The sequence below is a fragment of the Sporomusa malonica genome, assembly GCF_900176355.1.
In the GTDB taxonomy this organism is placed as follows: domain Bacteria; phylum Bacillota; class Negativicutes; order Sporomusales; family Sporomusaceae; genus Sporomusa; species Sporomusa malonica.
In genome coordinates, this window is the sequence record NZ_FWXI01000027.1 from 1 (window position 1) to 57,671 (window position 57,671).

At 45.1% G+C, this 57,671-nt stretch carries 51 protein-coding genes, 4 tRNA genes and 2 riboswitches (1 of these 57 running past the window's edge); of the genes, 43 read left to right on the forward strand and 12 right to left on the reverse strand.

Features of this window, described 5'->3' with window-relative positions:
- Position 1: 1 nt before the first annotated feature.
- The 8 genes from B9A22_RS21675 (at position 2) to B9A22_RS21710 (ending at position 5,817) form a co-directional block, all read left to right on the forward strand.
- Positions 2–77, forward strand: a tRNA-Phe gene (locus B9A22_RS21675).
- A 5-nt stretch (positions 78–82) separates the two neighbouring features.
- Positions 83–157: transfer RNA gene (locus B9A22_RS21680), tRNA-Gly, on the forward strand.
- Positions 158–164: 7 nt separating this feature from the next.
- A tRNA-Cys gene (locus B9A22_RS21685) sits at positions 165–239 on the forward strand.
- 55 nt (positions 240–294) lie between these two features.
- Positions 295–383 (forward strand) — tRNA-Leu (locus B9A22_RS21690).
- A gap of 637 nt (positions 384–1,020) precedes the next feature.
- Positions 1,021–2,028, forward strand: coding sequence for a glycoside hydrolase family 130 protein (locus tag B9A22_RS21695; protein ID WP_084578039.1), 1,008 nt, complete (start codon positions 1,021–1,023; stop codon positions 2,026–2,028).
- A gap of 88 nt (positions 2,029–2,116) precedes the next feature.
- Complete coding sequence (locus tag B9A22_RS21700) at positions 2,117–3,367, forward strand: glycosyltransferase family 4 protein (RefSeq protein WP_084578040.1); 1,251 nt, start codon at positions 2,117–2,119, stop codon at positions 3,365–3,367.
- Positions 3,367–4,401, forward strand: coding sequence for a glycosyltransferase (locus tag B9A22_RS21705; protein ID WP_084578041.1), 1,035 nt, complete (start codon positions 3,367–3,369; stop codon positions 4,399–4,401). The genes B9A22_RS21700 and B9A22_RS21705 overlap by 1 nt, the downstream gene beginning before the upstream one ends.
- Before the next feature lie 33 nt (positions 4,402–4,434).
- Positions 4,435–5,817, forward strand: coding sequence for a mannose-1-phosphate guanylyltransferase/mannose-6-phosphate isomerase (locus B9A22_RS21710; RefSeq protein WP_084578042.1), 1,383 nt, complete (start codon positions 4,435–4,437; stop codon positions 5,815–5,817).
- A 229-nt stretch (positions 5,818–6,046) separates the two neighbouring features.
- Here the strand turns inward: B9A22_RS21710 and B9A22_RS21715 are convergent, their stop codons facing one another.
- The 8 genes from B9A22_RS21715 to B9A22_RS21750 all read right to left on the reverse strand — a co-directional run bounded on the left by B9A22_RS21715 (position 6,047) and on the right by B9A22_RS21750 (position 12,395).
- A complete protein-coding gene (locus B9A22_RS21715) occupies positions 6,047–6,946 on the reverse strand; it encodes a peptidase C69 family protein (protein WP_084578043.1) in 900 nt (299 codons plus the stop codon).
- Between the two features lie 35 nt (positions 6,947–6,981).
- Positions 6,982–7,242 (reverse strand): hypothetical protein, encoded by a 261-nt coding sequence (locus tag B9A22_RS25665; protein WP_084578044.1) that lies wholly within the window; start codon positions 7,240–7,242, stop codon positions 6,982–6,984.
- Positions 7,243–7,428: 186 nt separating this feature from the next.
- Positions 7,429–8,160: a Rossmann-like domain-containing protein gene (locus tag B9A22_RS21725; RefSeq protein ID WP_084578045.1), complete on the reverse strand. Its 732-nt coding sequence runs from the start codon at positions 8,158–8,160 to the stop codon at positions 7,429–7,431.
- 92 nt (positions 8,161–8,252) lie between these two features.
- A complete protein-coding gene (locus B9A22_RS21730) occupies positions 8,253–9,467 on the reverse strand; it encodes an iron-sulfur cluster carrier protein MrpORP (protein ID WP_084578046.1) in 1,215 nt (404 codons plus the stop codon).
- A gap of 33 nt (positions 9,468–9,500) precedes the next feature.
- Positions 9,501–9,869, reverse strand: a complete 369-nt coding sequence (locus B9A22_RS21735; RefSeq protein ID WP_084578047.1) for a NifB/NifX family molybdenum-iron cluster-binding protein — start codon at positions 9,867–9,869, stop codon at positions 9,501–9,503.
- An 86-nt stretch (positions 9,870–9,955) separates the two neighbouring features.
- Complete coding sequence (locus B9A22_RS21740) at positions 9,956–10,873, reverse strand: ATP-binding protein (protein WP_084578048.1); 918 nt, start codon at positions 10,871–10,873, stop codon at positions 9,956–9,958.
- Complete coding sequence (locus B9A22_RS21745) at positions 10,873–11,721, reverse strand: nucleotide-binding protein (RefSeq protein ID WP_084578049.1); 849 nt, start codon at positions 11,719–11,721, stop codon at positions 10,873–10,875. Before B9A22_RS21745 ends, B9A22_RS21740 begins: the two co-directional genes overlap by 1 nt.
- 239 nt (positions 11,722–11,960) lie before the next feature.
- A complete protein-coding gene (locus tag B9A22_RS21750; protein ID WP_084578050.1) occupies positions 11,961–12,395 on the reverse strand; it encodes a DUF134 domain-containing protein in 435 nt (144 codons plus the stop codon).
- Positions 12,396–12,561: 166 nt separating this feature from the next.
- Between B9A22_RS21750 and B9A22_RS25670 the strand changes: the two genes are divergently transcribed.
- Positions 12,562–12,717: a hypothetical protein gene (locus B9A22_RS25670; RefSeq protein ID WP_176215643.1), complete on the forward strand. Its 156-nt coding sequence runs from the start codon at positions 12,562–12,564 to the stop codon at positions 12,715–12,717.
- 10 nt (positions 12,718–12,727) lie between these two features.
- Here B9A22_RS25670 and B9A22_RS21755 read toward each other — a convergent pair whose 3' ends face one another.
- The 3 genes from B9A22_RS21755 to pyc form a co-directional block, all read right to left on the reverse strand.
- Positions 12,728–14,170, reverse strand: coding sequence for an ATP-binding protein (locus B9A22_RS21755; protein WP_084578051.1), 1,443 nt, complete (start codon positions 14,168–14,170; stop codon positions 12,728–12,730).
- 271 nt (positions 14,171–14,441) lie between these two features.
- Positions 14,442–15,740, reverse strand: a complete 1,299-nt coding sequence (gene thiC / locus B9A22_RS21760; RefSeq protein ID WP_084578052.1) for a phosphomethylpyrimidine synthase ThiC — start codon at positions 15,738–15,740, stop codon at positions 14,442–14,444.
- A gap of 69 nt (positions 15,741–15,809) precedes the next feature.
- Positions 15,810–15,907: riboswitch (TPP riboswitch) on the reverse strand.
- 41 nt (positions 15,908–15,948) lie between these two features.
- Positions 15,949–19,401 carry a pyruvate carboxylase gene (gene pyc, locus B9A22_RS21765; protein ID WP_245824099.1) on the reverse strand — a complete coding sequence of 1,151 codons (3,453 nt, stop codon included), beginning with the start codon at positions 19,399–19,401 and terminating at the stop codon, positions 15,949–15,951.
- A gap of 267 nt (positions 19,402–19,668) precedes the next feature.
- Between pyc and thiM the strand changes: the two genes are divergently transcribed.
- From thiM to B9A22_RS21860, 19 genes are all read left to right on the forward strand, one after another.
- A complete protein-coding gene (gene thiM, locus B9A22_RS21770) occupies positions 19,669–20,493 on the forward strand; it encodes a hydroxyethylthiazole kinase (protein ID WP_084578053.1) in 825 nt (274 codons plus the stop codon).
- Positions 20,494–20,500: 7 nt separating this feature from the next.
- A complete protein-coding gene (gene thiW, locus B9A22_RS21775) occupies positions 20,501–21,001 on the forward strand; it encodes an energy coupling factor transporter S component ThiW (protein ID WP_084578054.1) in 501 nt (166 codons plus the stop codon).
- Positions 21,002–21,093: 92 nt separating this feature from the next.
- Positions 21,094–21,208, forward strand: a riboswitch (molybdenum cofactor riboswitch).
- A 121-nt stretch (positions 21,209–21,329) separates the two neighbouring features.
- Complete coding sequence (locus B9A22_RS21780; RefSeq protein WP_084578055.1) at positions 21,330–23,360, forward strand: sigma-54-dependent Fis family transcriptional regulator; 2,031 nt, start codon at positions 21,330–21,332, stop codon at positions 23,358–23,360.
- Between the two features lie 298 nt (positions 23,361–23,658).
- Positions 23,659–24,684 carry a molybdopterin-binding protein gene (locus tag B9A22_RS21785; protein ID WP_084578056.1) on the forward strand — a complete coding sequence of 342 codons (1,026 nt, stop codon included), beginning with the start codon at positions 23,659–23,661 and terminating at the stop codon, positions 24,682–24,684.
- An 88-nt stretch (positions 24,685–24,772) separates the two neighbouring features.
- Positions 24,773–27,502: a molybdopterin-dependent aldehyde oxidoreductase gene (locus tag B9A22_RS21790; protein WP_084578057.1), complete on the forward strand. Its 2,730-nt coding sequence runs from the start codon at positions 24,773–24,775 to the stop codon at positions 27,500–27,502.
- A gap of 301 nt (positions 27,503–27,803) precedes the next feature.
- Complete coding sequence (locus tag B9A22_RS26440; RefSeq protein WP_084578058.1) at positions 27,804–30,134, forward strand: pyridine nucleotide-disulfide oxidoreductase/dicluster-binding protein; 2,331 nt, start codon at positions 27,804–27,806, stop codon at positions 30,132–30,134.
- A 12-nt stretch (positions 30,135–30,146) separates the two neighbouring features.
- Complete coding sequence (locus B9A22_RS21800; RefSeq protein WP_084578059.1) at positions 30,147–30,356, forward strand: DVU_1557 family redox protein; 210 nt, start codon at positions 30,147–30,149, stop codon at positions 30,354–30,356.
- Positions 30,353–31,033, forward strand: a complete 681-nt coding sequence (trsM, locus tag B9A22_RS21805) for a DVU_1556 family methyltransferase (RefSeq protein WP_084578060.1) — start codon at positions 30,353–30,355, stop codon at positions 31,031–31,033. Before B9A22_RS21800 ends, trsM begins: the two co-directional genes overlap by 4 nt.
- Positions 31,034–31,265: 232 nt before the next feature.
- The gene (locus tag B9A22_RS21810) at positions 31,266–31,523 is read left to right on the forward strand and encodes a hypothetical protein (protein WP_084578061.1); all 258 of its coding nucleotides are present in this window, start codon (positions 31,266–31,268) and stop codon (positions 31,521–31,523) included.
- A 38-nt stretch (positions 31,524–31,561) separates the two neighbouring features.
- Complete coding sequence (locus B9A22_RS21815; protein WP_084578062.1) at positions 31,562–32,332, forward strand: XdhC family protein; 771 nt, start codon at positions 31,562–31,564, stop codon at positions 32,330–32,332.
- Positions 32,332–32,643, forward strand: coding sequence for an XdhC family protein (locus B9A22_RS21820; RefSeq protein ID WP_084578063.1), 312 nt, complete (start codon positions 32,332–32,334; stop codon positions 32,641–32,643). Before B9A22_RS21815 ends, B9A22_RS21820 begins: the two co-directional genes overlap by 1 nt.
- 44 nt (positions 32,644–32,687) lie before the next feature.
- Complete coding sequence (locus B9A22_RS21825) at positions 32,688–33,134, forward strand: DVU_1555 family C-GCAxxG-C-C protein (protein ID WP_084578064.1); 447 nt, start codon at positions 32,688–32,690, stop codon at positions 33,132–33,134.
- Between the two features lie 38 nt (positions 33,135–33,172).
- A complete protein-coding gene (locus B9A22_RS21830) occupies positions 33,173–34,234 on the forward strand; it encodes an XdhC family aldehyde oxidoreductase maturation factor (RefSeq protein ID WP_084578065.1) in 1,062 nt (353 codons plus the stop codon).
- Complete coding sequence (locus B9A22_RS21835; protein WP_084578066.1) at positions 34,213–35,334, forward strand: DVU_1551 family NTP transferase; 1,122 nt, start codon at positions 34,213–34,215, stop codon at positions 35,332–35,334. The genes B9A22_RS21830 and B9A22_RS21835 overlap by 22 nt, the downstream gene beginning before the upstream one ends.
- 15 nt (positions 35,335–35,349) lie before the next feature.
- Entirely contained in the window at positions 35,350–36,483 is a 1,134-nt protein-coding gene (locus tag B9A22_RS21840) for an aminotransferase class V-fold PLP-dependent enzyme (RefSeq protein ID WP_084578067.1), read from the forward strand.
- Positions 36,470–36,784 (forward strand): hypothetical protein, encoded by a 315-nt coding sequence (locus tag B9A22_RS21845; protein ID WP_084578068.1) that lies wholly within the window; start codon positions 36,470–36,472, stop codon positions 36,782–36,784. The genes B9A22_RS21840 and B9A22_RS21845 overlap by 14 nt, the downstream gene beginning before the upstream one ends.
- A gap of 8 nt (positions 36,785–36,792) precedes the next feature.
- Positions 36,793–38,181, forward strand: coding sequence for a radical SAM (seleno)protein TrsS (gene trsS / locus B9A22_RS21850; protein ID WP_084578069.1), 1,389 nt, complete (start codon positions 36,793–36,795; stop codon positions 38,179–38,181).
- Complete coding sequence (locus B9A22_RS21855) at positions 38,178–39,530, forward strand: DVU_1553 family AMP-dependent CoA ligase (protein WP_084578070.1); 1,353 nt, start codon at positions 38,178–38,180, stop codon at positions 39,528–39,530. Before trsS ends, B9A22_RS21855 begins: the two co-directional genes overlap by 4 nt.
- Complete coding sequence (locus B9A22_RS21860; RefSeq protein WP_245824100.1) at positions 39,520–40,155, forward strand: histidine phosphatase family protein; 636 nt, start codon at positions 39,520–39,522, stop codon at positions 40,153–40,155. The genes B9A22_RS21855 and B9A22_RS21860 overlap by 11 nt, the downstream gene beginning before the upstream one ends.
- Positions 40,156–40,199: 44 nt before the next feature.
- Here the strand turns inward: B9A22_RS21860 and B9A22_RS21865 are convergent, their stop codons facing one another.
- Positions 40,200–41,120 (reverse strand): substrate-binding domain-containing protein, encoded by a 921-nt coding sequence (locus tag B9A22_RS21865; RefSeq protein WP_084578071.1) that lies wholly within the window; start codon positions 41,118–41,120, stop codon positions 40,200–40,202.
- Positions 41,121–41,443: 323 nt separating this feature from the next.
- Here B9A22_RS21865 and modA point away from each other — a divergent pair, with 323 nt between their 5' ends.
- The 15 genes from modA to B9A22_RS21940 all read left to right on the forward strand — a co-directional run.
- On the forward strand, positions 41,444–42,277 hold the full coding sequence (modA, locus tag B9A22_RS21870) for a molybdate ABC transporter substrate-binding protein (RefSeq protein ID WP_084578072.1): 834 nt from the start codon (positions 41,444–41,446) through the stop codon (positions 42,275–42,277).
- An 84-nt stretch (positions 42,278–42,361) separates the two neighbouring features.
- A complete protein-coding gene (modB, locus tag B9A22_RS21875; RefSeq protein WP_084578073.1) occupies positions 42,362–43,048 on the forward strand; it encodes a molybdate ABC transporter permease subunit in 687 nt (228 codons plus the stop codon).
- 9 nt (positions 43,049–43,057) lie between these two features.
- Positions 43,058–43,690, forward strand: coding sequence for an ATP-binding cassette domain-containing protein (locus B9A22_RS21880; RefSeq protein ID WP_245824101.1), 633 nt, complete (start codon positions 43,058–43,060; stop codon positions 43,688–43,690).
- A gap of 399 nt (positions 43,691–44,089) precedes the next feature.
- Entirely contained in the window at positions 44,090–44,656 is a 567-nt protein-coding gene (locus B9A22_RS21885; RefSeq protein ID WP_084578075.1) for a glycerol-3-phosphate responsive antiterminator, read from the forward strand.
- A gap of 274 nt (positions 44,657–44,930) precedes the next feature.
- A complete protein-coding gene (locus B9A22_RS21890) occupies positions 44,931–45,707 on the forward strand; it encodes an SDR family NAD(P)-dependent oxidoreductase (RefSeq protein WP_176215645.1) in 777 nt (258 codons plus the stop codon).
- A gap of 66 nt (positions 45,708–45,773) precedes the next feature.
- Positions 45,774–47,222, forward strand: a complete 1,449-nt coding sequence (locus B9A22_RS21895) for an FAD-binding oxidoreductase (RefSeq protein ID WP_084578076.1) — start codon at positions 45,774–45,776, stop codon at positions 47,220–47,222.
- Positions 47,212–48,045 carry an electron transfer flavoprotein subunit beta/FixA family protein gene (locus B9A22_RS21900; protein WP_084578077.1) on the forward strand — a complete coding sequence of 278 codons (834 nt, stop codon included), beginning with the start codon at positions 47,212–47,214 and terminating at the stop codon, positions 48,043–48,045. The genes B9A22_RS21895 and B9A22_RS21900 overlap by 11 nt, the downstream gene beginning before the upstream one ends.
- Complete coding sequence (locus tag B9A22_RS21905) at positions 48,042–48,998, forward strand: electron transfer flavoprotein subunit alpha/FixB family protein (protein ID WP_084578078.1); 957 nt, start codon at positions 48,042–48,044, stop codon at positions 48,996–48,998. Before B9A22_RS21900 ends, B9A22_RS21905 begins: the two co-directional genes overlap by 4 nt.
- A gap of 15 nt (positions 48,999–49,013) precedes the next feature.
- On the forward strand, positions 49,014–50,552 hold the full coding sequence (locus B9A22_RS21910; protein ID WP_084578079.1) for an FAD-binding oxidoreductase: 1,539 nt from the start codon (positions 49,014–49,016) through the stop codon (positions 50,550–50,552).
- A gap of 64 nt (positions 50,553–50,616) precedes the next feature.
- A complete protein-coding gene (locus B9A22_RS21915) occupies positions 50,617–52,050 on the forward strand; it encodes an FGGY-family carbohydrate kinase (RefSeq protein ID WP_084578080.1) in 1,434 nt (477 codons plus the stop codon).
- Positions 52,051–52,163: 113 nt separating this feature from the next.
- A complete protein-coding gene (locus B9A22_RS21920; protein WP_084578081.1) occupies positions 52,164–53,783 on the forward strand; it encodes a BCCT family transporter in 1,620 nt (539 codons plus the stop codon).
- Positions 53,784–54,051: 268 nt separating this feature from the next.
- Positions 54,052–55,503 (forward strand): sigma-54 interaction domain-containing protein, encoded by a 1,452-nt coding sequence (locus B9A22_RS21925; protein ID WP_217806018.1) that lies wholly within the window; start codon positions 54,052–54,054, stop codon positions 55,501–55,503.
- A 364-nt stretch (positions 55,504–55,867) separates the two neighbouring features.
- A complete protein-coding gene (locus B9A22_RS21930; protein WP_084578082.1) occupies positions 55,868–56,506 on the forward strand; it encodes a cobalamin B12-binding domain-containing protein in 639 nt (212 codons plus the stop codon).
- Positions 56,507–56,521: 15 nt separating this feature from the next.
- On the forward strand, positions 56,522–57,322 hold the full coding sequence (locus tag B9A22_RS21935; protein ID WP_084578083.1) for a methyltetrahydrofolate cobalamin methyltransferase: 801 nt from the start codon (positions 56,522–56,524) through the stop codon (positions 57,320–57,322).
- A 46-nt stretch (positions 57,323–57,368) separates the two neighbouring features.
- Positions 57,369–57,671, forward strand: partial view of an NAD/NADP-dependent octopine/nopaline dehydrogenase family protein gene (locus B9A22_RS21940; RefSeq protein WP_084578084.1) — the beginning only. It continues 915 nt past the right edge of the window; the window shows 303 of its 1,218 coding nt (coding positions 1–303); its start codon is at positions 57,369–57,371; its stop codon lies beyond the right edge, outside the window.

Sequence of the window (57,671 nt, forward strand, 5' to 3'; positions counted from 1 at the left end):
CGCCTCGGTAGCTCAGTCGGTAGAGCAGAGGACTGAAAATCCTCGTGTCGGCAGTTCGATTCTGCCCTGAGGCACCATTAAAGCGGAAGTAGCTCAGCGGTAGAGCATCGCCTTGCCAAGGCGAGGGTCGCGAGTTCGAATCTCGTTTTCCGCTCCATTCATGTGGCGACATAGCCAAGTGGTAAGGCAGAGGTCTGCAAAACCTCTATTCCCCAGTTCAAATCTGGGTGTCGCCTCCATGTTTTCTTATCATTGCTTGCATTGCAAGCTTGAATCTACTCAAGATTCACTTATGCCGGGGTGGCGGAACTGGCAGACGCAACGGACTTAAAATCCGTCGGAAAGAAATTTCCGTACCGGTTCGATTCCGGTCCTCGGCACCAGTATTTATAAGACTTCGCAGTCATTGCGAAGTCTTTTTCATGTGCGCCCAGCATGGTCGCTTACTTGTTGGTGAAAGTCCAATACGGGGGTGGATAGTGCCAACCGTTAGCCTAAGACAAGAATGTCGCCCGTGAGGGCACAATCGGAAGGAAGTCGGCGGCAAAGCTTCGGTCTGAGGAACACGAACTACATATAAGGCGTATGTCCGCTGGGCGAGTTTTCATGGCAAATAAAAGCATCTGGCGGTTAATGAATAGAGGCTTAACTCTTGGCTCTGCCGAAGTTCTTCTAGTATTAGATATGGATATATCGGAGCGGTCTCTGAGAAAATTTTAGCGCAATGCGTTCTATTGATTTAAAATCTGTGTTTTTGCCAATCCGATACGTGTCTTGAATATGTTGAGTTTATTATACTATGATGTTCAATTGAAATGGACAATTGCTTATTCGAGGAAAACATTTATTTGACAGAAAAAAATATTTGTAGTATAATAAGCTATAAATTGTTAGAACCTACTAACAATTACTGATAACTCCATATTGTGTTTTAAACCGCCACGGGATATGGGAAATTGGGTGTGACGTATCACATTCGCCGGCACGAGCCGAATATCCAAACGTAGGAGGTTTTTTTTTATGGGCAAAAATAGATTTGAGACCAAGTTGAAAAACGAAAACAATACATATAAAGAGCTTTTTCTGAGAAATCCCCAGAATCCCATTTTATCGGCCAAGGACTGGCCTTATCCCGTGAATACAGTATTCAACCCGGCGGCGACGATGTTTCATGGCAAGGTTTTGTTGCTTGCTCGCGTGGAAGACCGGCGGGGCTTCTCTCACTTTACTAAGGCGATTAGTGACGATGGCGTTGGCAACTGGCAGATTGATCAAATGCCGACGTTGGAACCCGATCCGGGAAATTATCCCGAGGAGCGGTGGGGGATTGAAGATCCTAGGATTACCTGGCTTGCTGAATTGGGTAAGTGGGCGATTACCTATACGGCCTATTCTCGCGGTGGACCACTTGTGGCGATGGTGCTGACCAATGATTTTATCCATTTTGAGCGGTTCGGACCGCTCATGCCGCCGGAAGATAAGGATGCCGCCCTCTTTCCGCGCAGGATAAACGGAAAATGGGCGCTTATCCATCGGCCGATTACCGCCAACTATGTACCTGGTGCGCACATCTGGTTGTCATCTTCCGAGGACTTCACCCATTGGGGCGACCGGCAGGTGTTAATGCACGCCCGGCGGGGTGGTTGGTGGGATGGTGGGAAAGTTGGTCTTGCAGCACCGCCGATCGAAACCGCTGAAGGTTGGATACTGTTATACCACGGAGTGCGCCAAACGTGCTCTGGATCGCTTTACCGACTTGGACTGGCACTACTCGATTTGGATAATCCCATGAAGGTATTGCACCGGAGTGATGAATGGGTTTTTGGGCCGACCGAATGGTATGAACGGGAAGGGGACGTGGATGACGTGGTATTTCCAAGCGGGTGGGTGTTAGACGATAAGACCGGATTGTTGAAAATGTACTACGGTGGGGCTGATTCTTGTATTGCTTTGGCTACTGCTAGTGTCGGCGATTTGCTGGAATATATTAAAAGATGTCCGGAACCGTTGGATGAGGCACTTTATTAATATTGATTAGTCAAACCCGGGTGAGCCGGTAAGCTGCAGCTTAGAAACGCATAAAAAGGCTGCGGAAGAAAAGAAGGAGACCAAAAAGATGATTGCAACAAATAAAATAAGAAATATTGCTTTTTTGAGTACCTATCCGCCACGGGAGTGTGGATTGGCTACATTTACGGAAGATCTAGTGAACGAAATTGATAAAATACCATTTATTCAACCAAGTGTTATTGCAGTGGTGGATAAGGAAGGATATACAAACTCCCAAGTAAAACGCAAACTTAGTCAGCACGACCGTACGAGTTATCTGCTGACGGCACTATGGGCGAATGATAATGTGGATCTCTTAGTTATCGAGCATGAATATGGGATATTTGGCGGCGAATGTGGCGAATATATCCTTGATTTAGCCAAAAGACTGAAGATTCCTTTTATCGTCACGACACATACTGTGTTGTTAGAACCATCGCCCAAGCAACAGGCTGTCCTACGAGAATTAGGAAGGCTCAGCACCAAGGTAGTGACGATGGCTGAAAGTTCTATTCCCATATTGGCTGGGACATACGGTATTGAGTTAGAGAAACTCATCTTTATCCCTCACGGTGTTCCTAATATGCAAGTAGAATCGCGAGAAAAATTGAAAATCAATCACGGCTTACAGAACAAGCAAGTCATTAGCAGCTTTGGACTCATTAGCCCGGCCAAAGGCCTCGAGTATGGGATTGAAGCGGTGGCGAAAGTCGTACCGGATTATGAAAATCTGATGTATCTAATCCTTGGTAAGACGCATCCATGCGTCAAAGAAAGTATGGGCGAAAAATATAGACAGAGCCTGATGGATTTAGCGCAAAGCCTTGGGGTGCAGGATAATATCTGGTTTATTGATAAGTACCTGACAAAGGAAGAAGTGATTACCCATCTTCATATGTCCGATATGTACTTGACACCGTATCTGTCGAAAGAGCAGGCGGTCAGCGGGACGTTGGCATATGCCATGGGGTGTGGACGGGTTATTGTATCGACCCCATATCGTTATGCAGAGGAAATGCTGGGTGGCGGTCGTGGAATGCTTGGCAAATTCAGAGATTCCGACTCGATAGCATCGTGCATTCGATCAGTGCTCGCCAATCCAGTTCGGAAAAAAGAAATGGAGATGAAGACATTGGCAGTTGGCCGGACAATGACATGGGCCAATGTAGCCGCTCAATATGCCGAACTAGGCATGCAGATCATTGATGACAGAGGAAATCGGACGAAAAATGATACCAGGCGACTTGTTCGCCCATCGATTCCAAACTCTCATCCCCATCTTGCTATAGTTAGTCGGAATGGAGTGAAGGTGGGATAATGACTCAATTAGGCAATGTCTTTGATGATGCACATATCTTTCGGATGACCGATGATACGGGTATGTTCCAACACACCCGTTACAATGTTCCTGATTTGGATAAGGGGTATACAACTGACGACAATGCCCGGGCATTAATTATGGCGGTGATGCTTTATGAAAAGAAACGGCAGTCGAAATACCTTGCATTAGTCTATCATTACTTGGCATTCATCTTGTATGCCCAGAATGAAAGCGGCCATTTCCGGAATTTTATGACCTATGGCCGGCAATTCACAGAAACACAAGGATCTGAAGAATGTTTCGGCCGTTGTCTTTGGGCCTTAGGGTATACGTTGGCTTCGACAGTGATGCCCGGTGGGGTAAAGGATGCATGTACTAGCGCAGTCAGTCGCGCATTGTCACGTATTTCTTCTCTCAAGTGCCTGCGGGGGCAGGCATATGCCCTGATCGGCCTGGGTTTTATTGATAGGACTGAGAGCAATAGCCTGATCCTCAGGCTCGCTGATTCCATCGCCGTTCGCTTTGAACAGTGTGCAGGGGAGGGCTGGTGCTGGTTTGAAGACAGCCTCTCGTACGATAATGCCGTACTGCCTTGGGCTATGTTCGTGGCTTCCCGCCAAACAGGGCAGGACAGGTTTCTCTGTATAGCGCGCCAAAGCATGATGTTTCTTGATCAAGATGCCTTTCGTGACGGCTTTTTCCGGCCGGTGGGCTGTAGAGGGTGGTGGATACGGGGGGGTGAACCGGCATTATATGATCAGCAGCCTGTCGAGGCATCCATGTCCACGCTGGCTCATTTGGTTGCTCATAAGGTCACTGGCGATGAAGCCATGCTGGTATTAGCCAGGCGGAGTTTTGCCTGGTATATGGGGGAGAACTCTTGCCGTGAAAGTCTGATTAACGCTGAAACTGGCGGTTGTTATGATGGTATAATGGCTGATGGTCTGAACCGCAATCAAGGAGCTGAAAGTATTGTTGGCTATTGTATTGCCAGTCTGGCTTTGGACAATGCAGTTCCCTGCGACTTATGATTTAATCAGTAAAAAAAGGAACGTGATTATCTTATGAAAGTAATTATTCTCGCCGGTGGCGGAGGTAGTCGCCTGTTTCCTCTTTCGCGCACACTGTTTCCCAAACAGTTTTTAAAGTTGAATGGCGAAGAATCGTTGCTTGCCCAGACGATCGCCCGGTTTCTTCCCCTGGTAAAACCCGCTGACATGGTAGTGGTGACTAATCAGGAATATGTTCATCTTGTACGAACAGAACTTATCGCCGCCAAGGCTCAGGGAGCCCATATCCTGCTGGAGCCGGTGGCGCGCAATACGGCCCCGGCGGTCGCATTTGCGGCAAAATACTGTCTGGAGCAACTGGGCTGTGAGCCTGATGAAATACTATATATAACGCCATCTGATCATATTATCCGCCCGATAGAGACATTTACGGCAAACGTTCGTCAGGTGATCGGGCTGGCGAAGTTGGGCAAGGTTGTGACCCTTGGCATACCGCCGAATCATCCGGAAACCGGTTATGGCTATATTCAAGTAGGCAAGCCTTTTGGTGGTGGTTTTGCCGTCCAGTCCTTCCGTGAAAAGCCGAATCAACAGACCGCAGAGGCGTACCTTGCTGCTGGCAGCTACTACTGGAATTCGGGTATGTTTGCATTTACTATACATTGTCTCATGGACGAATTACAGGCATATCAGCCAGCGATTTATGAATTGGCCGAAAGTAGTTTAGCTGAGATGACGGTGAATTTTACCCAAATGCCTAACATCTCGCTTGACTACGCGATCGCTGAAAAATCGGAAGAATTGGTGATGCTGCCGATTACGGCGGAGTGGAATGATATCGGTTCATGGGATGCAATCTATGACGTACTGGATAAGGATGCGGACGGTAATGCCGTAAAAGGCGATTGTATGCCGATTGAATGTTCAAATACGTTGATATTGGGACATAGCCGTCTTATTGCCGGTATCGGTCTTGAGGATATTCTGGTAGTAGAGACGGACGATGTCATCGTTGTTGCGAAAAAAGGCGAGTCCCAGAAGGTCAAGGATCTAGTGGGTGAGCTAAAGGCGAAGGGCCGGGTTGAGGCGGATGAACATACGACAGTTTATCGTCCTTGGGGATTCTATACAGTATTAGGTTCTGGACCAGGATATAAGATGAAGAAGATTGTCGTTAATTCAGGGGAAATTCTTAGCTTGCAGATGCATTATCACCGTAGTGAGCATTGGATTGTTATTGGCGGTACGGCAAAGGTAACTATTGGTGATACTGAACAAATGGTGCATGAGAATGAGAGTATTTTCGTGCCACAAACAACCAAGCACCGGCTTGAGAATCCCGGGAAATTGCCGCTGCAGATTATCGAAGTGCAGAACGGCAGCTATCTGGGTGAGGATGATATCGTCCGTTTTAACGATCGATACGGCAGGTCATGATAGTAAGGGGCTGTGTGAAAATAAAATGGACCTATAGAATGGACACTTAATAGTCCAATGAGTCCTGACGACATTTTGATGACACAGTTAAATTTAATGCCATATTAGCACGGTTGTACTCAGTAGTATAGGCGAAGGAGGCCTCAACTGCTGAATACGGCATTTTTGAGGCGATTTCTCAACAGAAAAAGCAATAGGCACCTCTTAGGGATTAAAACCCTCGAGGTGCCTATATTTTTGCAACAACTTTATTTATCTGGCTTTCCATTGACTGTTTTGAACAGCGGCCTTTTTCAATATTTTCCAATGCCTTATCCCCGGCCTTTAGAGCACTGTCGCATTTATTGGCGACAAAATCATTGATCGCGGTTTGCGCTTCCATATCATTGCCGGAATTTTTAAGGCTAATATACTGTTGCTCGAAAGCCGGCATATCTATTAATAGTTCTTTTTCATAGGAATCGAATGCAGCGCGAATACCTTCATGGTAAAGTTTATAGTAGCCAAAACTGCGCATAGCAATACTATGGAAAGCATACGCTGCCTCTGGTGTACTATATCTTGGATCTACCTTAGTAATTCCAACGTAAAAAGGTACATAGGTACTGTTGCAAGGCTGCATATAGCTATGAAGCATTAATCCTAGCTCATTAGGGACGTCGGGCCTGGATATCATCATTCCGGTAGAACTTGTTGCCCCCCAGCCTAAATCATGTTCACAAACCCCACGAATGTACATTGAGGTTTCAATCGTATCTTTCTTTGGCCATTCAGCCATCCACTCCCTATTATACCAGTCAACAACATCGCTGCTATAAAAGGGAACTTGATGCATATCTATTACTTTACCGCTTGGTAACTTATAAGTATCATAATGGTCGCGTGTAAATGGAATCAAAGTGCCAGCATCTATTTGCCCGGTTGCTTTTGCCAATAGCTCCATCGCTCTTTGGTAACGCATTTCCGTATTATACAGTTTTTCGACTGCAGGACGCTTGGCAAAATTATCGTTATTATCAGGATATAACTCTAGCGTGCCGTATACGTTGCGGAAGTTTATTCTTTGCGTGCCTTCTTTGACCCATTTCTGTTCAACCGCAAAAGATAATGCCGTTCCAAGACTGACCATACTTTTCTACCAGATTAGCAACAACATCCACACCTTCACGAGCTGTCTTGGCACGTTCCAGAACTAAGCGCACTGATCCCCATGCCGTAACCCCAACGCCCAGCTGTACGGGAACCGGTGAATTTATAAGTTTCCGTCACTTGAGGAATATCAATGTAAGCTGCTTGGTATACCTCATCTGAAGTATGGCGTGGCTTCTCTTGCAGACCAATTTCCGATAGAGTGGCGGCTGATTGGTCGCGGTTTTTAGAAATTATAGTTCCTTTACCACTTTTGAGAGCAGAACCTTGGGCCATAAAGGTAGTGCATTCACCTTGAAAACCTGTATGACCGGAACGTTAAACAGAAAAAGAGGCCCTCTTATCTCCTGATTTGAAGTCACCTTGCTGGCTTTATTTTTATAGGAGGCTTTTGAATAGGCGAGTGCGACCAGAACAGTCAGTCGCATAGTGTTCAGGGGCCCTTCATAATGTCCATTCATTTCAGTGACCGCAAAAACAAACCCTGGGAAAATTAAATAATTTTGCTAGTCCTGCCGCAGTAACACCATAATAAATCACTGGCTTTCCTTGCTGCAGTTCGTGGTAGGTATCATTGACTAGGACACTTCCTGTAGAGAGAACAATATCTGCCCAGCGTGCGTGCTGGGAATTAAGAGCCGCATCCTCAATGCGAACCCCACAGCGAATTTGACCGATATTATCTGGATTAAGGTCGGTAACTTTAAGCTCAAAGGCGGCGTTATTTAAAGCTTCAATTAGGGCGGGCTGTAAACCAACGAAAGCGATTTTAGGACGACCATACTTTTTCTGAATATAAGCAGGCAGTTCCTGGGCGCAAAGGGCTGGCTCTTTATCTTTACAGTGGACTGTTGCTTCAAGCTGTTGCAAACTGCGCATAATGGCGTTCAAGGTTGCAACGAACACTGCCCGACGGAAATTGGTGTCCAACGGCAGTTGTAGTACATCGCTCAATGTACCTTCGAAGTGTCCTGGCTGATCGGTAAAGGCTTGCCCGATACCATCGCGCAGGCGTGCTTCCATCATAACTTCCTTTCCGGTAAGGAGAGGGTAATCATCGCGATCTGGTTTTCCAATTGCTTCTTCGGGAGTGAGATCGCGTGCAGATACAATCATAACTTTTTCATTATACGCCCAGTTTTGGCTTTCAACTATTTGTGAGAGCTTTATTTTTGCTTCTTCCAACAGTGTCATACCATGATGCTCCTTATTGATAATAAATTTATAGATAAAGACGCATCCAAGAGGAGATGAATTTTTCTTGAGATGCGTCTTTATTAGGTTACTTAGTGACCGCCGCAGCCGTGACCGTGATGGTCGTGCTGTTCGTGGTCGCAGGTGTTTCCTGAATTGACAAGTTTGCCTTGTAAATATAGATCAACGAGGTTTTCAGGAGCATCACATGGTGCCCCGCATAAGATTTGTACGCCGCGTTCTTGTAAAATCGCCTGCGCTGCTTCGCCCATTCCGCCGACTAGGATGTCTGTGCATCCTTGATCGGCCACCCAATTTGGAATGACACCAGGGGCGTGGGGCGGCGGTGTCAGGGTCTCTTGTTCGACGATTTTGCCGTCATCTACAGTGAGGATGGCGAATTGTTCACAATGGCCAAAATGGGTGCAAAGTTTTCCTTGAACTACGGGAATTGCAATTTTCATAGTTTTGTCAACACCTTTCTGCTTATTAGGAAGCTGATGAATTAACTGATCAACAATATGCTGCATTTTCTCTTTAGTATGACTGGTTAAAGTGTCTATACTTTGGCCAGCATCACCAGCGGTGACTACGCCAGGGTCAATGGGCAGTTGTCCCAAGAAGGTAAGGTTATAATCAGCGGCTGTTTTTTTACCACCGCCGCTTTTGAATATTTCATGCATATTGCCGCAGGTGGGGCAGACAAAGCCACTCATATTTTCGATGATGCCTAAGATTGGCATCTTAACTGTTTGACAAAAATGAATGGATTTGCGTACGTCTGCTAAGGCAATTTCTTGTGGGGTTGTTACGATAACAGCCTGGCAACCGGTAACAGTTTGCGCTACTGTCAGTGGCTCGTCACCTGTTCCCGGGGGGCTGTCGATGATCAAAAAATCGAGTGTTCCCCAGTTAACATCTGATAAGAATTGGCGTATAATGCCAATCTTTACTGGGCCACGCCATATTAGAGGAGCATCTGGTTGATCCAATAATCCCTGGATTGAGACTACTTTTAAATTTTCATCATATGGGTAGGGCTGGATTTTATTACCGATAGTGTTTAGCCGAAGGCCAGTAAGCCCTAAAAGCCCGGAAATACTGGGGCCGTGAACATCAACATCCAGTAGGCCAACCTGATAGCCTTGATTGCTTAAAAAGACTGCGAGATTGGTGGCAACAGTGCTTTTTCCGACACCACCTTTGCCACTCATGACAACTATCTTGTATTTTACCTGTTGTAAAAAATGGTTGATTATCTGATTTTGCGCTTCTAACTCATGATCGCTATTTGTGCTACACGACATTTAAAACATCTCCTTAAATTACCTTATTGGTGATTATTTGCCATGTCCCATTGCCCCAGGGCTGTTAATTGAAGACAATTTGCCATCAAGGAAGGCTCTTAGTGCCTCATCTACAGTGCCGTTAAAATCACCGAAGGAATACATAGTGATGTTGGCGGCATCTAAAAGTTTAAAGGCTTTAGGGCCAACATGACCAGTTATCAGCACACTGGCTTCCGTTTTTTCCAGGGATTGCCCTGCTTGGATGCCAGCTCCGTGGGCAGCTTCGAGGTTTTGGGTGTTGGACAGAGAAGTCCAAGTGTCACTTTCTTGATCATAAAGGACGAAATAATCGGCTCGGCCAAAACGAGAATCGACTGCTGCGTTGCGATTCTGGCCGTGTGAAGTAATGGCAATTTTCATATGCATTTTCCTCGCTTTCTATGGTTAATTTATATAAATAATGTATTTAGTGTGCGTACTATTTGGCATGAATGAAAATTAGAAGACTATCGAAATGGATTAAGTTTTCGCTGTAAATAACCAAGCTTACTTTCGGTAACCCGAACGTCTAAGTACTTGGCTAGGTTATGCCATAGGTTCGTCAGACTGTCTTTCACTTCAACATTTGGAATTTCCAACACGGTTTTACCGGACTGGACAGAGCAGCGAAATGCATCGCTGTAGGGAACTTGTCCGACGATAGGAAGAGCTTTGCTGTTGCACCAGGCTATTAGGTCTTTGGTATTTTCCGGGTGAAGGGTGCTTTTGTTAATGCATACAGCAAGAGGTAAGTTAAAATGAGTTACTAAATCAACCAAACGCATCAAATCATGCATGCTGGAGACAGAAGGTTCTACAACAGCCAATACTAAACTAGCACCTGATAATGCCGCAATAGCTGGGCAGCCAATGCCTGGCGGACCATCAGTAATAATCAGTGGTAAATGTTTGGCTGTGGCAATTTTTTTCGCTTCTTGTCGGACTTTACTGACAAGCTTACCTGAGTTTTCAATAGCTAAACCAAGTTCGGCGTGAATCAAGCAGCCAAAACGTGTGTCAGATGAAAACCAGTTCCCAGCTCGTTTTTCTTGCATGCCAATAGCATGTTCAGGGCAGTTAAAGGCACATACACCACAACCCTCGCAGTTTAACGGCGTGGTAATGACACCGTCGGCAATGGCTCCGAATCGGCATAAGGCGGTGCATTTGCCGCAGTGAGTGCAGACTGTTTTATTGATCTGTGGTTCAAAACCAGCTTTGAATTCGTGGGTTTCGCGAATGACAGCACCGCTAATCAAATGGAAGTTGGCAGCATCCACATCGCAGTCTATCATAATTTTTTTATGTGCTAAAAAGGCGAGCGCGGCACTAATACTGGTTTTTCCGGTGCCACCTTTGCCGCTGACAATGACCAATTCCTTCATTAGATTGCGCTCCTGTCCGGGATAATTTGATGCCAAATCCTAGCGGCAATGTCCTGAAATTCATTAGGAATGAGTCCTGCAGCATATTGCTTGGCAAAGGAAAGACTGTGAGGAATCTTAGCTAATACAGGGATATGGCGGCTTTGGCATAAGGCTTCGATGCTATCATCACCAGTGCCTTGGTCACTTTTATTAATCACAACTCCTGTAGGTATATGTAACATTTGTGTAATATTCATGGCTAGTTCTAGGTCGTGCCTCCCAAAGAGAGTCGGCTCAGTCACTAGTATGCAAAAGTCGCTGTTTTTGACAGCAGTAACCATAGAACAGGAAGTACCGGGTGGACAATCGAGCAAGACATCACCGTTAAGGTTAGTAGCAACTTGTTTGATTGTTTTAATGAGAGGCACAGCGCTGGGGGCGCCAATCTTGAGAGTACCATTTAATAGGCGAATGCCAGGAGCAGTCGTGGACACTCCGTTGGTGACGATGCCAATAGGTTTTTGAGACTCGCTAATGGCACCATGCTGGCACGCGAGAATGCAGCCACCGCAACTATGGCATAACTCGTCAAATAACAGGGCTGTTTTACCAGAGATCGCAATGGCATTAAATAAGCAAACAGCTGAGCAAGCCCCGCAGCCATTACACAAGTCGGTGATAATGTGCGGTATCATAACGTTGATCTCGCGCCCCGCTTCTTGCCACTTAGGTTTTAAAAACAAATGACAGTTCGGCTCTTCTACGTCGCAGTCGATCAGGGTTATATCCAAATGTGTAGCAGCGAGCAGTAGGGCCAAAGTGGTTTTTCCGGTTCCGCCTTTGCCGCTGGCAATGCTAATATGCATCGGGTTCCTCCTTTCGTGTGGGTAATGAGGTGGGCTCATTCCACGCACCCTTTGGTCCATTACCTCATGGATCTATTCCATCTCCTCTAGATATAGGAATCACCTCCTTTTATGAAAAATGAACTATATTTCAAAATCAAGATAAAAATATAGTTATGAAGCAGCGATGGATAGATATTGAGACCTCCTTTATCCTTGACTCAATTATGAAATATATTTCATAATTGAGTCAAAAATTTTTAATCCTCATCACGGATGACAGTAGCGCTTTGGCAGGCAGGGCATATTAGATCATGGCAACGCTGTCCTGTACCGTGAGGTAAAGTCCACTTGTGACCGCAGGTCTGGCAAACAAAATGACGCAGACTAGTTTGACAACGGTGTGCGACGCGGAAGTTACCACCATCAACCCGTAGGGCATAGCCTTGCCATAAAGCAGCAGCTATTTTTTGGTGTGCTTTATTTAGGATGCGGTGAAAGGTTGGGCGTGATACTCCCATGCGTTCAGCCGCAGCCGCCTGATCTAATAGCTCGATGTCTGCCAAGCGAATGGCTTCCATTTCTTCGATGTTTAATGTTATTTCTTCAAGATCGCGCAAGGGAACCCCGGCGGGTTTATAGTGTGTAACAGGTGGTAGTTTTTCGACTTTACGTTCTTTAGGTGGGCGCCCCATGGTGCTCCTTTCAATTTATGAGCAATATTTCATAATGAATATACAACATTTCATAAAAAATGTCAAGGAAGTAGCCTGTAGGAGTTTAAGATATGCATTCCCCATGTTCTTAAAATAATAATTATTGCGGTGCTAATACTAATACAGCAAATTCTAAGGGGGGCCTATGCCCACAATGGCTAATTATCCATCTAATGAACAAATTGCTGAAATGGTAAAGCAGTTAACCCAGGCCCGCATTGAGAATTGGCTGGGTGAAGTTGTCGGACACTGGCGCTGGTGGATTCTTGTGACATTATTTAAGTTTGAAAGAATGAGGTAGTTTTTATACTCTACACCGGTATAGCGACTCGGAAAGTAGTTCCTTCATTTTCGATGGACTGGGCAGTAATCGTACCATTGTGTCGATTAACGATACTAGCACATATTGCTAGGCCTAAACCTGTGCCATTATCTTTTGTTGTATAAAATGGATTAAAAATATCTTTTAGTATCTCCTGAGGAATGCCGCAGCCAGTATCTGAAATAAGCAATATAATTTCCATACCGTTTAATTGTGTCTGTATGGTGAGAATACCACGTTTACTCATAGCTTCAATTGCGTTTCGGGAAAGATTTAGAACAAGTTGGATTATTTCTTTATCGTTTATGAGGCAATTGGGTATTCGGGAATCCAATTGAAATTTTAACTCTATTCCTTGTTTTAATGCCTGCGCAGATAATAATGGATATATTCCTTCAAGAAGGTGATTCAAATTACACAGTTTTTGTTGTGTAACTTTACTTTTTGCTAAGGAAAGGAAATCAGAAATAATACCCTCAACCCTCGCTAGTTCCTCTAATATTAATCTATATTGATCTTGTGTAGTAGTTGTAAGTTCCTTTTTTTGAAAATATTGCAAAAATCCTTTTATGACAGTTAAAGGATTTCTAACCTCATGAGCAACACCGGCTGCCATTTGAGAAACCAGATTAAGCCGATCTAGTTTTGCAATTTCTTCCATTGCTTTTTCCTTATCTTTATATAAGTTTAGTATTGTATTAAGGACAGGGATTAGCTGCGGAAATTCTACCAGCTTATTCGGATTATAACTTCCATTTTTAACTTGATCAGCAAGTTCATGTAAAGCTTTCTCCATTCTCCCAAAAGCCCAGTGGATAATTAATAAGACACAAATCCATAGCAAAAAAATAAGACCTAAATATTTAAGAATCAAAAAATAATACTGTCTGTTTAAGTCATCCATTTTGTAGTTTGCCCACACATGTCCGATCAGCTGCCCACCATAGTATAGTGGATAATTTACTGCCATAAGCGGTTGCTCATCTCTAGTTACACCACTGTCTAAATATGCGATGTCCATTTTTTTTGTTTCATAAATTTTTAAAGATAACCGGTGAGCTTTGGCTCCGAGTATTTCAGAATTAAAAGGTGCAAGAGCGACGATGTTCAGTTCCGGGGAATAGTATCCCAAGCCAAAGGAGGGGTAATTCTTAGCAACTTCGTCAACAATTGGTTGAAGATGCCGATTTAATGCTTTTCTCTTTTCTTCACTGGGACTATATAACATATCATCTGATTTTAACAACTGTTCATACGATGCGGGAATTCTTTGTTCCAAAGTAGTGGCAGCAGTAATTAGTTCTTGCTTTACTGCATATTGCAAAAGGGTATAAGTTCTATTAGCATTAACGAAGGCCCATAAGATTAGCGGTATAGAGACAACAATTGATACAATAATATATGTTCTCCGGTGAATCGAAGTGGGTAACATAGGATCCTCCTAGTAGTACTTAATTATTACTAATTACCACATTTTACTAATAAACCCTTCTTTCGTTTTACATTTATTTCAAAAAATAGATAAAATTTGAAAATCGTATAGAGTATCTTCTTTAAGGGGTGGATTGTATAGCAAATAAAAACATAAGAACCCAGAAATACAAAAGTGGTACTGCTACAAGTATTAGGCAATCCTAATTACTTGTAAACAGTACCACTCTTACTAGGCAGTGTTTGTATGCGGTCACATATCCAACATATAGTTACATGATGCTCAAGTCTTCCCCATTAAGGATTTTCTTCATGTTCTTCATTGGGCACATCTTACCGCACATAGTACAAGTATCATCACACTCAGGCTTAGACTCCTCACGGTATCTTTTTGCCTTTTCCGGGTCAATGGCTAGTTCAATCATGCGAGGAAAGTCTACATCGGCCCGGGCTGCACTCATTTGGTTATCCCAATCGCGAGCACCGGGGATTCCTTTAGCAAGGTCAGCTGCATGGGCTGCAATCCGGGTGGCGATGATTCCTTCTTTCATATCATCTAGGTTTGGCAAGCGAAGATGTTCAGCTGGTGTTACATAGCAGAGGAAGTCTGCACCGTTAGAAGCAGCTATAGCACCGCCGATAGCGCTGGTAATATGATCATAGCCAGGCGCAATATCGGTGACTAGTGGACCAAGTACATAAAATGGCGCGCCATGACACAGTCTTTTTTCTAACAACATATTGGCAGCAATTTCATTAATGGCCATATGACCAGGGCCTTCGATCATGACTTGCACATTTCTGGCCCAAGCGCGCTTAGTTAATTCACCCATGGTAATAAGTTCCTCAATTTGTGCCGGATCGGTTGAGTCGTGGATAGAACCAGGACGACAGGCATCGCCTAAACTTATTGTCACATCATATTTTTCACAGATATCCAGTAATCTATCATAATACTGATAAAACGGGTTCTCCTGGTGATTTAGTTCCATCCAGGCAAATAGTATTGAGCCACCCCGGGACACAATATTGGTGAGCCGGGTGTTATTTTTGATTCGTTCAGCTGTTTTCTGGTTCATAGCACAATGAACGGTCATGAAGTCGACACCATCTTCAGCATGTCTTTCGACAACTGAAAAAAACTCATCAACTGTAATATCTTTTAAATCCTTATCAAGCATGCCCACGGCATCATACATCGGTACGGTACCAATCATTATCGGTGACATTTCGATGAGACTTCGCCGAAAATCCCTGGTTTTCCCATAACAGCTCAAGTCCATAATGGCTTCAGCTTTTAGGTCAATGGCTCTTTTGGCCTTTTCTAACTCAAGCTCGATATCATAGCAGTCTTTTGACACACCTAAATTAACATTGACTTTGGTACGGAGTTTTTCGCCAACCCCTTTAGGACTGAGGCTGGTGTGATGGCGGTTTGCCGGGATGACAATCCTGCCGCTTGCCACTAGTTCGCGCAGCAACTCAAGGCCGATGTTTTCCTCCCTGGCTACGATACGCATTTGTTCAGTAATAATGCCTCGTTTGGCAGCATCCATTTGTGTAGTGTACATTAATATTTCCCCTTCCTTTTAATTATATTTTAGCTATAGGCAAGGGGGTACACACCGGCAAGCTCTAAGATTATTTGAAAAAAGCTTTCCTACGGTGGTACTAACCACATCAGGTTCAAGGGTTGGATTTTAATCCTCTCAGCCGTTTGGCACCCCTAGCTATAACTAATTAACATTGGTGAAGCTGTTTAATAGACAATACACTCAGCTACGCTTTTGCAGCTTTTAAGAGTTCAATTAATAGGTCGCCTGTTTGCACAGGGTCCTGTGGTTTTACATAGAGTTCTTTTATTATGCCGTCAAATGGCGCTTGAATGGTTGTTTCCATTTTCATAGCTTCAGTAACTACTAAGTGTTCGCCCTTTTTAACATAATCTCCTTTTTCGACCATAACTTTTACAACTTTTCCTGTCATAGAAGCGCCGAGATGATTAGAATTGTCCTTTTCAGCTTTAATACGGGAAATGATCACTCTCTTAATATTTTTGTCTTTGACCGCAACCTCACGCGGTAAGCCATTAAGTTCAAAGTTGACGACCCGGGTGCCATCTGGAAGCGGGTCATCAATAGAAATAAGTTTAACTACAAGGGTTTTTCCCTCTTCAATGTCAACTCTGATTTCTTCCCTGAGTTTTAGGCCGTGGAAAAAGGTAGGTGTATTTAGAATAGACACATCACCATTGGAATTAACGAAGTTTGCCCAATCGAGAAATACTTTCGGATACAGCGAGTAAGCCAGTATGTCACAGGTAGTTACAGGGCGCTGCAGTGTGTCTGCCAGAGTATCACGGATTTCAGCAAAGTTAGCTGCCTCCAGTAGTTCACCAGGGCGTTTTCTCAATGGTTTTTTTCCTTTTAGAATAATGCGCTGCAATTCTTTCGGGAAGCCCTGGTAAGGCTGGCCGATTTGTCCGGAAAAAAACTCAACGACAGAGTTAGGGAAGTCCAAGGTATCTCCCATTTCATAGATGTCGTCTTCTGTCAGGTTGTTTTCGACCATGAACAAGGCCATATCGCCCACGATTTTGGAAGAGGGCGTTACCTTGACAATATCGCCAAACATATCATTTACCTGACGGTACATTTCTTTGACTTTATCCCACTGGCTTTCGAGCCCTAGTGATTTGGCTTGCTGCCTTAGATTACTATATTGCCCGCCAGGCATTTCGTGCTGATACACCTCAGCATTGGGGAAGAAGAGACTGCTCTCAAAATCCTTATAGTAGGCGCGTACATCTTCCCAGTAATGGGATAATTCGTTTAGTTTACGGATGTCCGCTTTAGGCTGTCGCGCATGGCCTTGCAAAGCATAATAGAGGGAATTTCCACTTGGCTGTGACGACATCCCAGACAAAGCGGCGATTGCTGTGTCGACAATGTCTACGCCGGCATCAATGGCCCGAGCGTATGAATAGATGCCATTGCCACTGGTATCGTGCATATGCAGGTGGATGGGGAGTTCTACAGTCTCTTTAAGCGCTGATATAAGTCTATATGCTGCCTCTGGCTTAAGCAAACCGGCCATATCTTTGATGCACAGGATATGGGCGCCAGCTTGCTCTATTTCTTTTGCCATATTCACATAATATTTTAAATCATATTTTGTGCGGGCAGGATCAAGGATATCACCTGCATAGCATATAGCAACTTCAGCTACCTTACCAGAGCGCCGTACGGCGTCAATTGATACAGTCATACCGGCAAGCCAGTTTAAGCTATCGAAGATGCGAAAAACGTCGATACCGGCCTCGGCGGCCTGTGCTATGAAGGCGCGGATTACGTTATCCGGATAACTGGTATAGCCTACGGCATTGGAACCACGCAGCAGCATTTGAAATAAAAGATTGGGAGTCTGTTTTCTCAGGTCCGAAAGGCGCTGCCAGGGATCCTCTTTTAGGAATCTATAGGCGACATCAAACGTAGCGCCGCCCCACATCTCCAGTGAGAACAGATTAGGCAGCATATGGGCGGTAGGGGAAATCACATTTACCATATCATGTGTTCGCATCCGCGTAGCCAGGAGGGATTGATGGGCATCGCGCAGCGTGGTATCTGTCAATAAAACCTCTTTTTGTTCCTTAATCCAGGCTACCAGGCCATCCGGCCCACGCTGATCGAGGATTTGTTTGGTACCGTCGGGCAATGGGCCTGCTGGCACTTGCGGGAGTCTAACTGGTGGAAAACTAGGTTTGGGGCGTTTGTCGAGTCCTTCAAAGCCATTAATAGTAATTTCAGCTAAGTAATTAAGCAGTTTAGTTCCCCTGTCCTGAGGCTGGGAGAATACGAAAAGTTCGGGAGATGTGTCGATAAAGGTGGTGAAATAGTTACCGCTGAGGAAGTCCTCATGGTTAACTACGTTATAGAGGAAGGGTATGTTAGATTTTATACCGCGGATGCGGAATTCATTGAGGCAGCGCTTCATTTTAGCAATAGAGCTTTTATGCGTGAGGCCCCAGGTAGAGACCTTGACAAGCAGCGAATCATAATAAGGTGTGATGACCGAACCAGCATACGCATTACCGGCGTCAAGCCGTACGCCAAAGCCGCCGCCGCTGCGGTATGCCGTTATTTTTCCTGTATCAGGCATGAAGTGGTTCGCTGGATCTTCAGTGGTTACCCGGCATTGAATGGCGTGACCATTGCAGGTAATGCATTCCTGGTTAGCAATACCAATATTGTCATCACTCAGGGGTGCACCATCGGCAATATGCAGTTGGGCTTGAACAATATCGATCCCTGTAATCATTTCGGTAATAGTGTGCTCTACCTGAATACGAGGATTAACTTCAATGAAATAAAACTGCTGATCAGGTGTTACTAAAAATTCAACAGTACCAGCACTCACATAGCCGACAGCCTTCATCAATTTGACTGCCGCATTGCAGATCTCATGCCGGAGTTCTTCTGATAGTGAGATACTAGGCGCAATCTCGATCACCTTCTGGTGGCGGCGTTGAACAGAACAGTCTCTTTCATACAAATGTACGACATTACCATACTGGTCGCCGATGATTTGCACCTCGATATGTTTCGGGTCTTCGAGGAGGCGCTCAAGATAGATTTGGTCATCGCCAAAAGATGCCTTAGCTTCTGATTTGGCGCGATGATAGGACTCTTCTATGGAGGCTGCAGTGCGGACAATACGCATGCCCCGGCCACCGCCGCCTAAAATGGCCTTAATGATGAATGGATACCCATAGCGCTTAGCGAAAGCTTTGACATCTTCCACATTAGCTACAGGTCCATTGCTGCCTGGTATGACCGGTAACCCTGCAGCCACAGCCTGAGCGCGGGCATTGATTTTATCGCCAAACATGGATAAATGCTCAATTTCCGGGCCAATAAAGAGTATGCCTTCTTCTTTACAGCGTTTGGCAAGATTAATGTTTTCAGATAAAAAACCGTAACCTGGGTGAATGGCATCGACATCACGTTTTTTTGCTATGCGAAGAATGGCTTCAATATCCAGATAAGCGTCAACAGGGCTTTTCTCTTCGCCTACCAGATACGCTTCATCGGCTTTATAGCGGTGTAATGAGAAAATATCTTCTTTGGAATAGATTGCAATTGTGCGTATTCCTAACTCATTACAGGCCCGAATGACCCGGATAGCAATTTCGCCACGATTGGCAACCAGCACCGTCTGAATTTTGTTCATCATAATTCCCCTCCAAAAGCAAACAATAGTGCAATATTAAAATACAACTGTAATTGGTAATTTACCACTGATTTACAAAAAGCACAAGATACTTTATGAAAAATAGTAAAAGTATAACATTTGAAAAAAAGGTCGTATTTTTGTAAAGATGAAGGTAAGTCCGTTGGCCGTACAGGCAGGAAGTCGCTTCAATAGGGAGAATAATATGGAAGTAAACGCTGAAAATCATTGCAGCAACCATTGCAGCAACCATTGCGGAGGGATACGAGGTTGGATATATTATATGAAGTTGCAGATAGTCTTCGGCTACTAAGGGAAAAAAGGCCACTTATCCACCACATCACAAACTATGTTACTATAAATGACTGTGCCAACGTCACGCTGGGTATTGGTGCGTCCCCAGTTATGGCTGAAGATGTTGATGAAGTAGAAGAGATGGTTTCTTTCGCTTCGGGTTTGGTATTAAATATGGGGATGCCAAACCCAAGAAAACTAGAAGCAATGATCGTTGCTGGCAAACAAGCTGCTCACATGGGGATTCCTATTGTTTTTGATCCTGTTGGCGTTGGTGCTACCAGGCTGCGAATTGACGCGGCAAACCGAATCCTCGATGAGCTTCAAGTATCTGTGATACGCGGCAACCTAGCGGAAATCAAAGCCTTGACAGGGCTAAGAGGCGACATTAAAGGTGTTGACTCAATGGAGCAAGAGGAATACAGCTGGGATATTGTCCAGAGGCTGTCAGCAAGAGTAGGCTGTGTAGTTGCTGTAACAGGTAAAACTGATGTTGTTGCCAGCAGCAGCCATGTTTGCAGCATCCATAACGGTCATGCCATGTTAGCCGGAATTACGGGGACCGGGTGTATGACAACCTCGTTGATCGCTTGTTTTTGCAGTGTGACAAAGGATTCGTTTGTTGGTACCGTCGCCGGGATTGCAACAATGGGTATCGCGGGAGAGCTTGCCCAGAGAAGCTTGAAAGACCATGAAGGGTTAGGAACTTTCCGGGTGCGGCTTTTTGATGCGATAGCTACTATGAACCCGGAAACGCTGATTCAGATGATACGATCAGATTATTTGACAATAAGGAGTTAGGTGAACTATGCAAATAAGAAAATTGGCATATACTGCGATTTTTATGGCTATCGGTGTTCTTTCTGCCCACTTGGTTTATATCCCGGTCGGCATTGCCAAATGTTTTCCTTTACAGCATGTGATCAATATATTGCTTGCAGTACTTTTGGGAACCCGCTATTCTGTTAGTGCTGCCTTTGGTATATCACTTTTGCGCAACGTTTTGGGAACAGGATCTCTTTTAGCCTTTCCCGGGAGTATGGTGGGTGCAGCGCTTGCTGGGTTCTTATATAAAAAGACCAATAGCATCTGGGGGGCCATTGCCGGTGAGGTTATCGGCACTGGTGTCATTGGCGCCTTACTGGCATATCCTGTTGCGAAATATTTTATCGGCTCACCAGTCGGGGCATTCTTCTTTGTTATTCCGTTTATGGTTAGTACTGCCGGAGGCAGTATTATTGCCTATTTACTATACAAAACCTCCATTCCCGCAATTCTTTATGAAAAGATTAATGTTGGTGGAAGATAATGCTTGATAAATATTTCTAATTTATGGTAATAAATCCAAAGGATGCAGGATTTTAACATTTAGCAACGAATACTTTAATGTAGATAAAATTGAATAGTTAGTAACTCCGAATTTGGCAGTCTAATGGAAACTACGGCAGCCAAATCGATGGGTTTACCGGGAAATTGGTAAGCCTCCCGTTGCGGAAAGGAGTCAGTGCTATCTTTTATTGAGGCAGAGCGCTCATCCTTTTGGCGTGCTCTGTTTTTTTATTGCAGTCGATTTACTCTATTTTGGTTTCAGAGGCATACCTTGCGTTGAGTAAAAATCGAGAACAGGCAGGTGACTTATGTCGGTTTACGCTGAAAAAACTATTGATGGTACTTCGGTTGAATGGCGAAGATTTACAGCCACGTTAACCCTCACAGACAAAAATAGCAATTATTCTATCAGAACGGAAGTGCTCAATTCATGGATGAGGTGCCGCCAAGCCAGGGTTAATCCTAATAATGACAATATTCATCACAGCCTTGAAAATACCAGCCTTCAGGTTATGCTGAGACAAAACCGGGAGCTTATTACCGTAGCTAAACCGTTTATGGACAATTTATACCGGATTGTCGCAGGCTCTGGTTTTGTGGTAGCGCTAACTGATGTGCGTGGCTATATTATGGAGATATTTGGAGACGAAAATACATTAACTAACCCTATGACTGTCAGTTTTTTTCAGGGAGCAAACTGGAGTGAAACGGAAGCCGGTACCAACGCAATAGGTACGGCTCTAGTTATCCAGAAACCGATACAGGTATCAGGTTCTGAACACTACTGCCGCAAGCACCACTGCCTGACCTGCTCTGCAGCTCCCATTCTTGACTCAAAAGGTAGGGTTATAGGGATTTTGGACGTTTCCGGAGAATCGACTGCTGCTCATCTTCATACACTGGGGATGGTGGTGGCTGCTGCTGAAGCGATTACGGCTCAACTGGGGATTCGGAAGAAGAATAATGAATTAAGTGTAATTAATAATCGTCTGACAAATATTTTTAACACCATGTCTGACGGCGTCATTATGATTGACAGAAATGGTGTAATTAGTGAACTAAACCCTGTTGCAAAAGAAATATTAGGCTTTGGTTTGAGCTCGCCTGAAGCCAAACAGGGAGTGCAAGTAGAAAGTATTCTAGGGGCTAAGAGTTTCATCAGAAGAATGTTAAAGTGCAATGAATCCTGCACAGATGTTGAACTTATGCTAGACACCAGCCAGGGCTTGAGTCATTGTCTGGCCTCTGGCGAACCGGTTACTGATGAGCAAGGTACAGTGATTGGCGGCGTTATTATCCTGCGGCCAATCAAGCAAATTCAAAAATTAGTAAATAGGTTCAGCGGTCACTATGGAACGTTACAATTCAGCAATATTATCGGTGAGAGCAAAGAGATTCTTGAAGCCATCCGGGTTGCTTCTCTCGCTGCAACGACCATGTCTAATGTACTGCTCCAGGGGGAAAGCGGTACCGGTAAGGAGATTTTCGCCCAGGCTATTCATAATCGAAGTGAGCGCCGGTCCGGACCTTTTATTGCAGTAAACTGCGGGGCAATACCAAGGGAACTTATTGGGAGTGAACTCTTCGGTTATGTGGATGGAGCTTTCACTGGAGCCAAGCGAGGTGGAAAACCAGGGAAATTTGAGCTTGCTACCGGCGGTACGCTATTTTTAGATGAAATTGGTGATATGCCACTTGAGCAGCAAGTAGCGCTCCTACGGGTCTTACAGGAGAGGAATGTAAACAGAATTGGCTGTGATAAGGTAATTCCTGTTGATGTCAGGGTGATTTGCGCTACCAATAAATGCTTAATGAAAGAAGTAGAGAAGGGTACTTTCCGGAAAGATCTATATTATCGGCTGGATGTTATATCCATCACAATACCGCCGTTGCGAGAACGCTCAGAGGATATCATATCATTATTTAATTATTTTCTAGAAAAGCTGGATAAGAATTGTCGGAGTTTTCAGGTTAATTCCGAGGTGATAGAACGAATCGTAAGGTATAACTGGCCTGGCAATGTACGTGAGCTTCAAAACGTGGTGGAACGAATTGTTAGCCTGACCGAAGGACAAACAGTAACATTAGCCAATCTCCCCAAAGAAATAAGTAATTGGCAGCCGGCTAATACTAGTGAAGGATATCCTCTTACTAAGAATAATTTGGAATCATCAGGCGGGAGGGCGCAGCGACGCCGCTTGGTGGAGGAGAGCGAAAGACAGGAAATTATTGACTTTCTATCCAAGCATAGGGGGAATGTTAGTCTGACAGCTAGAAATATGGGTATTTCCCGTAATACTTTATATCGGAAGATGAAGCAGTATGCGATAGACGATTAGTAGATAAGTGTACCACAATGTCATTTTTGTGTGACACTTGTGACACACATGGAACAATAGAATTGGTAAGCCAACTGTCTAATAGTAAGCTGGTTAGAGACTCCAATGAGATCCCGTGCCCATGCCTGTTGGCCTGAAAGTGGGGTTTGTCTTCAATCCGAGCCAACTGTCAATAAAAGTTGGCTTTTTTGTTTTTAGTGTCCAATAATTGGCATGGAACTTGCGATTTATTACTTTCAATTAAGTATATTAATGAAGCTAGCCATATAGCTTTATTTGCAGTTAGGGAGGGCGGTTAATGCGAGCAGTTTCAGTATATGAAGCAGAAGGCATGGTCCTTTGCCACGATGTAACAGAAATCATTCCTGGTAAGTGTAAAGGAAGAGCGTTTAAAAAAGGACACGTTATCCGAAAAGAAGACATCTCCAGATTGCTAAACATCGGTAAAGAACATATTTACGTGTGGGAAATAAACGAACAAACAATTCATGAAAATAATGCAGCAGAAAGATTGGCACATGCAGTAGCTGGATCCGGACTGGTATTTGCCAATGCTGCAGAAGGCAAAGTCGAATTAAGTGCCGCCAAAAGCGGCTTGTTAAAAATTAATACCGAGGCTCTCGAAAGAATAAACGACATTGAGCAGATTGCAGTGGCCACCTTGCATTCTAACCAGATGGTAGACATGGGCAGAAAGGTTGCAGGCTGCAAAATTATTCCCCTGGTAATTGAGACAAAAAAGATCCAACTAATTGAAGAGATATGTGCTGCTTATTATCCGGTGGTGGAGCTTAAACAACTGAATCCGTATAAGGTAGGGGTGGTAACTACCGGCAGCGAGGTTTACCATGGCCGTATCCAAGATTGTTTTGGGCCTGTGCTGAAAGATAAGTTTGAGCGTTTAGGCAGCTCCATCTTACGTCAAATCTTTGTTCCTGATGATATTTCCATGATTAGTGAAGCAATCCATAGTTTACTTATGGAAGGCGCCGATATGATTGTTACTACAGGCGGCATGTCTGTTGACCCTGACGACGTAACCCCTTCCGGTATCCGGGCAGCTGGCGGCCGGATAGTGACATATGGAGCGCCGACTTTACCAGGAGCTATGTTTATGCTTGCTTATTTTGGGCAAGTTCCGGTGCTAGGTCTGCCTGGGTGTGTAATGTATCATAAGAGTACTATATTTGACCTGGTTGTACCACGCATATTGGCCGGCGAGGAACTGTCCCGTAAAGATATCATACGGCTTGGTCATGGTGGGTTGTGCCTGGTATGCGAAGAATGCCGTTATCCAGAATGTGGGTTTGGAAAAGGTATATAATAATCTGGTTTAGGAAGTCACGTGTATTTCGGGGATATGTCAATCCCCTGAGATATAAGAACATTCATAAAGGAGAGAGAGAAAACAGATGCAAAAGAAGATTCTGAACATCAATGGCCTTCCCAGAACGTTAATTGTTGACCCTGAAGTCAGTCTGGCAAGCGTGCTTCGCGAACAACTTCTCCTGACCGGCTGTAAGGTTGGCTGTAATCAAGGTCAATGCGGCACTTGTTCTATTATCATGGATGGCAGAGTTGTAAGGTCTTGTGTTGTGAAAATGAAGAGGGTGCCTGATCAAGCTGTTATAACCACCATCGAAGGTCTTGCTACACCCGACAATCTTCATCCGCTGCAAGTAGCCTGGATGGCATACGGTTGCGCCCAATGCGGTTTCTGCAGTCCTGGCTTTATTCTGTCGGCAAAGGTTTTGCTTGACGAGAATCCCAATCCAACCAGAGAAGAGGTTCGCGAATGGTTCCAGAAGAACCGTAATGCATGCCGTTGTACCGGTTATCAGCCGTTAGTTGATGCTGTTATGGCAGCAGCTAAAGTTGTTCGCGGTGAAATGCGTAAAGAAGATCTGTTATTTAAGCCTGTTGGCAACAAGATCTATGGAACAACCTATCATCGTCCGTCTGCTTTGCAAAAAGTTACCGGTACCTGGGACTACGGTGCCGATGTCAACCTGCAAATGCCTAAAGGTACCTTACGTCTGGCCTTGGTTCAAGCGGAAGTCTCCCATGCTAATATTAAGGGGATTGATACTTCTGCAGCCGAAAAAATGCCTGGCGTTTACAAAGTAGTTACTCATAAAGACGTTAAAGGTAAAAACCGGATTACAGGTCTAATCACCTTCCCAAGTAATAAAGGCGACGGCTGGGATCGCCCGATCCTTAATGATGAGAAAGTATTCCAGTTTGGAGACGCTATCGCTATTGTTGCCGCCGATACTGTAGAGCATGCTAAAGCAGCTGCTGCCGCAGTTAAGGTTGACCTGGAAGTATTGCCAGCTTACATGAGCGCTCCTGCTGCCATGGCTCCGGATGCTATTGAAATTCATCCTGGCACCCCTAATATTTACTATGAACAAGGCGTTGTAAAAGGTGAAGACACTAAGCCGTTCATGGCAGACCCCAATATTGTTACTGCAGAAGCTGAGACCTACTGCAGCCGTCAGCCGCACCTTCCGCTCGAGCCTGATACCGGCTGCGCCTATATGGATGAAGAAGGCCGTCTGACTATTCATTCCAAGAGTATTGCCCTTCACCTGCATCATGCCATGATTGCTCCCGGCATCGGCATTGAGCCGGAAAAGCTGCGTCTTGTTGCTAACCCGACCGGCGCTACCTTTGGCTACAAGTTCAGTCCGACCAACGAAGCATTGCTCGGCGTTGCTTGCGTAGCTTGCGATGGCAAGCCTGTTTCTCTTGACTTCACCATGTATCAGCAAATTACGTATACTGGTAAGCGTTCACCTGCCCTTGTAAAATGCAAGCTCGCCGCCGATAAAACAGGTAAATTGGTAGCAATGGAAACCGACTGGTGGCTTGACCATGGTCCGTACAGTGAATTTGGTGACCTCAACACTGTACGTCAAGGTCAGTTTACTGGTGCAGGTTATAATATTCCGAACATTCGCGGAAAAGGCCGCACTGTTTGCACTAACCATGCTTGGGGCTCAGCCTTCCGCGCTTATGGCTCGCCTAAAGCCTTCCTGTCTTCAGAAATCGCTATCGACATTTTGGCCGAAAAACTTGGCATGGATCCATTTGATCTGCGTTATAAGAATATCTACCGTCCCGGTTCTACCACTCCTACCGGCCAGGTACCGGAAGTATTCTGTTTAGAAGAAATGATGGATATACTCCGTCCGTTGTACGAAGAAGCTAAAAAGCGTTGTAAAGAACTCTCAACCCCTGAAAAGAAACGTGGCGTTGGTTTGGGAGTCGGTATGTATGGCTGCGGTCTTGACGGCCCTGACGGTTCTGTATGCTGGGTTGAACTTAACAAAGATGGTACTGTAAGTATTGGCGACTCCTGGCAAGATCATGGTCAAGGTGCCGATCTTGCAACTTTGACCCACGCTCATGAAACCCTCCGTCAGATGGGTATTGCGCCAGAACAAATCAAGCTTGTTATGAATGACACGGCCTTTACACCTGCTAGCGGTCCGTCCGGCGGCAGCCGCCAAAACGTTATGACTGGTAACGCCATTCGCGTTGGTTGCGAAATGCTTGTGAACGCAATGCGTAAAGCTGACGGAACCTTCCGTACTTATGACGAAATGGTCGCTGAGAACATCCCCGTTCATTACGAAGGTAAATGGGCTGCCTCCATGTGCACTGACTGCAGTCCTGAAACCTGCCAAGGCGACCCATTCTGCTGCTATGTATACGAACTCTTTATGCCTGAAGTTGAAGTTGATATGAAGACCGGTAAAGCAACAGTAGTTGATTTTACTACTGTTATTGATTGCGGTACAATTACCAATAAGCAAACTACTGATGGGCAAGTATATGGCGGTCTGGCCCAAGGTATTGGTCTTGCTCTTACTGAAGACTTTGAAGATCTCAAAAAGCATACCAGTTTAGTTGGATGCGGCCTGCCGTTTATCAAAGACGTTCCTGATAACATGAAAATCATCTATGTCCAGACCCCGCGTGAACATGGCCCGTATGGTGCTTCCGGCATAGGAGAAGGCCCTCTGACCTCTCCACATCCTGCTATTCTTAATGCTATCTACAACGCTTGCGGCGCTCGGGTGCAGTCAGTACCTGCACTGCCTGAAAAAATTCTGGCAGCTATGCCAAAAAAATAATTTCATCACTGGGAAGTATATAGTTGATTGATAACCAACAATATCTATGAGTTTTAAGTAAGCAGCCTAAAACGAACTGGGAAGCCAAGCCGGTTTTCCGTTCGTTTTAGGTTTCCCCTATATGTAAGAAACTTTAATTATTTATCCGATGACTAACCCGCTCTAAGACTCCCGCCCTCTAAAGGCGGGAGTAAGAGCGGCTAAGTCCCTGGATAAGGTCGACTAAACTTCAGATGGGGTTAAAACCCCACCTGAAGCTAAGTCTCTCTTTATTAAAAATTAAAGGAAACGAGAGAATAGTATGGATCAAAAATTATTGCGTGAACGGGAAGCAAAATGCGTCCAAGATAATCCGCCAGGCTGCACTGCCGGGTGTCCGGTCCATGTTGATGTCCGGGGCATGATCGCTGCTGTTCGTAAAGGTGACTTCGCGTCAGGCTTTGCTTTGTTTAACAGAATGGTTCCTTTTACGGGAATTATTAGCAGGATTTGCGACCAACCCTGCCGGCAAGGTTGCAAACGAAACGAGCTTGATGAGCCTATTTATATTAGTGCCATAGAAAAAATATGTGTTGATAATAATTCATCTGCACCCAAAATGGCGATTCCACCACTAAAAAGTCAAAAGGTAGCAGTAGTGGGAGCAGGTTTGAGCGGTTTGACTGCGGCAGTAGAGCTTACCCGCAAAGGGTACAAGGTGGTAATTTTTGAAGCAACCGACCGTTTAGGGGGAAGTATCTGGGATATTCCGGAAAACCAGTTGCCCCGGCAATTGATCCACAACGATTTTCAAATTATAGAAAAATTATCTTTAGAAATACATTATAAAACAGTAATAGGCAACAACACCGACGCAACTATGACATTTGTCAACCTATGCGAGAATTTTGACGCTGTCTATCTGAGCGCAGGCTGCAAGAATACAAATTCTCGGGACTTTGGACTTGCAGTAGATGAAAGTGAGAAGCTGGTAATTGATTCTTTCACTTTGGCGACAAGTCATCCCAAGGTCTTTGCTGGTGGCAGTTTGCATTTGGGCTGCGAAGGCAGATCCCCAATCTTATCGATTGCTGATGGGAAAATTGCCGCAAATTCGATTGACCGGCATTTGCAAAATGTTTCACTTACTGCTAATAGACAAGCGGCAGGACCATATAAGACAACTCTTTATACCAATATTGCCGGTGTTAAACCACAACCTATGGTAAAAGCTGCAGACTCTTTTAACCGCTATACTGAAGAAGAGGCTTTACAGGAAGCTAACCGTTGTTTGGCCTGTGAGTGCCTTGAGTGCGCGAAAGCTTGTGAATATCTTGCTCATTTCCGTGGTTATTCCAAAAAGTGCGCACGCGAAATCTATAACAATTTGTCAATTGTAATGGGTATTCACCATGCCAACAAGTTGATAAATTCATGTAGTCTATGTGGACTTTGTGAACATGTGTGTCCTGGGAAGTTGAGTATGGCCGAAATTTGCCAGGAGGCGAGGAATATGATGGTGCAAAAGGGTAAAATGCCGCCTTCGGCGCATGATTTTGCACTGCGGGATATGCAGTTCAGTAATGGCGATGATTTTGCTCTTAATCGCCATCAGCCTGGGTTTGCGTCCAGTGAATGGGTATTCTATCCCGGTTGTCAGCTTGCTGCATCCTCACCACAATATGTAAAGAAAATTTATGAATTTCTGCGTAAACAGCTCGAGGGCGGCGTAGGGCTAATGCTGGGGTGCTGCGGAGCTCCGGCCAACTGGGCTGGGCAAGAAGTTTTATTTCAGGAAACAATGAAAAATATGGAATGTAACTGGAGAGAACTAGGAAGTCCTAAGATAATTACCGCTTGTCCGACATGTTTTAGTATGTTTAATCATAATATTTCTGATATGTCTGTGGAGAATTTATGGACATTATTAGAGCGTACCGGTTTGCCTGACAGGGTTTGGCAGGCAGCTACTCCACAAAAACTGGCTATTCATGACAGTTGTACTACAAGATATGAGCCACAGCTGCATGAGAGTGTTCGAAATATTTTAAACAAGCTGAACGTTGAAATTGAAGAATTGCCTTTTAATCGTGACAGTACAGTATGTTGCGGCTATGGAGGCTTGATGATTTATGCCAACAAGGAAGTTGCGCATAAAATAATAAACAGACGTATTGGGGAAAGCGAAACAGACTATCTTGCCTATTGTGCAATGTGTCGTGATAATTTTGCCAGTCAGGGCAAGCGCGTGTACCATTTGTTGGATTTAATCTTTGGATCTGGCGAGGACAATTTAGCAGATCAAGAAGGGCCAGGTTATTCTCAGCGCCAAGAAAACCGGGCGAAATTGAAGACAATGCTGCTGCGTGAAGTGTGGGGTGAGGCTGTGGATGAGCCACAAGTTAATATCAAAGTCATTATTCCGGAAAGTGTAAGACGTATTATGGATGACAGGCGGATTCTTGTCGATGACGTTACTAAAGTTATTGCCTACGCTGAAAGCACTGGTAACAAATTGAAACAAGATGAGAGCGGTCATTACATTGCGTATTTCCAACCTGTCAGTGTAACATATTGGGTGGAGTATTCGCCACAAGGAAATGAATTTGTTGTCTATAATGCTTATTGCCATAGATTGGAAATTACCGGATAACGGGGGAGACAAATGAGCAAAGAGGTAACTCAACAACAATTGAATATTGTTTGCGTTAAGTGCGGCATTAAACTTACGCTGGGTAAGGTAACTTTATCATATCTTGGCAGCAGTTTTCCAGTTGAGCTTTACAAATGTTCTGCGTGCGGTTTAGTCTACATTCCGGAAGAACTGGCTAATGGCAAAATGCAGCAGGTGGAGGCGGCATTGGAGGATAAATGATAACAGACGGAGTCATACGCCCTGGTGGAGTGGTGCTGACTAAACGGTTGCTTGACTATTGCGCCTTCCCGCCACTTGCCAAGATAGTTGATGTCGGTTGTGGTACCGGAATTACAGTGGAATATTTGCGCGATGTCCATGGGTTAAATGTAGTAGGTGTTGATTTGTCGGAGGAGCGCCTCAGGCAAGGGCGGGAGCGTTCAGCCGATTTGGATTTAGTTCAGGCGCCGGGGGAAGATATGCCATTTACCGACGCTTCGGTAGACGGTGTTTTAGCTGAATGCAGTTTGTCGGTTATGCAGGATATCAGCAAGGCTTTAGCTGAATTTTGTCGTATACTTACTCCTGGGGGGAAATTGGCTTTAACTGATATTTATGTTCGGAACGTGGGGGATACCTCACAAGTCGGCAATATGCCGGACTCAGGCTGTATATCCGGTTATCTCACTCATGGCAGCTTGACTAAGATGTTAAAGGAGAAAGGTTTTAAGATTATTGCATGGGAAGACCAATCTGATTTTTTGCGGGAGTTTGTTGCTTGCTTCATTATGGAGTATGGCTCAGTTGAGAAGCTTTGGCAATGTTTATCTACAAGAATCAATGACAGGCAAATATGTGAGCCAACACCAAAAACGACCAAGCTCGGTTATTTTTTGCTTGTTGCCGAAAAGAGCTAAACGAAAGGATGATTTGCATTGGAGAATAAGACATGTCCACGTTGCGCGAGTGAGATGACTGAAGTCCCGCTGTACCAATGCTGTAGATGTTTTTCCATATATTGTAAAAATTGTGAAAATACCAATGAAGGTCGGGTTTGTCCGAAGTGCAAGATGGGTTCACGATTGATACTTTCATCAAAAAAATAACGGTATAACGATCAATATTACTTATCATTTGGAGGCTGGAACAATGAATGGGCAATCAGATTCTATTGACATAATTGAAGCAGATTCAATTATTGTTGAAGTTATCGATAAACACACAGGAGAAATATTTAGAAGAAACTTGCCGGTAAATTACTTGGAGACTGATAATGGGATAATATTATCTGGTGAAGCAATGGACGGTAGTCCATCACAGATTAACTTCTTATCCGAAGCCGCCCTCACAAAAATAAATGAGCTGCTTGGTAAAGGACCGGACTCTCCCCGCTGTAATCACGAATAAATACTTGTGCAGTTAATTTGTTATGAGGGGGAGCTAGAGTGATATTTAATAAGCTGCTGCCGGTTATGGATAGTGGAGGTACAGTGGATATAGTGACTGTTATTGACAGTAGTCCGGATAACTGTAACCACATTGGACAAATGCTGCTTATTCATACGAATGGAAGGCTAGATGGTTGCCAGCTCGATAATTTTGTTAGTGAAAAAATACTGGATATAGTACGGAATACAGTATGGACAAAACCAACGACAATTTGGATTGAAGATCAGGCCGGCGGTAAGTATCGGTTTTTTTGGGATAGAATTGTGAATAAATTTCGCGCGATAGTGCTTGGCGGCGGACATATTAGCCAGCCTCTGGTGCAAATGTTGTCATTATTAGATTTTGAAGTGACGGTTATTGATGATCGCCCCGAATTCGCCAATCAGGCCAGATTTCCCGGAGTATACCGAGTTATTTGCACTAGTTTCCAGCCGGTATTGAAGGACCTGACTGTAGACAATGATACTGCCATCGTTATCGTAACCCGTGGGCACAGGTATGACATGGATTGTTTGCGCGCTACCATGCGGAGCAATGCCCGCTACTTGGGGATGATCGGGAGTCGAAGGCGGATCAGAGAGATTGTAAATCTCCTACAGGATGAAGGTGCACCAGAAGGGCTTGAAAGGCGGCTTAGAGCTCCGATTGGGTTAGACATCAAAGCAGAAACGCCTGCTGAGATAGCCGTAAGTATTGCTGCTGAAGTGGTTTCGGTTTTTCGGGGTGGTTCTGGCTGCCCGCTGAGTGGGCATAAGGAGGTATTCTGATGGATCGGACAATGGTAAACATCATTTGCGAAAAGCAAAAAAACGGAGAAAAAGCCGCTCTGGTTACTATTGTTGAAACACGCGGCTCTACACCCCGCAAGGCAGGAAGCAAAATGCTGATCTCACCTGATGGTAAAGCTTTCGGGACGATTGGGGGCGGTTGTGGTGAAGCGGAAGTTAGACGTCAGGCTTTAACCGCACTTGACGAAAACCGGTCCAGGTTATACACGGTGACGATGTTAAACGAAGTGGCTGCCGATGAAGGAATGGTCTGTGGCGGTATCATGGAGGTATTTATCCAGATCATCTAATTTGAGAGTTGCTGTTCCATGATTTATGGGAAAGGCGGGAGAGTATGACAGATGCGTTTATGAAGATGGTAGAGCTATCACAAGCAGGCTTTTATTGCAGCCAGATAATTCTCATCATCGGGCTGGAGGCTCAAGGCAAAGAAAATCCTGATGTTGTACGGGCTATGTCCGGTCTGGTCGGGGGAATGGGCTTCTGCGGTAAAACCTGTGGCGCTTTAACCGGTGGAGCATGTCTTATCGGTCTCTATGCCGGCAAGGGAACCGTCGAAGAAATGGAGGACAGCCGCGTTAACGACATGATCAGGGAACTTGTCGGATGGTTTGAAGAAGAGGCTGTTTCCCAGTATGGGGGAATTGCCTGTGATGATATTTTGGAGAAGAATCCGATGAACCGGATGGCGAGGTGTCCGCAGCTTACCATTAAGACACTTGGAAAAGTTCAGGAAATTCTATCTGCCAATGGATACGAGCTCACTGGCCAATTCGATTAGTCACACTTCAAACGTTGGCAAGTAGAGGAGGGGTATACATGAAAGGGTTTTATCAAAACGTAGTTGACCTACTTTCTTGTGGCGAGAGTATTGTATTGGCTACTATCTTTCACAGTGCGGGATCAGCTCCGCGCTCGGCTGGGGCAAAGATGGTCATACGTGCTGATGGTTCTATAATTGGAACGGTTGGCGGAGGACGCTTGGAAGCTGATACTATTGGGCTAGCGAAAAAAGTTATGGAAAGTCGGCAATCTGTAATACAGGCGTTCGACTTGACTGGGACAGATGCTGCCGGGGTTGGAATGATTTGCGGTGGGGCAGGCGAAATCCTCCTGGATTATATCGACGCTGGCGATGATGAAAACCGTAAAGTGTTTGAAGCAATTATCGCAAATATGGATAAAGCGCAAAAGGCTTGGCTGATAACTGAATTAGCTGAAGAACCGGTGGAAGGAAAAATGCGGCAGCAATGTCTGGTTAAACACGATGGAACGGTAATCGGCAGTTTTCACTGCGAGCCAGAGTTTATGGCAAAGCTGTCATCTGGTCCGGCTAAGATTTCGATCCATGCTGACATTAAGGATGGTCGTCGCTTTATCGTGGAACCTATCAGAACCACAGGTGTAGTATACTTGTTCGGAGCAGGCCATGTTTCGCAACAAATTGCGCGACTTACTGATATGGTGGGTTTTAATACAATAGTGCTGGATGATCGTCCGGCGTTTGCCAATAAGGAGCGGTTTCCCAAGGCGGAAACTGTTGTTATCGATACCTTTCAGCCTCTCCCGGAACTGGTTATCAATAAAGACAGTTATCTTGTCATTGTGACAAGAGGACATCTTCATGACAGCATTGTGCTGGAACAGGCTCTCCGGACAAGTGCCGGATACATTGGTATGATCGGCAGCAAAAAGAAACGGGATAAACTGTTTAAGTCTCTTGAGGCCCAGGGATTCAGCAAGGAGGACCTAAAACGGGTATATTCCCCGATTGGTATTGACATTTATGCCGAGACACCGGAAGAAATAGCAGTAAGCATTGTGGCTGAGTTGATCAAAGCCAGAGCGGAGCGGGAAAGATGTGTAACTGTAGAAAGATAGCAGGGTTAATTGTTGCCGCAGGATATTCATCACGGATGGGCGCATTCAAACCGCTGTTGCCATTAGGCGGTAAAACGGTGATCGAAACAGCAGTAGACAGTTTGCGTCATGGAGGAGTAACTGATGTAAGGGTGGTGGTCGGTCATCGGGCTGAAGACCTCTATCCCTTATTGGAACGGTTGAATGTTTGCGTTATTGAGAACCCGCGGTATGCTGAGGGCATGTTTTCTTCTGTTGTTGCCGGTCTTAATACCCTTGCCGGTGAAGCTGAGGCATTCTTCCTACTGCCTGGCGATACGCCGTTAATAAGAAAACGCAGTATTAAAGATATGTTGCGGGAATACCGCAAAACCGGTGCAGCCGTGGTTTACCCAGTTTTCCATGACCATAGGGGCCATCCGCCGCTTATTAGTGCTAGGTGTTTTGAAAGCATCCTCAGCGGCAATAGCGCTGGCGGTCTGCGAGATATTCTGGATCGATTTGCCGCTGATAGCGTAGAGGTTGAACTAGCAGATCAGGGTGTATTGCTTGATATAGATACAATTGAAGATTATCGGAAACTTTCGGATTTTTATGCGCAGCGGGAGATTCCGACTTATGACGAATGTCTTGCCATATTACATAAGCATAGGGTTGACAGTAGAGTATCACGGCATGGGCAGGTTGTTGCAGATGTGGGCCGCAGTATGGCAGGTCTACTTAATGGCGTAGGTTTAAATCTCAATGTTGATTTGGTTATCGCCGGGGGACTTGTACATGATCTGGCAAAGGGTAAGCCAAACCATCCCAAGCGAGGCGGGCGGATGATCAATTGTATGGGTTTTTCAGCATTGTCGGGTATTGTAGCTTCTCATATGGATATGGAGTTTGCGGCAGACTATGTCGTTGATGAGGCAGCTATTGTGTTCCTTGCTGACAAGTTAGTTCAGGGTGACAGGCTGGTAACTCTTGCTGAACGGTTTGGCCCAGCATTAAACAAGTTTTCGAGCAGTCCTGAAATTATTGATTCGGTTTTGCGAAGAATGCGGACAGCAGAAGCCATTAGCGATCGAGTATTGGGTCTTTTGGGAATCAGTAGCTTTGACGAAATGGCATTATAATAGGGGGCGAGGTCTATGAAGCCAGTTTATTTGAATAATGCCGCGACTTCATGGCCAAAGAAAGGGCAGGTGGGCGGTACCGTTGCTGCTTACATTGACGGACTTCCCTGCCATGCCGGACGTTCGGGTTTTAGCGGGTGGGATGTTACGGGACAATGCCGGGGGTTATTGGCTGGCTTGCTTCAGGTAAAGAATCCCAACCAGATTGTTTTGTGTTCTAATGCTACCTACGCCTTAAATATCGCTCTACATGGCATACACTGGCAGAGTGGAGCAGCAGTAGTAACTACTGCTGCTGAGCATAATTCTGTCCTGCGCCCGTTGCATTATCTGTCAAAAACCAAGGGGATATCCATTCATGAGGTTTCCGTTGATAGAATGGGGCGGGTCATCCTAGATGAATGGGAAGCCGCCATACAGCAATTTAAGCCCCAACTGGTTGTGTTTACTCACGCATCTAATGTTACCGGTGCGGTTAATGATGCGGCGAGGCTCGGCGAGATAGCCAAACAGGCAGGTGCCATTACTCTCTTGGACGCATCACAGAGTTTGGGCATTATTCCTGTCTTACCTGAAGTATGGGGTTTTGATATGGTGGCTTTTACCGGGCATAAGTATCTGTTAGGCCCGACTGGTACGGGAGGACTATATATAGCCCCCGGATTAGACTTAGAGCCGGTGTGGGTAGGCGGAACTGGGATACAAAGTGACCTTGACGAAATGCCGCCAGATATGCCTAGCCGTTTCGAAGCCGGCACCCCTAATGACCCCGCGTTTGCCGGTTTGGCTGCTGCTGTGACCTGGGCAAATGATCATGGTCTTGACAGCACTGAGTTACAGAGCAAGATCGAGAGGTTAGCAGCAGGCTTGGCTGCAGCAGGAGCAGACGTTATCTTTGTGGCCCCCCCGAGGACTCCAGTTGTTTCTTTTACGCTAAGGGACTGGGATGTAGGAGACGTTGGCGAAGTGCTGCACAAAAGTTTTGGTATAATCTGTCGGACCGGACTCCATTGTGCGCCGCGAATTCATTCCTACCTTGGAAGCTATCCTGCTGGTACGGTGCGGTTCAGTTTATCCCGTTTTACTACATATGAAGAAATTGACTATTGCTTAAGGGCTGTAGGCGAGATGATGCATGAAACAGGTTGAATGGAAAAAGGTTGAAAATTGCTTTAGCGGCACTAATGTATATGAATACCGTTTGCCTATTAAGGCCGATGAGGGATTTATTAATCACTTTTGCACAATTGGTTCGGTCAAATATTTTCGGAATTTTCCGCGACCATTTTTTAAGGCCGACCTTGCTGACGGTATAACGCTAAAAGGAGTTATTGCTGATTCTGTAATTAAAGTCAGCTTTCCTGATCAAGATCCGCTAGGCTGCAAGCAAAAATTTGAGTGGCTCTTGGAAGAATTGATCAAACAACATGAGACTGGCGGGGAGCGATAAATTTTAACATGGATGATATCCGAGAACAAGAAGAAGTGGTACTTTCTATAACCCAAAGTGTCTGTCCTGAATGTCTGCAACGCATTCCAGCTCAACGCGTGGCACGGGGTGACGATGTGTTTTTAAAAAAATGCTGCCCAGAGCATGGTGAGTATCAAGTACGCATCTGGCAGGGGGAAGCTGCCTACCTAAACTGGAATAGTCCCCAAATCCCGTCTTCGCCGGCAGTCTGTGCCACCGAAAAAGACCGGGGGTGCCCCTTTGACTGCGGCTTATGCCCAGATCACCGCCAGCAGACGTGCTGTGTGCTGTTGGAAGTGACAAACAAATGCAACTTGCAGTGCCCTGTCTGTTTTGCCGCATCGTTACTGGACGAGCAGGAACAACCGGACCTTGCGGTCATTGAGGGCTGGTACCGTATGCTGATGAATAGTGGTGGGCCCTACAATATTCAATTGTCAGGCGGTGAGCCAACTGTTCGTGATGATTTGCCAGAGATTATCTCAATGGGCAAAAGGCTGGGATTTGATTTTTTTCAGGTTAATACCAATGGCTTGCGACTTGCAACTGATGACGAGTATGTTGGCAGGCTGAAAGCAGCAGGACTAAATTGTGTATTCCTGCAGTTTGATGGGATGAACGACAACGTCTATACCAAGCTGCGCGGGCGGGCGCTGCTTGACATCAAGAAGCAGGTACTAGAGGTCTGCGCTGCCCATGATATTGGTGTAGTGCTTGTACCGACTTTGGTGCCTGGGGTAAACGATGAGCATATTGGTGATATTTTGAAGTTTGCCATCAGCAGGATGCCGACCGTGAGGGGAGTCCACTTTCAGCCGATCAGCTACTTTGGGAGATACCCAGAAGCCCCGGTAGATGCTGATCGTATAACCCTTCCTGAGGTTATTCGGGAGATTGAGAAACAGACTGGTGGGCAGATGAAAGCAGAGCACTTTCGCCCACCAGGTGGTGAACATGCCCATTGTTCATTTCATGGTAATTTTGCCCTTATGCCTGATGGCGATTTAAAACCTCTTCTGCCGCAAAGTACAGGTACCTGTTGCTGTACCCCTACAACTGGGGGAGCTAAGCGTGCCCGGCAGTTTGTTGCCAGGCAATGGTCGTCTGCCACCACGGCAGCATCTCGCAGCAACCAACCACGCAGTTCTGAAGGCGCCACTGGCAGCCTGACTAGTCTGGATGAGTTTTTGGAACGAGTAAGTACCTATAAGCTTGCTGTGTCAGGTATGGCTTTTCAGGATGCCTGGACCTTGGATTTGGATCGGCTAAAGCAGTGCTTTATTCATGTGGTAAGCCCAGAGGGCCGGTTGGTTCCTTTTTGCGCCTATAACCTGACAGACCGTCAGGGACGGGCTCTGTACCGGAGGGGGTTATGACAACTGATGTGCGGATAACGCCACTAGACGCTTGGATTGCTGGGAAAATGGGAACAGCAGGTGGCCGGGTGACAAGGGAACAGATCAACTGTTACCAGTTAATTCGATTAAATGAAACAATAAGCAGAGCGCGGAGCTTGAGTCCTTTCTACAGGAAGCATTTAGCCGGTATGGGGTTAAATGGTCTTACACGATTAGAACAGATTGCGGAATATCCCTTGACTACCGCAGCTGACGTGACTGCACACGCTTTGCAGATGGTATGTGTCTCGCAGAGCCAAATTAATCGGGTGGTGACCCTGAATACTTCAGGCACTAGCGGGAACCCGAAACGCATTTACTTTAGCCCTTTTGATCAGGAGCTGACAATAGATTTTTTTCAGTGTGGCATGTCAACCTTAGTTGGTCCAGGAGATAAGGCGCTTATTTTGCTGCCAGGTGAGCGTCCTGGCAGTGTGGGTGATCTATTGCTGCAGGCATTGTTGCGCCTTGGTGTTTTGCCCACTTATTACGGTCTTGTTGAGAACGTGCCGAAGGCCGTCCTGAGAATGTGTCAGGTAAAGGCAAACTGCTTGGTAGGTGTACCGGTACAAGTACTGGCAATGGCCCGCTATTGGGAAAAATGGGGCGGGAGTGAATGGGCGCCACGGTGTGCACTATTAAGTACCGACCACATCCCGGCAGCCATTACGCGCGAACTCAAGCGGATCTGGAATTGTGAAGTGTATGAACATTATGGAATGACAGAGATGGGATTAGGCGGGGGGCTGGAATGTGCCGCACATGAAGGCTGTCATATGCGGGAAGCTGATCTATATTTCGAAATTGTTGATCCGGTTTCTGCGCAGCCACTGCCAGACGGCGAGTATGGAGAGGTGGTTTTTACTACTTTAACAAGGCAAGGAATGCCACTGATTCGCTATCGAACTGGTGATATTTCGAGATTTATCGTGAATCAATGCCAGTGCGGCAGTATACTACGGCGTCTTGAACGGGTAAGGAGCCGGAAAGATGGAACAGTCTGTTTCGGGGAAGGCTGGGAGTTTACAATAGCAGATCTCGATGAAGTCCTCTTTGCCTTGCCTGAGGTCACTAATTTCACCGCTGAGGTTAACTATGGCGAAATTACAAAATTGAAATTAGTTATAGTCGTGCTAGCTGATGGTCAACCTCCAGACCAACCTTTTGCCTTAAGTGCTCTACGACAATTGCCTGCAATCCAAGCGGCAGAGCAAGCCGGGAAGCTGATGGTAGAGGTAGAGTTTGTCCGCAATTTGACTTTATCTCCCGCAAAAAGAAGCATCCGTGTAACTGGTCTGGCGAGGGAGGGTGTGGGGAGTGCGGTATAATGCGAAGGAAAAAGTTATATATCTAATTCGTCATGGTAGTATAGAAATGGAGAATAGCGAGCGGCGGTATATCGGGCAAATTGATCTGCCTTTGTCAGACGAGGGTGTGAGGCAAGCTCGCTTGCTACAAGCAGAACTTGGGGGGGAAGATATTTCGAGTGTCTTTTGCAGTGATCTGATACGCTCTGTGGATACTGCGAGGATTATTTCTGCAAGCTGGGACACAGAATTAGTAATTAGGCGCGATCTTCGGGAAATTAATATGGGTGATTGGGAGGGAAAAACTTTTCGGGAAATTGCGACATGCCATCCCGAAGAGTATGCAAAGCGGGGGAGTAATATCATCAGTTACCGTGCCCCGGGCGCTGAGAGTTTCGAAGAATGCATGTCCAGGGGTATTGCGGCATTCTCTGATATAGCCGATTCTACTGAAGGAAATATTCTTATTGTGGGTCATGCGGGGATTAACAGACTACTATTATGTCATATTCTTGGTATGCCTCTTGAAAATCTTTTCCGTATCTCTCAGGGGTATGGGTGTATTAACATATTGGCAGTTAGCGGCGGGCAATATTGCGTTAAGTTGTTAAATGGGCTTGTATATGCACCGCGGAAAGAAGTCTGATGACCTAAAAACAAAAGCCAGCGGAAAAACCGCTGGCTTTTGTTTTAGGTCTGGCCCATGATCTGACCGGTGTGGGTAATGTCGTATCCTCCCATACCTGCTATCTGCTCGCGGAAAGCTGCTGAACGGATAATGGCTAATAAGGTTTGGAAATGCGGCTTGTCCGCGTCCTCCTTGCGGATAACCAAATCATATCTTTCTTTTCTAAGCGGAATAAAGTCGATGTTAGCATTTTGCAGAGCTACTTTCTCAATACCTAATCCGACATCGGCCTCACCACGCGCAACAGTGCTGGCAATTGTGAGATGACTTGTCTCTTCGCGGGTATAGCCATTAATCAAGGCGGAATTAAGATCCAGTTTTCGTAGTTGCTCATCAAGTAATACTCTGGCACCTGAACCGCGTTCCCTGTTAATGAGTCGTAACTCAGGTTTGGCTAAATCATTCCAGTCGGTAATATCTAACGGATTATTTTTAGCGACATAAAATCCTGCAGTGCGATAGACAAGGTTGATAAGCAGCGCTCTATGGCCTGGTAACAGACTGCGAACATATGGAACATTGTACGTATCGGTGTCGCCATCCCAAAGATGTGCAGTTGCTACATTGGCGTTGCCTCGGTAGAGAGCAGTCAATCCGTCCATGCTGCCAGTATAGTTACGCAGAACGCTGATGTGTGGGAGCTCTTTTTCAAGATGCCTGGTGAGAATATCAAGAACAGTATCCTGTCCGCAGATGATAAAGCCACTATGACGGGGGGCTTCAGCCGGAGCGGAGGGCTGCGATATATTAGTCCCTTTTGATTTCTGAATATACATATCAAGATCAGGTGCCTCGACACGGACTTTGCGTCCGATATGGTAAGCTGCCAAGTCACCGCGTTTGATCATTTCATAAACTGTGAATTTGGAAATCTTTAAAATTTTTGCTACTTCTTCTGGTGTATAGGAAGCGTTTTCGCTCATAATTCCTCCAAAATTTTTAATAAATTTTCAAATATCCTCTTGCTAATATAATACAATGGATACTATAATAACACCATAGGTATTTTATATTTAGTTTTGTTCTGTTATGTTAGTTTTTGATTGATATATAACCAGAAGACTTTGTCGTTTGTACTAACTGTCGCTGCAATTTTATGTAATAGAGAACAATGCTGTTCAGCTAATGTAGTTATGTTTAATTATGTTAGTTCTTTTTGTTTTAAGGAGGGTTGTGATGTTGTTATGCAGGTCCTGGTAATTATGATGTGTAATAATGAAATCAGTATGCTGAGGAGGAGACCGGAATGAAAAAAATCGACAGGTTTAATAAGAAAGCATTGTTATTTTTTGTGGTGGTTTTGATTCTTGCAATTAATTTCGTTGCTGGCTGCGGTAGTACAAGCCAGGCACCCCAAACGCCGCCGGCGACTGCACAACAGCAGCCTGTTGAACTTACTATATCGGCTGCAGTTAGCCTTAAGGATGCTCTGACCGAAATTCAAAATAAATATCAGGCCAAAAACCCTAATGTTAAGCTAGTGTACAATCTTGGTGCCTCTGGTTCTCTCCAGAAACAAATTGAGCAGGGTGCCCCAGCAGATATCTTTATCTCTGCCGCTCCCAAACAAATGGATGAGCTTGAAGCTAAGAACCTGATCAATAAGGCTACCCGCAAAAATCTGGTAGAAAATAAGCTTGTCGTTGTGGTGCCCAAGGAATCAAAAATTGAGATCACTAACTTTGCGGACTTGGCTAAAGACAGTGTGCAAAAACTAGCCTTAGGTGAGACTGCAACTGTTCCGGCCGGGCAGTACGCCCAAGAAGCCTTGAATAAGCTTGGTGCATGGGATAAGGTTAAGGATAAGGTTGTTTTTGCGAAAGATGTCCGCACCGTACTTGCTTACGCTGAAACAGGAAATGTCGATGCCGGTATAGTATATAAAACTGATGCCTTATCCAGTGAAAAAGTCAAAATAACAGCAACAGCTCCAGAAGGTTCCCATAAGCCTGTCGTTTATCCGGCTGCCCTGCTAGCGGCTACTAAACAACCGAAAGCAGCTGAAGAGTTCTTGGCCTATCTCTATAGCAGTGAAAGCAAAGCTGTCTTTGAAAAATATGGCTTTGCAATGGGGAAATAAGGGGCAATATTATATTATATCATCGCGGTCTGCAGGATTTAGGTGTGAATGCCGGAGGCAGGCGTGTACAAAGGTGGAACTTAGATGATTGACTGGCAACCGGTTATACTTTCTATTAAGGTGGCATTCATGTCACTGGTGCTTGTATCAATATCCGGTATATCCCTCGCTTACCTCATGAGATACAGGGAATTTTCCGGAAAAGCAGTAATTGAAGCAGTGCTTATCATGCCATTAGTGTTACCTCCGGTTGTCACTGGATTTTTATTGCTGCTGCTGATTGGCAGGCAGGGGCCTTTAGGACGCTTGCTTAGCGAAACCCTCCATACACAAATTATCTTTACACCTTATGCGGCTATTCTTGCCGGAGCGGTGGTGGCTTTTCCACTTATGTATCAAAGTGCAAAGGCGGCTTTTCAGGGGGTGGACGTAACTCTTGAGGATGCAGCCAGAACTCTTGGCGCTAATGAATGGAGAGTGTTTTGGACGGTTACTATCCCGTTGGCTTGGCCAGGTCTAGTCGCCGGCTTGGTACTTTCTTTTTCACGGGCACTTGGTGAGTTTGGCGCCACCATTATGGTGGCGGGTAATATTCCAGGTAAGACACAGACACTGCCGCTTGCCATTTATTTCGCGGCTGAGTCCAATGACCTGACCCAGGCAGGTATATATGTGCTTATAATTAGTGCAATTACGTTTTCTGCAATATATGGGCTAAATATCTGGACTAAATCTCGGGGCGGAGCTTGGCCCACTAAGGGGTTGTTCTAATTGCTTTGTGTGGATATTAAGAAAAAATTGCCGGAATTCACTTTAGACATGCAATTCTCGGTTGAAAATAATATTGTCGTGCTATTTGGCCCCTCTGGTTGTGGTAAGACGACAACACTTCGCTGTATTGCTGGATTAATCAAGCCAGATGATGGGAAGATTGTTAACAATGGGCATACGTTCTTTTCGGCAGAGGAAAAGACCATTGTTCCTCCCCATCGCCGTAAGGTAGGCTATATGTTTCAGGAATTTGCCTTGTTTCCGCACATGAATGTGAGACAGAATATCTTGTATGGAGTTAAACGACGCGATCAAAGTGCAGAAGCTCTCTATAAAAGACTTCTAGGCCTACTGAAGATCGAACACTTGGCTGACCGTTTTACTGATAAACTGTCAGGTGGTGAGAAGCAGAGAGTGGCATTGGCTCGCGCGCTGATGGCAGAACCAGAAATCCTGCTTTTGGATGAACCGCTATCTGCGCTTGATAGTAATACTCGCTTCGAATTACAGGCAGAGCTAAAGCGGATGCAGAACCTATGGAAGATCCCATTTATACTTGTTACTCATGACCCGGAAGAGGCACGGTGTTTGGGTGACAAAGTGCTTTTCATCGAGAAAGGCAGGCAAGTAAGCAACTTTTAAAGGATGTTCCTTGAAAACTGCACAGGAGAAAGCAAAAGTGAATCCTCCAGTAATTATGGGGGATTTTTTATTTTTTAAACTCCGTCCTAATTCACAGAAAAAATAGTAATTTTATGAAAACTTGCTTGACAAGCAAGTTGTTCAAAGACATACTGAAGGTTAAGCTGAGATAATTTCTTGTCCTGTTAGAAAGTATAACTTTCCGTCTGGATAAGGGTAACATCGGCTTCCGCTTTCGCCAGAGGCTCGGCGCAAGCCGTGTTTTCTTTATGATGATTTCGGAAAAGTGGGGGGCTTTTGCTGTATCGTAATAATGAAAGATACGGCGTCTCAACAGACGATATCGAGCAGTGCACTAGTAGGGGAGATTGGGAAAAGTTATAGGTTGGAGGTTTCTTTATGAGCAGCAACTTACAAGCCATATTGGAAGATAATCCGGTTATCGCCGGGATAAAAAACGATGCCGGTTTAGAGGCGGTATTGGCTTCCGATTGTAAAATCGTTTTCATATTATACGGGAATATCTTGAACATTGGTGACATTGTAAAGAAAATAAAAGCCAGTGGAAAAATGTCTTTTATTAATGTGGATCTGCTTGAGGGGTTTTCTCACAAAGAGATTGTCGTTCAATACCTGAAAGAACACACGAAAGCCGATGGCATTCTCAGCTCTAAAGCATCCATGATCCGAGCTGCGAGGTTACAAGGATTTTACACCATTCACCGCTTCTTTTTAATTGATTCCTTTTCTTTTCATAATCTGGACAAGCAAATTGAAATCTCGCAACCTGACTGCATCGAAATTTTGCCGGGGTGTATGCCAAAAGTAATTTCCTGGGTAATTGAGAAATTTGACCTACCTGTCATTGCGGGTGGCTTAGTTTGTGAAAAAGACGATGTGGTTGCCGCACTGAAAGCCGGTGCTGTCGCCATTTCTTCGACCAACACAACGGTATGGAGTGTGTAGGATAAGGGCCCCGGAAAAGTGTGGGTTTACGCTTGGATGGGGCGGTCATTTAAAGAATATTTGGAAATGAACAAAAAGTCTTGACATTTTGTTAGGCTGTTTATATACTTAAAGCAATTACTAGAGTACAGAGGATAGTAATTTCCGCAAGGGAATATACTGTCCTCTGTATTTTTTTATGCAAACTATATTCTGCAAATAAATTCCGTCCAAAAATTCCTTTGCGGCGAGAGAGATAAAAAAGGGTTTAAAGTAAAAAGGAGGCAATAAGATCATGAGTATTGTGGATTTTTCAATGGATTATTTTTCGCTGAAAGGAAAAAATGCGATTGTCACCGGGGGAAACACCGGACTGGGGCAGGCCTTTGCTTTGGCATTGGCGAAAGCCGGGGCTAACCTTCTGATTCCAAGCTTTATGGAAGACGACGGTACAATAAAAACACTGATCGAAAATGAAGGCGTAAAAATGGAGTTCATGAAAATAGACATTACTGAGGCGGGGGCAGCTAAGAAAATCATTGACCACTGCGTCGATACGTTCGGCTCTATTGATATTTTGGTCAATAGTGCCGGCATTTGTAAGCTCGCTACCGTACTGGAATTTGGCAGACAAGAGTGGGATCCCATGATTGATGTAAATCTAACAGCTGCTTTTGAATTAAGTCATGAAGCGGCGAAGCGAATGATCCCCCAAAAAAGCGGCAAGATCATCAACATTTGTTCCCTGTTTTCCTTTCTGGGAGGGCAATGGTCGCCGGCTTACGCCGCGACAAAACACGCGTTGGCCGGATTTACCAAAGCGTATTGTGACGAACTGGGACAATACAACATTCAAGTCAACGGGATTGCACCGGGATATTATGCAACAGATATTACAAAACAGACTAGAAGCAATCCGGAAACCAACCAAAGGGTATTGGATCATATCCCGGCAAATCGATGGGGTGAAACACTGGATTTGATGGGGACGACGGTCTTTTTGGCCAGTAAAGCTTCGGACTATGTTAATGGCCATTTACTGGTGGTGGATGGCGGATACTTAGTCAGATAACTTGGAGTTAACAGTAAAGAACCGGTTTAAAAATAAAGTTAGTTTATATAGAGGAGCAGGATTGTAATGAAAATTACGCGGGAACAGATCATTAAAAGCCTAAATGACATTGTGGGAGACGAACGCGTCATTACCGATGAGCAAGTTTTAAAAACCAGCAGCATTGATCGCTTCCGAAAGTATGAAGACATCTGCGGCGTATACACCCAACCGATTCCAGCAGCAGTCGTTAAGGTCAAGAATACTGAACAAATAGCCAAAGTATTAAAGTTCATGAATGAAAATAAATTGAATGTTGTACCTAGGACCGGAGCGTCAGCTACTGAAGGCGGATTGGAAACTGCCGTGGAAAACTCGGTGGTTATTGATGGATCAGACATGAACGAAATCGTAAACATTGATCCCTATAATATGCTGATAACCGCTCAATGCGGGGTTTCCCTGCAAACCCTTGAAGATAGGTTGCGTGAACAGGGATATACAACAGGTCATTCTCCTCAATCAAAACCATTGGCGCAAATGGGGGGCTTAGTGGCAACCCGTAGCATTGGACAGTTCTCTACTCTCTATGGCGGGATTGAAGATATGGTTGTTGGCTTGGAAGCCGTGTTTCCCAATGGTGAAATCACAAGAATCAAGAATGTGCCCCGACGTGCCGCCGGCCCTGATATCCGCCATGTCATCATCGGGAGCGAAGGTGCCCTGTGCTTTATCACGGAAGTCACTGTCAAAATATTTAAGTACATGCCGGAAAACAATCTCTTCTATGGATATACGCTTGACAATATGAAGACAGGATTTGAAATACTGCGGCAAGTCATGGTGGAAGGCTACAAACCATCCATCGCCCGTTTGTATGACGTGGAAGACGGAGCTTTTCATTTTTCTCATTTTGCCGAAGATAAATGTGTATTGATATTCATGGCTGAAGGGCCGCGCGGAATTGCAGAAGTGACTGGCAAAGCGATTGAGGAGATTGTTGCCAAATATTCGGAATGCACCAAAGTCGACAGCAAATTGATTGAATGCTGGTTCGCGCATCTGAATTGGGGACCTGACAAAATTGCTCAGGAAAGAATTGAAATCATGGAAACCCACAATATCGGGTTCACAACAGAAGTATCGGGATGTTGGGGAGTAATCAACGAGATCTATGAAAACTGCGTGCAAAGAATCCGGGCGGAGGCGCCGGACATCACCATGGTAGGCGGACATTCCTCGCACAGTTATTTGAATGGGACAAATATGTATTTCGTTTACTACTATAATATTGTAGATTGCAAACCGGAGGAGGAAGTGACGAAATACCACAATCCCATCAATCAGATTATCGTTGAAGAAACCGTCCGGCTGGGCGGCTCAATCGTTCATCATCATGGCATAGGAAAAGCGAGAGCACCCTGGATTAAGGACGAATATCAATCATCCTATTATATCCTTGAAACATTGAAGCAAGCGTTTGATCCTAATGGAATTATGAATGCGGGCACCATTATTCCTCTAAATGCAAAATAGCATGGATATCCTGGTTTGTTTCAAAGTGGTGCCTGATTTGGACATGATGTCTGCGGGGGACTGGGTAGTAACTGGTCACTCGCAGGTGGATACGGGCTTTGTGCCAACCATACTCAATCCTTATGATGAGAGTGCTCTTGAATTGGGTCTAAAGCTCAAAGATTGCAGCAATGGGAATCAGGTGGATTTGAAATTGACCGCCTTAACTATTGGCACAAATCGATCCCATAAGGTGCTGAAAAACTTGATAGCGTTAAAGTATGATCATGGCGTAAGGGTGGACTGCGGCCTTGATCTTCGGTTTAATGCCTCAGCTGTTGCTGCAGTGATTCATCAATATATGAAAAATAAAAGCAATCATCAGGTGCTTCTTTGCGGGAGTCAGAGCAATGAAGGGGATAATGGAAAAACCCCGCTATTAGTGGCAGAAAGGCTGGGGGTTCCTTGTATCACCGCCGTAATCAATGTCAAGTTGTCAGAACAACAGGGATGCTTGGATGTTACCTCCACGATTGATGACTGGGTGATTGCGCAGACGGTTAAGCCGCCCGTTGTATTGGTAGTGGGAAATGCTCCGAATACCTATATCAGAGTTCCCACCCTGAAGGACAAAATGAATTCTTCCCACAAGGAAGTGGAAGTGTACTCTCTTAAGGATTTTGGCATGGAAGAACAGGCGCTTGAAGTGGCAAATGACGTTGAAATCATTGAACTGTTCCAGGAACGGCAGGAGCGAAGTGGCGTGTTCATCCAAGGCCGGACTTCAGCGGAAAAAGCAGATGTGTTCTATGAAGAATACTTAATGAAGCGAGTCAAGACATGAAAACGGCGATTGTATTTAGCGGCAGCCTGCAATCCATTATCAGGCAAGCAGCGGAATTAAACGGTTATATCAGCCGAAACCTTTCCTACACTGAGGAAATGGAAGCCTGGATTGTATCGGCTCAAGAGATTGATGTAAAAACCATTGGCTTTTCACATCAGATTACGTGTGTAAAGTTAGCAAGAGTTCGAACCAATCATGTGGCCGAAGAATATCTGGAAGCGATAACCAAGATATATGAATGTACCAAGCCGCAAATCCTGGTATTTGGCAGTGACTGGTTTGCCTCGAGTCTGGCGGTGCGAACCGCCTATCGGTTAAAAGGCGCTTCGTGCATAGGTGTAAAAAGCAGCCAGGATGATGACGGGTGTCTTTTGGTTGAAAAGGCGGTTTATTCCAATCACCTGACGGCAAAATTGCGAATTAGAAGCAGTCCGTTCTGCCTTTCGATTGCAAAAGGGTTTAAAGAAAAACCGGAATTGGCGGCGGAGCCACCAGAAGTGGAAAGGTTTGCACTTGGCTCTTCGCTCCGCACAGATTGGCTGCTAGGGTATCGGTGCGAGCAGACGGAAACCCCTGAGGGGTTAACTACGGCCAAAATCGTTATTGCCGTAGGCAAAGGTGTTGGCAGCAAGGAACAAATCCCATTGCTGGAAGAACTGACAAAACATTTAGGGGGAGAGCTGGGGGCAAGCCGTCCTGTTGTCATGAATGCCTGGCTGGGCATGGATCGTCTTATTGGCGCATCAGGGTCGATTCTCTCACCGGAGGTATGTATTGTAATCGGTGCTTCGGGAGCGGCGGCATTTACTGTGGGGATAGAAAAAAGTAAGCTCATTGTCGCCGTGAATCATGATGAGAAAGCACCAATATTCAAAATGGCGGATGTGGCGATTTGCGTTGATTATCAGGAATTTGTCGATGAACTGATCAAACGCTTACACGCAGAATAATAGAGTGGTGATACGATGACGACAGAAGGCATTCAGCCCTTCGAGGCAAGATTTGAAGACTATCTGGGTGATGAGTCCAAAATGACAGGGCAAGCGGTCAGTATTTCTTTTCCAGAAACCCAAGAGGCTGTTAGGGCGATCGTCCGGGAAATGGCAGGCAATTCCATACCCATCACCGTACAAGGCGGTAAAACCGGTATTTGCGGTGGAGCGGTACCGTTGTCCGGGCATATCCTGAATTTGTCTTGCATGAATAGAATCCTGGGTCTTCGCAAAACCGGCGGAGAATATTTTCTTAGAGTACAGGCTGGAGTACGGCTAGACGAATTAAAAAAGCAGCTTTATAAAAAAAGCTTTGAAACACAAGGCTGGGATGAAGAATCATTAGCAGCACTGGCGGCGTTTAAGCAGGATAATGCCTATTTTTGGCCGCCGGAGCCGACAGAGACTTCGGCAACCATTGGGGGTATTCTCGCAACAAATGCCCAAGGAATATGCGGGTATCTGTACGGGGACACAAGGCAATACGTGGAGGAAATAGTCCTGATTGATGGCCGGGGCAGTGCAATTACTGTACCCAGAGGGGAGCACAAGATCCATGATCCAGAGTGGATATTACCAGCTTCTGAATCCTTTGCAGTGAATCCAGAGCTTTTGAAATTGCCGCAGGATGCTGATAGGATAGACCTTTATCTGGGCAGTGAGGGCATGTACGGAATTATTGTCGAGGCCACACTGCGCTTGACGAAACGTCCCCGGGAGATATGGGGCGTGGGATTCTTTGCTGAATTACAGGATAACCTTTTCCGGTTCGCGGAAGAATTGAGGCGTGCAGTCTATAAAGAAGGAACGGCTGCCATTGCCGCCATTGAATATATGGATAAGACGACCCTGGATCATATCCGGGAATTGAAGAAAGTCGCTGCCAAGCTGCAGGGGCTGCCGCCAGTCGATGAAAAGTACGCTGGGATGATCTATATCGAACTCCATGGGGAACAGGAGGGCGATATTGAAACGATTGCGGAAAGACTGATGGAGTTAGCGGGTAAATGTGGTTGTGATGAAGAGTTCACCTGGGCCTTATCTGGGGCACAAGACATTGAAAAAATGAGGGCTTATCGGCATGCCGCTCCGGAGTCAATTAATATAGCATTGGAGAAAGCGAGACGATTGGATCCGAAAATCACGAAGCTATCTACCGATATTACGATGTCAAAACAGAATTTCGGTGATCTCCTTACTCTGTATCAACAAGACGCAAAGGACTGCGGGGTCGAATTTGCCATATTCGGACATGTGGCCGGCAATCATGTGCACGTAAACTTTCTTCCGAAAAACTATGAGGAATATCTCGCCGGTAAAAAGCTCATTGAGAAGTGGACCATCTGCTCCGCCTGGGACGGGGGCGTTGTTTTCAGCGAACATGGTGTAGGTAAACTAAAAAAAGAATTATTTCAATTGGTAACCGATCATAAGGTCTTAAGTCATATTCGCAAGATCAAAAACGCAATGGACCCGACAAATGTGCTGAATGCGGGCAATTGGTTTGATTAGGTATCGGTATGTAAGGTGCAAAAAGACAGTTGTGACTTTAGATAGAAGGGCGGAAGCTAAGATAATGAAAAAGAAGTACATCATCGGCATCGATGGAGGGTCGCAAAGTTCCAAGGTGATCATTTTCGATCTGGAAGGGAATATTGTTTGCGAAGGTAAGCAAAATTTGCAACCCATGAGTTTGCCCGCGCCGGGCATTGTAGAACATCCGGATGATGATTTGTGGGATTCAATTGTCGTTGCAAGCAAGCAGGCGATGAGTCGCTTTTCCGGAAACAAGGAAGACATTATTGGCATAGGTCTGTGCACGATTCGTTTTTGCCGGGTGTTACTAAAAGAGGATGGCACCTTGGCTTCGCCCGCGATGAGCTGGATGGATGAAAGAGTGTCCAGACCCTATGAGCATATTAATCCTTTAGTTAAGTATGTTACCACTACGTCAGGCTATATAACTCATCGCTTAACTGGGGAATTCCATGATACGGCTGGCAATTATCAAGGGCAATGGCCTATTGATACCGATACCTGGCAATGGAGTGAAGATCCCGAAGTCATAAGGAAGATGAATATTCCCCGGGGAATGCTATTTCAGCTAAAGATGCCGGGAACCATTTTGGGTCAAATGACAGAAAAAGCAGCGCAGATCACTGGTCTTCCCGCTGGCATTCCGGTAGTCGCAACGGCTAATGACAAAGCAGTTGAGGCCTTAGGTGCCGGGTCACTGGCGGAAAATACGGCGCTTATTTCTTTGGGTACGTATATTGCCTCGATGGTGCACGGTCATGAAAACCCGAAGGATACAATGCATTTTTGGACGAACTTTGCCTCAATTCCCCATCGTTATCTCTATGAAAGCTATGGTATTCGCAGAGGAATGTGGACCGTCAGCTGGTTTAAAAATCTTTTGGGCGATGATATCTCAATAAAAGCGGCAGCACTCAAGATTACAGAAGAAGAATACTTGAATCAGGAAGCACAAAAAATTCCTGCAGGCAGTGAGGGGTTAATGACGGTCTTGGACTGGTTGGCACCTGTTCATGAGCCGTATAAAAAAGGGTTGATGATTGGTTTTGATGCCCGCCATGGTGGTGCACATATGTATCGGTCCATTTTAGAAGCTATCGCATTAACCATGAAAAATCGTGCAGATGCGATGTGTGCGGAATTATGTATCAAACTGGATCATATCATTATTTCCGGCGGCGGTTCTAATAGCAGTTTGTTCATGCAGATCTTTGCCGATGTTTTTGGAATTCCGGCTTCCAGAAACATAGTAAACGGCTCAGCCAGCTTAGGTTCGGCTATTTGCGCGGCCGTTGCGGTGGGCGCGTATGATCAGTATCAAACAGCCACTGAAAAAATGGTGAAGATCAGGGATACCTTCCAACCTGATAAAACAAACACAGACCTCTATAAAAGAATGAACGACGAGGTATACAAGCATATTACCGCTTATACTGATGAGGTATTAAAGAAATCCTACCCGATTTTTCGTTAATCAAAATAGGCAGTGCGCTGAAGCTGTTATGTGATGAATATTTTGAAATAAGTCTGCTAGTTCATTGAAACAATATGTCATGTGTTTGCAGGACAAAAAGGGGAGGAAATATAATGGGAAACATCAGACCACTTGCGTTTTGGCCTCCAGTAATTCTTTTTATTGCTGCATGCGCGTACAACTTCGTTGACAAAGCCGGTTTTGGTAAAATGATCAATGAATCAAACAAATGGTTAATGAGCAATTTTGCCTGGGCTTTTTGCTTAGGTGTTTTGGTAATGCTTGGTGTCATCATTTTCGTTATGTGTTCCAAGTTCGGTGATGTGAGAATCGGCGGAAAAGATGCCGCTCCGATGCTTGACGACTGGCGTTATTTTTCTATAACCTTGACCAGCATCATTGCCATCGGTATTTTGTTTTGGGCTACAGCAGAGCCGCTGTACCATCTAACAGATCCACCGAAGTCTCTCAATATTGCGAAGAATAGTCCGGAAGCGGCAGTATTTGCCATGTCGACACTGTTCATACATTGGGGATTCCTCCCTCTGGCAATCTATGCCGTACCTTCCATAATGTTTGCTTTCGCCTACTATAACATGAAAAAGCCTTACAGTCTTGGTTCAACCCTCACCCCTGTCTTTGGCGACAAGGTGCTCGGCAAATGGGCGCAGGGAATTGACGCAGTCTGTATGTATGCATTGATCGCCGGTATGGCGGCTTGCCTGGGCGCAGGAGTTCTATCAATCGCAGGCGGACTCAACAAACTCACGGGAGTCCAGACTGGTGCGTTCCTCTGGGCAGTAGTTGATGCCGCAGTAGTTTTGACCTTCGTGCTATCTTCGATTACCGGTCTTTTCAACGGAATCAAAAGGCTATCGGAAATTAACTCCATCGTGTTCTTTGCCATGGCGATATTCGTATTTGTCCTTGGCCCGACCGCATTTATGCTAAATCTTGGCGTGGAAGCATTTGCTAATCATTTGCAGACCTTCTTTGCCAAAGCGGCATTTACAGGTGCAGCAGCAGGCGACCCCTGGGCGGGCTGGTGGACCATATTCTACTGGTGCAACTGGCTGGCATGGGCGCCGGTATCGGGGATGTTCCTGGGCAAGATTTCCTATGGGCATACCATTAGAAAGGCTCTGACTGTTCAGTTTATCCTTCCGGCCTTGTTTGACATCTTATGGATGGTCATATTTGGCGGAGCCGCCATATATAGCGAACTTCACGGCGGCAAGCTGATGGAAGCCATGGCTAAGGGGACCGAGTTTTCGGTGTACGCTTTTCTGGATCAATACCCTCTTGCTTTGATTACTACGACCATATTCGTATTTTGCATGTTCTTGTCGTATGTAACAGGTTCTGACGCTTACACAACGACTCTTGGCGGTATGAGCACGACTGGTATTTCTCCTGCCGACCCGGAACCGTCCATGAGCATTAAAGTTGTCTGGGGCGTAATCATCGGAGTTGTGACATATGTGATGATCTCTACTGCAGGTGTGGATGGAATCAAGATGTTGTCTAACCTTGGCGGTGGACCGGCACTGATTCTTGAACTGCTGATCAGTTACGGTCTGGTAAAGGTTGCCCTTAACCCGAGCTATTACGATACCTTCAAAAATGACTATCATGCCGATGGAAGTCCGATCAAATCGAAAACCAAGAAGGCACTGATGTCTGAAGAAGCGGTCATTGAGGCGTATCATGGCAAACCGACAATTAAAGGATAAGTAAAAGCCGGTTGATGTACATCGAGGACGCCTCCCTTGCCCACAATAGTCCATGAAAAATAATCTTAATTTCACTGTGTGTAATATGTAACGGCGGCACCACGGTCAATTCCGGGGTGTCGCCGTTGGTGCGGACTTGGCAGCAAAAAACATTATACTATGGAGGATAATTTAGCAACGATCTAGTATTTATTAACAGGCGTTACAATGAGGCAACTTTCGGATGTAATACTATAATGTAAGGTATCTAGAAAGAGGGGCGGACTGTGTGAAGGAATCTAAGAATGTGTCAACTGATACTAGCCAGCTGAGCAAAGAAACATTATTAAAAATTCTAGATAATTCTTATGATGCTATTTTTGCGACTGATGGAAAAGGTGTGACCATTTATGCAAACAAAGCCTGTGAAAAGTATTTTGGGATCAAACCAAGCGATGTTATTGGCATAGATTCATGGCAATTTATGGAGAAGGTAGGTTGTTATCCACCGACTGCCCCTATTACACTTCATAGCAGGGATAAACATACACTCGAACAAACGACGCGGACTGGTGCCAAAATGTTGGTAACCAATAACCCTATCTATGATCAGGGTGGAAACATTGAATTATTGGTACAGAACTGCCGGGATGTCAAACAATTAGAAGATACAAAGCGGGATTTAGAACAGACAAAAGAATTACTGGCGCGGATGCAAGACGAGGTTGTGGCCTTAAGAAAAAAGGAACTTCGGAATGTTACGCTAGTGGCTAACAGCAGCCAAATGCAAGAATTGCTGCAATTGGTAGATAGAGTGGCTGCTGTAGATATTAATATTTTAATATTGGGCGAAACAGGAACAGGTAAGAGTGCCCTTGCCAAGCATATCCATAAGAGTAGTTCACGGAAAGATGGCCCATTTATTAGTATCAATTGTGCGGCCATTCCGGATGAACTGATCGAGTCTGAGTTGTTTGGGTATATGGCAGGAGCTTTTACCGGTGCACTGCAAAAGGGTAAGACAGGCCTTGTTGAACTAGCTGACGGGGGCACATTGTTTTTGGATGAAATAGCGGAATTGCCACTGCGTCTGCAGGGGAAGATTTTGAGTGTTATCCAGGAAAGACGCTTTATTCCTGTCGGAGGTCGTCAAGAGAAAGAGACAGATTGCCGGATAATTTCGGCTACAAATAGAAATATTGAAGATATGATAGAGCAGGGAAGCTTTCGCGAAGATCTATATTATCGGCTTAATGTTATTGAAATGGAATTACGGCCGCTGCGTGAGCGGCCTGATGATACCATGGCGCTTATCTATTACTTTTTAAATCAATTTAACAAAAAATATAAGAAGGAACATAGCATATCTCCGGAGTGCCGGGATATTTTGCTTGATTATTCATGGCCGGGAAATATTAGGGAACTTGAAAATATGATTGAGCGACTTGTCGTGGTTGTTGAGGATTCTGTCATTAATGTTTGTCATTTACCTAAAGTCTTTTCTGAGGCATTTTCAAAAAAAATACAGCTATTAGAAGTGGCTGAACCGCAAGCAAGTGCATTAGATACGGCCGTTATTCAGGTGGAACGTAAAATGGTTGTAGAAGCGTTCCGTAAATACGGCAGCTCCCGTAAGGTTGCGCATGCACTTAATATCAGCCAGAGCAGAGCCCACAGGCTGATTGAAAAATATTGTAATTATAGTGAAACTATCTCTAATAGCCAAGGTATTCACGATTAAGTGTGAAGCGTAAATGAATCGGTCTGGTTTCGAATATGAATCAAAATCGTTAGGAAATACATCGATTAAACAGAATATCTCAGTAGGCTATTATCTGAATCTTAATAATAGTAGGTTGAATGAATGCTAAGAAACCAAGGGGTTTCCTAGCATTTTTCTTTTTCTCCCTTTTTTTTCTGCTTAATTATTAAAAGTGGCACGGATCATGCATTAGTAATAGACATCAGGAATTAATAAAACCATTATTTTTCAGAGTATAACTCTTTTGTATTCTTGGAGGTGGTAAGCCTAGTTTGTAGCAGACCAGTTGACTAGAAGCTTTTTAAATTAAGATGTTACGATGAAATAAGAGGAGGTAGTTGGTATGAGTGATTTAAAAAAAATAGCAGAAGCAGTATTTGAGGGTGATTATGAAACTGTTCATGATCTTACCCAACAAGCGATAGATGGTGGCGTGCCTGCTATGGAAATTGTGAGCAATGGCTTGCTGGCAGGTATGGATATTGTAGCACCTAAGTTCAAATCTGGAGAAATGTTTATTCCAGAGGTTATGATGTCAGCTAAAGCGTTAGCAGAAGGCCTGAAATTGGTAAAACCGTTACTTTCGACAGACGAATCGGACGGAATGGCTACTTTCTTGATGGCCACGGTAAAAGGAGACTTGCATGACATCGGCAAGAACCTGGTTGTCATGATTATGGAAAGCGGCGGATTCAATGTAGTTGATTTGGGGATTGACGTGTCGCCAGAACAGTTTGTTGAAGGCATTAAAAAACATAAGCCGCAAATTGTCGGTATGTGTGCTTTGTTAACAACCACCATGATGGCCATGAAGGAAACAATTGATGCCATTACTGAAGCGGGGCTAAGGGATAGCGTGAAGATTTTGGTTGGCGGTGCGCCGCTGTATCCTGAGTTCGCTGAAAAGATTGGTGCTGACGGTTATTGTGTTGATGCAGTTGCCTGCAAGGAAATGGCTGCGGCACTGGTGGCAAAAAAGTAAACTGGGGGAATAGCGTTGGTAATCGTAGGCGAATTAATTAATACCAGCCGTAAGGCCATTGGAGAAGCAGTAGAAAAGAGAGACGCCCAGTATATCCAGCAAGTAGCGATAGAACAGGCCGAAGCTGGTGCAAGTTATATTGATGTTAACTGTGGTAATAAGGTGTTTGAAGAGCTTGAGAACATGAGGTGGCTGGTAAATACCATTCAGGAAGTTGTACAAGTCCCATTATGTATTGACAGTCCTAATCCAGAAGCTTTAGAAGCCGGGCTTGCTTTGGTCAAGCACGGGACACCCATGATTAATTCCATCACAGATGAAGGACCACGCTTTGATGCCGTCCTCCCATTGGTGCAAAAATATAAAGCCAAGATCGTAGCTTTGTGCATGGATGATCAGGGTATGCCTGATACAGCGGATGACCGTTTACGGGTCGTAAAAAACCTCTATGCGAAATTGACAGCGGCTGGCGTCAAGGATGAGGACATCTATTTTGATCCCCTGGTCAAGCCTGTTAGTAGTGTGGGGACAGCCGGTGTGGAAGTGCTGGAAACTATAAGAATGATCAAACAGCAGTATCCGGGAGTTCACTTTATGTGCGGACTCAGTAATGTGTCTTACGGATTACCAAATCGTAAATACCTAAACCGGTTGTTTGTATCCCAAACTATGGCGGCCGGTATGGATGGATATATTCTGAATCCAACTGACAAGGGTATGATGGGCCTTATTTACGCAGCGAAAACACTGCTGGGGCAGGATGACTATTGTATGGGCTATATCAAAGCCCACCGCAAAGGGTTCTATCCGGAATAGTCGTAAAAATAAAAATATTTAACAATTATTGAGGGGGAAATAACAAATGGAAAATATGGAGTATTTAAAAGAAAAGCCGATAGCGGTACTTGGTGCCGGCGCTGTAGGTAAAGCCATTGCAGGGGATTGTGCCTTAGGTGGAGCCAAAGTTCGTATTTGCGATCTGCCGCCGTTTGCTGAAAAAACTTTATTCGGAATTAAAGAATCAGGAATTAAATTCTTCGGCGACCAACTGAATCTGTATGGTTTTGAGCGGAACGGTAATGCGCAAATGGAGCTGGTTACTACTGATGTAGCTGAGGCTGTGAAGGGGGCAGGGCTGGTAGTGGTAGCTACTCCCTGTGCAGGA

Bases quoted from the DNA above. Each gene is read 5' to 3' on its own strand.
- B9A22_RS21900 (WP_084578077.1), top strand. From the start codon at position 47,212: ATGCAAAATAGCATGGATATCCTGGTTTGTTTCAAAGTGGTGCCTGAT.
- B9A22_RS21885 (WP_084578075.1), top strand. From the start codon at position 44,090: ATGAGCAGCAACTTACAAGCCATATTGGAAGATAATCCGGTTATCGCC.
- B9A22_RS21890 (WP_176215645.1), top strand. From the start codon at position 44,931: ATGAGTATTGTGGATTTTTCAATGGATTATTTTTCGCTGAAAGGAAAA.
- thiC (WP_084578052.1), bottom strand. From the start codon at position 15,740: ATGTACACTACACAAATGGATGCTGCCAAACGAGGCATTATTACTGAA.
- thiW (WP_084578054.1), top strand. From the start codon at position 20,501: ATGCAAATAAGAAAATTGGCATATACTGCGATTTTTATGGCTATCGGT.
- modB (WP_084578073.1), top strand. From the start codon at position 42,362: ATGATTGACTGGCAACCGGTTATACTTTCTATTAAGGTGGCATTCATG.
- B9A22_RS21830 (WP_084578065.1), top strand. From the start codon at position 33,173: ATGAAAGGGTTTTATCAAAACGTAGTTGACCTACTTTCTTGTGGCGAG.
- B9A22_RS21840 (WP_084578067.1), top strand. From the start codon at position 35,350: ATGAAGCCAGTTTATTTGAATAATGCCGCGACTTCATGGCCAAAGAAA.
- B9A22_RS21915 (WP_084578080.1), top strand. From the start codon at position 50,617: ATGAAAAAGAAGTACATCATCGGCATCGATGGAGGGTCGCAAAGTTCC.
- B9A22_RS26440 (WP_084578058.1), top strand. From the start codon at position 27,804: ATGGATCAAAAATTATTGCGTGAACGGGAAGCAAAATGCGTCCAAGAT.
- B9A22_RS21695 (WP_084578039.1), top strand. From the start codon at position 1,021: ATGGGCAAAAATAGATTTGAGACCAAGTTGAAAAACGAAAACAATACA.
- B9A22_RS21745 (WP_084578049.1), bottom strand. From the start codon at position 11,721: ATGCATATTAGCATTGCCAGCGGCAAAGGCGGAACCGGAAAAACCACT.
- B9A22_RS21865 (WP_084578071.1), bottom strand. From the start codon at position 41,120: ATGAGCGAAAACGCTTCCTATACACCAGAAGAAGTAGCAAAAATTTTA.
- trsS (WP_084578069.1), top strand. From the start codon at position 36,793: ATGGATGATATCCGAGAACAAGAAGAAGTGGTACTTTCTATAACCCAA.
- B9A22_RS21735 (WP_084578047.1), bottom strand. From the start codon at position 9,869: ATGAAAATTGCCATTACTTCACACGGCCAGAATCGCAACGCAGCAGTC.
- B9A22_RS21810 (WP_084578061.1), top strand. From the start codon at position 31,266: ATGAATGGGCAATCAGATTCTATTGACATAATTGAAGCAGATTCAATT.
- B9A22_RS21920 (WP_084578081.1), top strand. From the start codon at position 52,164: ATGGGAAACATCAGACCACTTGCGTTTTGGCCTCCAGTAATTCTTTTT.
- B9A22_RS25670 (WP_176215643.1), top strand. From the start codon at position 12,562: ATGCCCACAATGGCTAATTATCCATCTAATGAACAAATTGCTGAAATG.
- trsM (WP_084578060.1), top strand. From the start codon at position 30,353: ATGATAACAGACGGAGTCATACGCCCTGGTGGAGTGGTGCTGACTAAA.
- B9A22_RS21855 (WP_084578070.1), top strand. From the start codon at position 38,178: ATGACAACTGATGTGCGGATAACGCCACTAGACGCTTGGATTGCTGGG.
- B9A22_RS21910 (WP_084578079.1), top strand. From the start codon at position 49,014: ATGACGACAGAAGGCATTCAGCCCTTCGAGGCAAGATTTGAAGACTAT.
- B9A22_RS21730 (WP_084578046.1), bottom strand. From the start codon at position 9,467: ATGTCGTGTAGCACAAATAGCGATCATGAGTTAGAAGCGCAAAATCAG.
- B9A22_RS21905 (WP_084578078.1), top strand. From the start codon at position 48,042: ATGAAAACGGCGATTGTATTTAGCGGCAGCCTGCAATCCATTATCAGG.
- B9A22_RS21740 (WP_084578048.1), bottom strand. From the start codon at position 10,873: ATGAAGGAATTGGTCATTGTCAGCGGCAAAGGTGGCACCGGAAAAACC.
- modA (WP_084578072.1), top strand. From the start codon at position 41,444: ATGAAAAAAATCGACAGGTTTAATAAGAAAGCATTGTTATTTTTTGTG.
- B9A22_RS21700 (WP_084578040.1), top strand. From the start codon at position 2,117: ATGATTGCAACAAATAAAATAAGAAATATTGCTTTTTTGAGTACCTAT.
- B9A22_RS21820 (WP_084578063.1), top strand. From the start codon at position 32,332: ATGGATCGGACAATGGTAAACATCATTTGCGAAAAGCAAAAAAACGGA.
- B9A22_RS21845 (WP_084578068.1), top strand. From the start codon at position 36,470: ATGAAACAGGTTGAATGGAAAAAGGTTGAAAATTGCTTTAGCGGCACT.
- B9A22_RS21715 (WP_084578043.1), bottom strand. From the start codon at position 6,946: ATGGTCAGTCTTGGAACGGCATTATCTTTTGCGGTTGAACAGAAATGG.
- B9A22_RS21755 (WP_084578051.1), bottom strand. From the start codon at position 14,170: ATGTTACCCACTTCGATTCACCGGAGAACATATATTATTGTATCAATT.
- B9A22_RS21800 (WP_084578059.1), top strand. From the start codon at position 30,147: ATGAGCAAAGAGGTAACTCAACAACAATTGAATATTGTTTGCGTTAAG.
- pyc (WP_245824099.1), bottom strand. From the start codon at position 19,401: ATGATGAACAAAATTCAGACGGTGCTGGTTGCCAATCGTGGCGAAATT.
- B9A22_RS21710 (WP_084578042.1), top strand. From the start codon at position 4,435: ATGAAAGTAATTATTCTCGCCGGTGGCGGAGGTAGTCGCCTGTTTCCT.
- B9A22_RS21825 (WP_084578064.1), top strand. From the start codon at position 32,688: ATGACAGATGCGTTTATGAAGATGGTAGAGCTATCACAAGCAGGCTTT.
- B9A22_RS21750 (WP_084578050.1), bottom strand. From the start codon at position 12,395: ATGGGGCGCCCACCTAAAGAACGTAAAGTCGAAAAACTACCACCTGTT.
- B9A22_RS21785 (WP_084578056.1), top strand. From the start codon at position 23,659: ATGCGAGCAGTTTCAGTATATGAAGCAGAAGGCATGGTCCTTTGCCAC.
- B9A22_RS21705 (WP_084578041.1), top strand. From the start codon at position 3,367: ATGACTCAATTAGGCAATGTCTTTGATGATGCACATATCTTTCGGATG.
- B9A22_RS21780 (WP_084578055.1), top strand. From the start codon at position 21,330: ATGTCGGTTTACGCTGAAAAAACTATTGATGGTACTTCGGTTGAATGG.
- B9A22_RS21835 (WP_084578066.1), top strand. From the start codon at position 34,213: ATGTGTAACTGTAGAAAGATAGCAGGGTTAATTGTTGCCGCAGGATAT.
- B9A22_RS25665 (WP_084578044.1), bottom strand. From the start codon at position 7,242: ATGGCCCAAGGTTCTGCTCTCAAAAGTGGTAAAGGAACTATAATTTCT.
- B9A22_RS21895 (WP_084578076.1), top strand. From the start codon at position 45,774: ATGAAAATTACGCGGGAACAGATCATTAAAAGCCTAAATGACATTGTG.
- B9A22_RS21725 (WP_084578045.1), bottom strand. From the start codon at position 8,160: ATGACACTGTTGGAAGAAGCAAAAATAAAGCTCTCACAAATAGTTGAA.
- B9A22_RS21790 (WP_084578057.1), top strand. From the start codon at position 24,773: ATGCAAAAGAAGATTCTGAACATCAATGGCCTTCCCAGAACGTTAATT.
- B9A22_RS21930 (WP_084578082.1), top strand. From the start codon at position 55,868: ATGAGTGATTTAAAAAAAATAGCAGAAGCAGTATTTGAGGGTGATTAT.